Annotated in this window: 45 protein-coding genes, 3 pseudogenes and 1 riboswitch; of the genes and pseudogenes, 7 read left to right on the top strand and 41 right to left on the bottom strand. The window is 28.3% G+C overall.

What is annotated here, in order from left to right:
• Positions 1 to 74: 74 nt before the first annotated feature.
• From ACQRD5_RS06550 to ACQRD5_RS06595, 10 genes and pseudogenes are all read right to left on the bottom strand, one after another.
• Positions 75 to 416: pseudogene (locus tag ACQRD5_RS06550) on the bottom strand (lytic transglycosylase domain-containing protein); the annotation flags it as partial.
• Between the two features lie 49 nt (positions 417 to 465).
• Positions 466 to 2,523: a triple tyrosine motif-containing protein gene (locus ACQRD5_RS06555; RefSeq protein WP_320628172.1), complete on the bottom strand. Its 2,058-nt coding sequence runs from the start codon at positions 2,521 to 2,523 to the stop codon at positions 466 to 468.
• Positions 2,524 to 2,648: 125 nt separating this feature from the next.
• Positions 2,649 to 3,092 (bottom strand): YaiI/YqxD family protein, encoded by a 444-nt coding sequence (locus tag ACQRD5_RS06560; RefSeq protein WP_294363976.1) that lies wholly within the window; start codon positions 3,090 to 3,092, stop codon positions 2,649 to 2,651.
• A 269-nt stretch (positions 3,093 to 3,361) separates the two neighbouring features.
• Complete coding sequence (locus ACQRD5_RS06565) at positions 3,362 to 4,072, bottom strand: transaldolase family protein (protein WP_320628173.1); 711 nt, start codon at positions 4,070 to 4,072, stop codon at positions 3,362 to 3,364.
• A gap of 85 nt (positions 4,073 to 4,157) precedes the next feature.
• Positions 4,158 to 4,850, bottom strand: a complete 693-nt coding sequence (gene deoC, locus ACQRD5_RS06570; RefSeq protein WP_320628174.1) for a deoxyribose-phosphate aldolase — start codon at positions 4,848 to 4,850, stop codon at positions 4,158 to 4,160.
• Between the two features lie 82 nt (positions 4,851 to 4,932).
• Complete coding sequence (locus ACQRD5_RS06575) at positions 4,933 to 5,874, bottom strand: hypothetical protein (RefSeq protein WP_294363982.1); 942 nt, start codon at positions 5,872 to 5,874, stop codon at positions 4,933 to 4,935.
• A 103-nt stretch (positions 5,875 to 5,977) separates the two neighbouring features.
• A complete protein-coding gene (locus tag ACQRD5_RS06580; RefSeq protein WP_320628175.1) occupies positions 5,978 to 6,805 on the bottom strand; it encodes a PTS system mannose/fructose/sorbose family transporter subunit IID in 828 nt (275 codons plus the stop codon).
• Positions 6,805 to 7,593, bottom strand: a complete 789-nt coding sequence (locus ACQRD5_RS06585; RefSeq protein WP_294363986.1) for a PTS mannose/fructose/sorbose/N-acetylgalactosamine transporter subunit IIC — start codon at positions 7,591 to 7,593, stop codon at positions 6,805 to 6,807. Before ACQRD5_RS06585 ends, ACQRD5_RS06580 begins: the two co-directional genes overlap by 1 nt.
• Positions 7,594 to 7,608: 15 nt before the next feature.
• Positions 7,609 to 8,100 (bottom strand): PTS system mannose/fructose/N-acetylgalactosamine-transporter subunit IIB, encoded by a 492-nt coding sequence (locus ACQRD5_RS06590; protein ID WP_294363988.1) that lies wholly within the window; start codon positions 8,098 to 8,100, stop codon positions 7,609 to 7,611.
• 85 nt (positions 8,101 to 8,185) lie between these two features.
• Positions 8,186 to 8,611, bottom strand: coding sequence for a hypothetical protein (locus tag ACQRD5_RS06595; RefSeq protein WP_320628176.1), 426 nt, complete (start codon positions 8,609 to 8,611; stop codon positions 8,186 to 8,188).
• Between the two features lie 373 nt (positions 8,612 to 8,984).
• Between ACQRD5_RS06595 and ACQRD5_RS06600 the strand changes: the two genes are divergently transcribed.
• On the top strand, positions 8,985 to 10,811 hold the full coding sequence (locus ACQRD5_RS06600; RefSeq protein ID WP_294363991.1) for a class I mannose-6-phosphate isomerase: 1,827 nt from the start codon (positions 8,985 to 8,987) through the stop codon (positions 10,809 to 10,811).
• Between the two features lie 146 nt (positions 10,812 to 10,957).
• Here the strand turns inward: ACQRD5_RS06600 and ACQRD5_RS06605 are convergent, their stop codons facing one another.
• From ACQRD5_RS06605 to ACQRD5_RS06625, 5 genes are all read right to left on the bottom strand, one after another.
• Positions 10,958 to 11,800, bottom strand: coding sequence for a MurR/RpiR family transcriptional regulator (locus ACQRD5_RS06605; RefSeq protein WP_294363992.1), 843 nt, complete (start codon positions 11,798 to 11,800; stop codon positions 10,958 to 10,960).
• A gap of 464 nt (positions 11,801 to 12,264) precedes the next feature.
• Positions 12,265 to 13,620, bottom strand: a complete 1,356-nt coding sequence (locus ACQRD5_RS06610) for a glucose-6-phosphate isomerase (RefSeq protein ID WP_291629551.1) — start codon at positions 13,618 to 13,620, stop codon at positions 12,265 to 12,267.
• Positions 13,621 to 13,883: 263 nt separating this feature from the next.
• Positions 13,884 to 17,618: a fibronectin type III domain-containing protein gene (locus ACQRD5_RS06615; protein ID WP_427746632.1), complete on the bottom strand. Its 3,735-nt coding sequence runs from the start codon at positions 17,616 to 17,618 to the stop codon at positions 13,884 to 13,886.
• Between the two features lies 1 nt (position 17,619).
• Complete coding sequence (locus tag ACQRD5_RS06620) at positions 17,620 to 20,064, bottom strand: discoidin domain-containing protein (RefSeq protein ID WP_291629553.1); 2,445 nt, start codon at positions 20,062 to 20,064, stop codon at positions 17,620 to 17,622.
• A 3-nt stretch (positions 20,065 to 20,067) separates the two neighbouring features.
• On the bottom strand, positions 20,068 to 21,129 hold the full coding sequence (locus tag ACQRD5_RS06625; RefSeq protein WP_291629554.1) for a peptidylprolyl isomerase: 1,062 nt from the start codon (positions 21,127 to 21,129) through the stop codon (positions 20,068 to 20,070).
• A 152-nt stretch (positions 21,130 to 21,281) separates the two neighbouring features.
• On the opposite strand from ACQRD5_RS06625, the gene ACQRD5_RS06630 reads away from it, so the two are divergent.
• A complete protein-coding gene (locus tag ACQRD5_RS06630; RefSeq protein ID WP_427746634.1) occupies positions 21,282 to 21,452 on the top strand; it encodes a hypothetical protein in 171 nt (56 codons plus the stop codon).
• Positions 21,453 to 21,579: 127 nt separating this feature from the next.
• Here the strand turns inward: ACQRD5_RS06630 and ACQRD5_RS06635 are convergent, their stop codons facing one another.
• From ACQRD5_RS06635 to ACQRD5_RS06650, 4 genes are all read right to left on the bottom strand, one after another.
• Positions 21,580 to 22,803: a cation:proton antiporter gene (locus ACQRD5_RS06635; RefSeq protein ID WP_427746635.1), complete on the bottom strand. Its 1,224-nt coding sequence runs from the start codon at positions 22,801 to 22,803 to the stop codon at positions 21,580 to 21,582.
• 2 nt (positions 22,804 to 22,805) lie between these two features.
• Positions 22,806 to 23,414 (bottom strand): TetR/AcrR family transcriptional regulator, encoded by a 609-nt coding sequence (locus ACQRD5_RS06640; RefSeq protein ID WP_291629560.1) that lies wholly within the window; start codon positions 23,412 to 23,414, stop codon positions 22,806 to 22,808.
• A gap of 259 nt (positions 23,415 to 23,673) precedes the next feature.
• Positions 23,674 to 26,193, bottom strand: a complete 2,520-nt coding sequence (locus ACQRD5_RS06645; RefSeq protein WP_291629562.1) for a right-handed parallel beta-helix repeat-containing protein — start codon at positions 26,191 to 26,193, stop codon at positions 23,674 to 23,676.
• A 3-nt stretch (positions 26,194 to 26,196) separates the two neighbouring features.
• Complete coding sequence (locus ACQRD5_RS06650; RefSeq protein ID WP_291629564.1) at positions 26,197 to 27,258, bottom strand: peptidylprolyl isomerase; 1,062 nt, start codon at positions 27,256 to 27,258, stop codon at positions 26,197 to 26,199.
• Between the two features lie 152 nt (positions 27,259 to 27,410).
• Between ACQRD5_RS06650 and ACQRD5_RS06655 the strand changes: the two genes are divergently transcribed.
• On the top strand, positions 27,411 to 28,286 hold the full coding sequence (locus ACQRD5_RS06655) for a helix-turn-helix domain-containing protein (RefSeq protein WP_291629566.1): 876 nt from the start codon (positions 27,411 to 27,413) through the stop codon (positions 28,284 to 28,286).
• A 102-nt stretch (positions 28,287 to 28,388) separates the two neighbouring features.
• Here the strand turns inward: ACQRD5_RS06655 and ACQRD5_RS06660 are convergent, their stop codons facing one another.
• Positions 28,389 to 29,057, bottom strand: coding sequence for a peptidoglycan recognition protein family protein (locus ACQRD5_RS06660; RefSeq protein WP_291629568.1), 669 nt, complete (start codon positions 29,055 to 29,057; stop codon positions 28,389 to 28,391).
• A 162-nt stretch (positions 29,058 to 29,219) separates the two neighbouring features.
• Between ACQRD5_RS06660 and ACQRD5_RS06665 the strand changes: the two genes are divergently transcribed.
• Both ACQRD5_RS06665 and ACQRD5_RS06670 read left to right on the top strand, forming a co-directional pair.
• Positions 29,220 to 29,642, top strand: a complete 423-nt coding sequence (locus ACQRD5_RS06665; RefSeq protein WP_294168204.1) for a GNAT family N-acetyltransferase — start codon at positions 29,220 to 29,222, stop codon at positions 29,640 to 29,642.
• 124 nt (positions 29,643 to 29,766) lie between these two features.
• Positions 29,767 to 30,291, top strand: a complete 525-nt coding sequence (locus tag ACQRD5_RS06670) for a hypothetical protein (RefSeq protein ID WP_320628178.1) — start codon at positions 29,767 to 29,769, stop codon at positions 30,289 to 30,291.
• Positions 30,292 to 30,584: 293 nt separating this feature from the next.
• Here the strand turns inward: ACQRD5_RS06670 and ACQRD5_RS06675 are convergent, their stop codons facing one another.
• The 5 genes from ACQRD5_RS06675 to ACQRD5_RS06695 form a co-directional block, all read right to left on the bottom strand.
• Complete coding sequence (locus tag ACQRD5_RS06675) at positions 30,585 to 30,971, bottom strand: YmaF family protein (protein WP_294363556.1); 387 nt, start codon at positions 30,969 to 30,971, stop codon at positions 30,585 to 30,587.
• A gap of 128 nt (positions 30,972 to 31,099) precedes the next feature.
• Complete coding sequence (locus ACQRD5_RS06680) at positions 31,100 to 32,287, bottom strand: ATP-binding protein (protein ID WP_294363557.1); 1,188 nt, start codon at positions 32,285 to 32,287, stop codon at positions 31,100 to 31,102.
• A 46-nt stretch (positions 32,288 to 32,333) separates the two neighbouring features.
• Positions 32,334 to 32,801, bottom strand: coding sequence for a YbaK/EbsC family protein (locus tag ACQRD5_RS06685; RefSeq protein WP_294363558.1), 468 nt, complete (start codon positions 32,799 to 32,801; stop codon positions 32,334 to 32,336).
• Between the two features lie 52 nt (positions 32,802 to 32,853).
• Positions 32,854 to 33,405 (bottom strand): DUF2812 domain-containing protein, encoded by a 552-nt coding sequence (locus tag ACQRD5_RS06690; RefSeq protein WP_294363560.1) that lies wholly within the window; start codon positions 33,403 to 33,405, stop codon positions 32,854 to 32,856.
• A gap of 1 nt (position 33,406) precedes the next feature.
• Positions 33,407 to 33,727, bottom strand: a complete 321-nt coding sequence (locus tag ACQRD5_RS06695; RefSeq protein WP_294363561.1) for a PadR family transcriptional regulator — start codon at positions 33,725 to 33,727, stop codon at positions 33,407 to 33,409.
• 334 nt (positions 33,728 to 34,061) lie between these two features.
• Between ACQRD5_RS06695 and ACQRD5_RS06700 the strand changes: the two genes are divergently transcribed.
• Entirely contained in the window at positions 34,062 to 34,892 is an 831-nt protein-coding gene (locus ACQRD5_RS06700; RefSeq protein WP_294363563.1) for an EFR1 family ferrodoxin, read from the top strand.
• Positions 34,893 to 34,946: 54 nt separating this feature from the next.
• The gene (locus tag ACQRD5_RS06705) at positions 34,947 to 35,663 is read left to right on the top strand and encodes a CpsB/CapC family capsule biosynthesis tyrosine phosphatase (RefSeq protein ID WP_291629214.1); all 717 of its coding nucleotides are present in this window, start codon (positions 34,947 to 34,949) and stop codon (positions 35,661 to 35,663) included.
• A gap of 138 nt (positions 35,664 to 35,801) precedes the next feature.
• Here ACQRD5_RS06705 and ACQRD5_RS06710 read toward each other — a convergent pair.
• The 16 genes and pseudogenes from ACQRD5_RS06710 to ACQRD5_RS06785 form a co-directional block, all read right to left on the bottom strand.
• Positions 35,802 to 36,371: pseudogene (locus ACQRD5_RS06710) on the bottom strand (Fic family protein); the annotation flags it as partial.
• 86 nt (positions 36,372 to 36,457) lie between these two features.
• A complete protein-coding gene (locus ACQRD5_RS06715) occupies positions 36,458 to 37,087 on the bottom strand; it encodes a CatA-like O-acetyltransferase (protein WP_291629212.1) in 630 nt (209 codons plus the stop codon).
• 109 nt (positions 37,088 to 37,196) lie between these two features.
• A complete protein-coding gene (gene guaA / locus ACQRD5_RS06720; protein WP_308779957.1) occupies positions 37,197 to 38,738 on the bottom strand; it encodes a glutamine-hydrolyzing GMP synthase in 1,542 nt (513 codons plus the stop codon).
• A gap of 165 nt (positions 38,739 to 38,903) precedes the next feature.
• Positions 38,904 to 40,352, bottom strand: a complete 1,449-nt coding sequence (guaB, locus tag ACQRD5_RS06725; RefSeq protein WP_291629209.1) for an IMP dehydrogenase — start codon at positions 40,350 to 40,352, stop codon at positions 38,904 to 38,906.
• A 155-nt stretch (positions 40,353 to 40,507) separates the two neighbouring features.
• Positions 40,508 to 40,605, bottom strand: a riboswitch (purine riboswitch).
• 970 nt (positions 40,606 to 41,575) lie between these two features.
• Positions 41,576 to 42,007, bottom strand: coding sequence for a prepilin-type N-terminal cleavage/methylation domain-containing protein (locus tag ACQRD5_RS06730; RefSeq protein WP_291629208.1), 432 nt, complete (start codon positions 42,005 to 42,007; stop codon positions 41,576 to 41,578).
• 435 nt (positions 42,008 to 42,442) lie between these two features.
• Positions 42,443 to 42,751: a type II secretion system F family protein gene (locus ACQRD5_RS06735; protein ID WP_427746637.1), complete on the bottom strand. Its 309-nt coding sequence runs from the start codon at positions 42,749 to 42,751 to the stop codon at positions 42,443 to 42,445.
• A complete protein-coding gene (locus ACQRD5_RS06740; protein ID WP_427746638.1) occupies positions 42,729 to 43,157 on the bottom strand; it encodes a type II secretion system F family protein in 429 nt (142 codons plus the stop codon). The genes ACQRD5_RS06735 and ACQRD5_RS06740 overlap by 23 nt, the downstream gene beginning before the upstream one ends.
• 13 nt (positions 43,158 to 43,170) lie before the next feature.
• Positions 43,171 to 44,596 (bottom strand): annotated as a pseudogene (locus tag ACQRD5_RS06745) (GspE/PulE family protein).
• A 142-nt stretch (positions 44,597 to 44,738) separates the two neighbouring features.
• Positions 44,739 to 45,488 (bottom strand): prepilin peptidase, encoded by a 750-nt coding sequence (locus tag ACQRD5_RS06750; RefSeq protein ID WP_414437487.1) that lies wholly within the window; start codon positions 45,486 to 45,488, stop codon positions 44,739 to 44,741.
• A 146-nt stretch (positions 45,489 to 45,634) separates the two neighbouring features.
• Positions 45,635 to 46,033 (bottom strand): type II secretion system protein, encoded by a 399-nt coding sequence (locus ACQRD5_RS06755; protein ID WP_294170407.1) that lies wholly within the window; start codon positions 46,031 to 46,033, stop codon positions 45,635 to 45,637.
• 133 nt (positions 46,034 to 46,166) lie between these two features.
• Positions 46,167 to 47,792, bottom strand: a complete 1,626-nt coding sequence (gene groL / locus ACQRD5_RS06760) for a chaperonin GroEL (protein WP_294365374.1) — start codon at positions 47,790 to 47,792, stop codon at positions 46,167 to 46,169.
• Positions 47,793 to 47,806: 14 nt separating this feature from the next.
• The gene (gene groES / locus ACQRD5_RS06765) at positions 47,807 to 48,091 is read right to left on the bottom strand and encodes a co-chaperone GroES (RefSeq protein WP_291629199.1); all 285 of its coding nucleotides are present in this window, start codon (positions 48,089 to 48,091) and stop codon (positions 47,807 to 47,809) included.
• Positions 48,092 to 48,552: 461 nt separating this feature from the next.
• Complete coding sequence (locus tag ACQRD5_RS06770; protein ID WP_320628071.1) at positions 48,553 to 50,046, bottom strand: 4Fe-4S dicluster domain-containing protein; 1,494 nt, start codon at positions 50,044 to 50,046, stop codon at positions 48,553 to 48,555.
• A gap of 152 nt (positions 50,047 to 50,198) precedes the next feature.
• The gene (locus ACQRD5_RS06775) at positions 50,199 to 51,515 is read right to left on the bottom strand and encodes a class II D-tagatose-bisphosphate aldolase, non-catalytic subunit (RefSeq protein WP_294170417.1); all 1,317 of its coding nucleotides are present in this window, start codon (positions 51,513 to 51,515) and stop codon (positions 50,199 to 50,201) included.
• A gap of 96 nt (positions 51,516 to 51,611) precedes the next feature.
• Positions 51,612 to 52,466, bottom strand: coding sequence for a tagatose bisphosphate family class II aldolase (locus ACQRD5_RS06780; protein ID WP_291629193.1), 855 nt, complete (start codon positions 52,464 to 52,466; stop codon positions 51,612 to 51,614).
• A 239-nt stretch (positions 52,467 to 52,705) separates the two neighbouring features.
• Complete coding sequence (locus tag ACQRD5_RS06785; RefSeq protein WP_291629191.1) at positions 52,706 to 53,437, bottom strand: GntR family transcriptional regulator; 732 nt, start codon at positions 53,435 to 53,437, stop codon at positions 52,706 to 52,708.
• Between the last annotated feature and the right edge of the window lie 85 nt (positions 53,438 to 53,522).

Genomic DNA, 53,522 nt, shown 5'->3' on the forward strand with positions numbered 1-53,522 from the left:
ACTGTGCACTAATTTTTAGTGCGACAGCTCCTAAATTATATCAATAACTTTTACTTCTTAATTATTCACTATTTCTATACTATTTGAGACATAATTTTTGGTACATAATTTTGTGTTTCCTCTGGCATTTTATACAAATCACTTGGAGAATTTACTCCTCTTCTTGCCATTGTTCCTGGTCCTGCATTATACGCCATAAGAGCCATTTCAACATTTCCATTATACTTATCTAAATAGGACTTAATATGTTTAACTCCAGCATTTATATTTTCATCAATATCGAAAGGATTTTTAACACCATAAGCTTCACTATTAAAAGCCATTAATTGCATAAGTCCCTTTGCTCCAACACCGGACTATGCATTAGGATTAAAGTTTGATTATTGTTTTATAATAGCTAGTATTAGATTTTTATTTTCCCCCACTCTCAATATTATAACTATTATTAATCTCGTCTATAATATATTATTCTTGAGACTTAACCTGAAATTCTAAATCAAAATAGTCCTCATAATTTAAACTTTTATAATAGCTCTTACTCAATACTAGAACTCTATAATTTCCAGGAGTAAATGGTAGGAAGGTATAATAATTTTTCTTACTATAAGGTTGTACCCTTAACCAATTTCCCTTTTCCATAATATAAAATTCATAACATACATCTTTGCCACCTTCACTTGTTGCTTCAAAGGTTATTTCCTTACCTACTAAAATCTCATGAGATCCTAAGCTAACCTTAGTATTTGTTATTGGTATAGCTTCATTTACATAAATTGATACTTCTTTTTTCACATCATATTCTTCTTTACATTGTACATTTTTAGCATAAATATCAAAAGTATATTTCCCAGGACATTTAGGTTTAACCTTAATATATTTACTAGCAATAAATCCTGTATCTTCAACTTCATGTCCATTTATTTTAGTTACATATCTTAGTAATGTATTCTTTGTATTTTGAGTTATTATTTCAATTTCTATTTTATCTCCTACTAAATAGGCTTCTTTTCCCTCTAACAACACATAATCAATTTCTGCTTCTTGATAATCCTTTACTTTGAAAAATATATAATCATGAGCATCATATTCTCTAGAAGAATATTTATCAATTACTCTAACTTCTACTTCATACTCTCCACTTTCTTCTGGAGTAAAGTTAACCCAATTAGTAACTCCATAATTACTTCTTTCTTTTTCAATCCCATCTTTATATACTACAAAGGAATATTGAAGATGTGTTCCTCCTTCTGCCTTTACCTTTAAGTTTATAGGAAATCCCTTAATACATCCTCTAGTTTTGCTTGCACTAACATCTATAATTTTTACAGGTCTTTCACCCTTTTTATCTATTTTAAAAAGTATATCTTTTTTATCTTCATAATCTCCCTGAAAAGAAATGTCTTTTACTTTTAATGATATTTTATACTCTCCATCTGCTTTAGTTTCCCAATTAAAATTATTAGATCTTATATATCCACTATCTTCAGCAACTGGTCCTTCTACTATATACCTATATAAAAGTTCTTTGCCTCCCTTTACTGAAGCTTTAAATAAAATATTATTTCCACACAATTGTGGTGAGCTTAATTCTGAAGTAAAACTTTTAATTTTAATTTCTTCATAAGGTTTTATTGAATAAATCATAGCAGCTCTATCATCATAAGGCTTATTAGAGAAAATATCCCTTACATAACATAGTAGCTTGTACTCTCCCTCTTCTCTCTCTGATATAGATACTATATTCTTTGTAGAATAATCTTGAATGCAATTAATTCTTCCATTTAAATCTACTCTTAAAAATTTATATAGAATGGTTCTAGACTTCTCATAATTTACTCCAACTTTAAAAATAAGTTCTTCACCTACTAAAAGATTGTTAGATAAACACTTAAAAGAAGTTATTTCACTTGTTGGTTGATTATTTACTTTAAATTTAACTGTTGTGAAATCATCTACATTATTCTCTGAAGAAGGTCTCTTACACTCTATTAATATTTCTTCTTCGCCAATCCTTCTAGTTGTAAAAGTAAACTTATTTTCTGTACTGTAATCTTTTAGAGGTTCCCAACCTTGGCTACCCTTAATCCAAAATCTATATAATAAAACTTCTTCATCCTCTGGAGAAAATATATCTAAATTAACCTTTTCTCCAAGAATTAAACTTGTCTTATCAATTATTACGTCTTGTATTAATTTATTTTTAGTTTCTTCATCCTCAATAATTTCTTTGACATTTAAATCATTAATCTTATACTTCATTCTCAAAGTGTTAGTATTACCTGAATTCCTATCTATAGTTTGAACCATTATCATATAATTTCCTGGACTTTCAGGCTTCCACCGGCACTCTGGCTCCTTAGAATAATCTCGTATTTGCTTCCAAGTAAAACTTCTTTCATTAGGAACTCCCACTAAAAATTTATACTCTAAATTTTCTTCTTCTTCTGAAATTGCCTTTATGTTAATTTCCTCATTTATAGCAGATGGACTATCTTTATCAAAAACTATATTTATATCACTCATACCCTCTCACCTGTTTTTCTCAATATTACATATTATTATTATACATTTATTCCATAAAAATACATAACGAATTTTGTCATCTATATATAAAAATAAGGATAAACCGTAATTTATATTTCTACAGTTTATCCCCTTATATTACTTTCTATTAGCTTTATTAAGTTTTTCTCTAATCTTAAATCGTCTTCTTTTGTCCTTTTTTTAGGATTATTGGTTCTTCCACCTGCACGTCTTATTTTTTGAGATATATGTCTTTCCTCTAATAATCTATCAATATTTTCTTCATTATAATAATAACCTTTAGGATTTATTACGTAGGCTTTTTTACCTAAAGCAATAGCTGCCACTCCATAATCTTGACTAATTACTATATCTTTTTCTTTGCATACATTTATTACATACATATCTACACTTTGAAATCCACTATCAACTACCTTAACTTCTCCATATTCTAAATATATATAATGGTTAATATCACAAAAAACTATTAATTCCAGATTATATTTCTTTGATATACTTTCAATAATGGAGATTCCTGGACAAGCATCTCCATCTACTATAATTCTCATTATTTTAATTTTTCCCTCCTTGAAATGCTTAGTTTATTTTTTGATAATTATATCTCTAATTATATCACTTTATATTTATATATAAAATTATTTTAATTAAAGCACTCTTAAAGTTCTTGGCTATAGTCATTCAATGGAATCAAAAAAAGATAGATATTATATTCTTTGCTCAGTCGCAGGCTCCAAGTCGCTAGAACATAATATCTATCTCCTTATACACTGAAGGAAAGCAGTGTACTTAGCTTTCCAATTCATCATATTAAAAATTTTTATTCTATAAAGTTAATTGGATTTTCCTTCATATTTAAGTCTAAATATGAAGTATCCTCATCTTTTATAAGAGAAAAAGCTTTTCCAAAAGATACTTCTGTTAATTCAGTATATTGACAATGTAGCATTTCTAAAAGTAACGGAAATCCAATTGCCAAAGAGTCTGCTCCAGCTCTAATAGCAAGCTCTGCATCTTTAATAGTTCTGACACTGGCTGCTAGAATTTCTGGAGAAGATTCCATTTTATCATAGATTTTTCTTATTGTTTTTATTGTAGTCTCCATATCTAAGCCATATTCTATACCCCTGGCAATAAATGGAGAAATTGCAAATGCATTAACTTGTGCTGCAATAACAGCTTGCCAAACTGTATATAGTCCCGTAGCTATACACTTTATCCCCATATCACTTAGTATTTTTATTGCTTGAAATCCATCAGATGTGGAAATAATTTTCACTCCAACCCTAGGAGATAATGAGCAAAGATCTAAAGACTTTCTAACAATATCATTGTAATCTTTCCCATGTACTGAAGGGAAAACAGGTAAATTGTCACTTTCATCTAGCATTTTTTGTGTACATTCCTTTAAGGAAGTATTCTCTCCGTAAGTCCTCAATATACTGTTTGCATTAGTTAATATTGCAGGAACCCCTAGTCTAGCAGCCAATACCATATTTTCTTTATTATTGACTCCAATATAAATCTTCATTTTTATTTTCAGATATATTTAATATATCTGACCTCCTTTCTATATTAAAAGTAGCCATATTTATATCTTACACCTTCTCATAAGCTTATATTTGATTAATGCTTGCTTTCAAGGAATTTATAATGTTAACTCCAGAGCTTGTACCTATTCTCTCAGCACCTAAATGAATCATTTTAAGAAAACAGTCTGAATCACGTATCCCACCTGCCGCCTTTATCTTAATTGAGGGAATGGCAACATCTCTCATAAGCTTTACATCTTCATAGGTAGCCCCTGATGTACCAAAACCTGTAGATGTTTTTATAAAATCAGGATGAACTTCGTTAGCTATCTCACACATTTTAATTATTTCAGCATTATCTAAATAGCAATTTTCAAATATAACTTTAGAAGTTACTTTAATTTCCCTACATAAAGTAACAATCTTGCTCATTTCTTTCTTTAGATAGTCATAGTTTTTTTCTTTTACCTCTGAAATGTTTATAACATAATCAATTTCAGTAGCACCATTATTAATTGCGTCATCTATTTCAAATAATTTTGTTTCTATGCTTGTTTGTCCTAATGGAAAGCTTATTGCTGCACCTATTCCAATGTCAGTACCTGATAGAATATTACTACAAAGCTTGCAGTGTACAGAATTAATTGCTACCATTTTAAAATTATATGTCTTAGCTTCTAAACATAACTTTTCTAAATCTTTATAAGAAGCATAAGGTTTTAAATTAGTATGATCAATTAATCTACATAATTGATTTATAGAAAAATTTTTATCCATCTTTAATCACTTCCTTATATAAAAGGATGTATTTCAAGCTGATTTACCATAGTTTTCACCTTAATATTTTTACCATCCCCCATTATTTTTTAATAAAATCAGAAAGAGCTAAATAAATATTATTTAGTTGGTCTATATCACACTGAGAATCCTCTTTTGTTCTAGTATTTTCCACTATATACTCTCCATTAGATTCTTTACCTCTAAATATCATAATTCCATTTGAATATAAAGATAGTGGCGACTTATTATATTCCTCATCATTTAATTTCAGTATTTTTAAATCAAAATAATTGCTTAAACTTTTTATTAAAGTACTATTGTTTAATTCTTTTTTTTCATTAAAGGCTACATAAATATTTTCACCTTCAGCTATGCAATCTAAAATTATCAATTGTGGGTTTTTATTGTTGAATTTATCTAGCAATTCTTTTAATCTCTCATAACCTTTGTAGCCTTCTGCTGTATTATCTAAAAACACATATGCTGTTTTTCTTGAAGATACATTTACATATTGAGCTAATTTAAACAATACTGTTATTCCACCTGTATTTTTATTAAAGTTATAAAAATTAGCATATCCTTTATTAAGCTTTACTACTAAGATCATAACAATTACTATTAAAGCATATAATATTAGTCTTATATTCTTAGTAACATATTTTAAATAATATATACCTAATCCACATATAATTGTGGCTATTATACTGATTATAAGCACTATGATAATATTCTTTTTTTCTTGTTTTCTATTTTTTTCCCAATCTAAAGGGTGATATATAAATTTTGAAAAAAGTATCTTCCTTGGAGTATCATAGCCAGCTACAATTATTTTTTTAGCCGTCTTTAAGTTTCCCACCACTAAACTCATTTCTTTATCGATTCTATTTGAATACTTATCAGCAGAGCATTCTATATTATTCTTTAATAGTTCTCCACCTATATAATTTATGAATTTTGACCTCTGCTTAAAAGTTAATCTTTTAGCTGCAGAAGTACTAAACAATATAAATGTTTTTCTCATAGCAATACCTCTATATTAGATTAAATAGTTCTACATTTTACATTCTACATTTTTAATAAAGGAGCTGTTGCCACAGCTCCATTTTAAATGTTACTTAATATATTTATAGTAATCTTATTAAAACTCCTACTGTTGCTATTAGTACATAGATTAACATAACCTTTAGAGCAGAAAATCTCTTCTTTGATATTAACCAATATCCTAAGAATACTAACAATACAGGTATTAATTTAGGAAATAGTCCATCTAAAACCTCTTGAATAACAACTGTCTTATATTCACTAACATATTGAGCAGTTATATTAAACTTTACATAATTAGCAGTAATTGCACCAGTTACAGTAAGTCCTGCAACAGTAAGTGAGTTTTGAATCAAAGTCATCTTTTTTCCAAGTAAATTATCAACAACACTTTCCCCTAAGTTATAACCTTTAAAGAATAATATTCTTGATACAATTATAAAATATGCCATATTAAATAATACAAATAGTAAAACACCAGAAGCAGATCCTTCAGCACTTAGCCCAATACATATACTTAACAATATAGGTGTCATAGTTGCCTGATTTATAGAATCTCCTATACCTGCTAAAGGTCCCATAAGACCAACCTTTATATTATTAATAAAATCATCTGAAATATCTGCACCATTTGCTTTAGCTTCTTCAAGACTTAAAACAATTCCAGGAATTACTGAACCAAAGCCTACTTCAGTATTGAAAAAAACAGCATGACGTTTTAATAAAGCTTTCTTTTTTTCTTCATCATCTTTATAAAAATGATCTGCTATAGGCATCATAGAAAGTAGAAATCCTGGTGCTTCTAATCTTTCAAATCCAAATACACATAGATAATATTTAAACCAAGTAAACCAGCTACGATTTAACTCTTTTTTGGTAAGCTTGTTTTCTACTACTTTAACATCAGACATTATAGATCATCCTCCTCATCAGTATTTGTATCAGCACCTAAAAAAGACTTTTCCATAAACATGTAATATATTACTGCTAAGCTAAAAGCCAAAACTGCTACTGTAGTTAAATTAAGTCCTAATTGAGTAATACATATAACCCCAATCATAAAAAATGCTATCATTTTTAAGTCCTTTAAAGTATAAGCTAAAAGTATAGACATACCGACTGCAGGAAGTATTCCACCTGCTACAGAAGCAATTCTAAGTATTGTATCTGGAATAGCATTTAATATATCAGAAGCATATTGAGCACCTAGCATTATAAATATAAAAGAAAGACCAAATCTAATAGCAAATGATAATAGTACTGGATAAACCTTGTATGCTCTATTAAGAGCCTTCATATCTCCTTTTTCTATTGCTCTATCACCAGCTGCAAAAAATACAGAACATACAGTTTCATAAGATGTAAATATAGCAGCTCCAAGAACTCCGATTGTTGCTGCAAGAGTAACAGTTACTTCAGCATCTGCTCCAGCTAACATAGCTATAGCTATACATGGATACGAAACAAAGCTCATATCTGCTGAAGCAGCCCCACCTACCATAACATTAGCAATATACATGGTTTGAACAGCAACTCCTATAATTATCCCTTGCTTCAAATCACCTAATATAAGTCCAACTATAGCTCCCCCAACTAAAGGCTTGGCAAGAGTAGTTGAAAACTTAGCTCCTAAAGGTTGTGGATTTTCGGTTCCACCTAGCCAACAAAAAATACTTATTAATATCGCTTTAATGACCATAATCATTCTCCTCCATTAAAAACTTTTTTTTGCATTCTCCCAAGTAATCCCTATTTCATCCGGTATAAGTTTAAAGACAATCTTTATCCCCTTGCTCTCCAAGTAATTGCATGCCTTGGCATCTTCTTCGGTAAAATATATATTATTAGCTACCTTTTTTGTGTTACTTCTCATTCCCTGATTACCCACTATTATTTCATTTCCAAAATCTACTCCAGCTTTACTTAACTCATACAATTCCTTAATAGACTTTGATATTACATAATATTTTTTCTCACTAGAAATAGCTTTAGGAAGTTTTTCTATAGCTTGTTCTGTATTAAAAATATACACTTTCTTCCCCATGGCATTTCCTGCATTTCTATAAACATTCTTCATGAAATTATCATTGCTTATAGTTTCATCAACTAATAATATCATTGCATCTCCTTGTCTAAACTTAGACCACATAAGTACTACTTGTCCATGTATTAACCTGTCATCCACTCTTATTAAAGAAATAGCCATATATCTCACCTCCTTTATTAAAATTCTATATATGATTCCCCTCATTCATGGAAATCATATATTTTAGCTTTATATTAATTAAAATCTAAAGCTCATCCTCATCATTTTCATATAAAGAAACTCTAAATATATCTATACTATTTTTTCCTGAATCAATTGCTGAATTAATGATTTTATCTATATTATTTTCATATTTTAATGAAAGCGCAGCCTCTAAAAACATTGGCAAATTAACACCAGAAATTAATCTGTTATTAGATCTATTTCCCTGAACATATCTGCTAGCTTCATTATAAGGTGTTGCACATTTAAGATCTGCCATAAATAATATGGCTTCACATTCTTTTTCTAAATCATCAACTGCTTCTTCTAACTTGTTTCTGAAAACCTCAACACCTTCACTATCTAAAGAAACGGCTCTAACATTATTAAGTTTTCCCGAGATAAACTCACCACTTTCAATTAGTCCGTTACATAATGTAGAATGAGTTACAACTATAATTCCTAACAAAAGTAATCACTCCCTATATAAATTTTAATCATATACATTAATTATTTTCACTTAAAGTCACACTTAAAATAACCTTTTTTTTACTTTTCTTCTTATTTAAAGGTTATCATAAATTTTATTTCATTTCAAGTGTTTGTAAAAGAATTTTATTTTATTATGTTAAATAATTAATTTACCATTTTAAGTAATGAAAATTTTCGAAAGATTAAAGTTGTAAATTAAATTTTATTCTACAAAATTTATTGATATGAAATAAAATTTATACTATAATATATATAATCAAAGAAAATAGAATAGAACTTATTACCTGATTAAAATACATTCAATATTCTATTTAGTTATAAATAAATTAATATTGAAGGAGGCCAATTTTATGAGCTTTTTATTTGATCCAGTAGATTACAATGATATGACAGCTATTAACAGACCAACTTTTAAGGAAGACTACTTAAAAGATATAACCAAGGGAAATGTAAAGATTGGTATTAATATTTCAAAAAATATCATTTCACTAACACAAAAAAATGGGAAAGCAGTTATACTAGTTGAAGGCTATCCTACAACAAATTTTCAAAATATAATAAACCTTATTACTCCACATTTAACTACTGAAGGATATACCTTTAATCTCTATAATATTGAAGATATATATAAGAGTGAAAAGGATATTGAAAAAATTCTAGAACCAAACCTTCCTCCTAAGTCTGAGGAAGATCCAGTAGCTCTCTATGGTAGAATCTACGACGGAACTTTTAATGATTTCTTTATTCCAGAAAAACATGATAACTTATATAATACAGTTAAAAATGCAGAATCAGGTATTCATATTATATATGGTCATGGTGCTGCTTCATCAAGTTTTCAAGATTTGAAAGATTTAATTATTTATTCAGATGTACCACATGCTGTTGCTTGTCTAAGAGCTAAGAGAGGTGAATACTCAAATATTGGTGATAAAGCTGCTAGGCCTTTTAATGAAATTGTTAGAAGAAACTATTATGTGGATTACGAATTAGAAACTCAATTAAGAAGACAACTTATGGAAGATGATCTTATTGATAAATACATCTGTAACTCTGACCAAGAAAATTTAGTAATGCTAGAAAGGAAGGCTTTTAATGGTATATTGAAAGAACTTACTAATTATCCATTTAGATGTAAACCTATATATGTTCAAGGTATATGGGGTGGAGAATTTATTAGAAAGGTTAGAAACTTGCCAGATGCTCCAAGTAATTATGCATGGATTTTTGATTTCATACCAATGGAAGTTACAATATTAGTAGAATGCAATGATATTTTGTTAGAGTTCCCATTCACTACATTCTATCAAAAATACCCTGTAGAGATAATGGGTCAAAAATCTAAAGATACTTATGGAAGCTACTTCCCTATAAGAATCAACTATGATGATACTTTCCATAGTGATGGAAATATGTCAGTGCAAGTGCATCCTAATACTGCATTTGTAAAAGAGCACTATAACGATTTAGGTGCTCAAGATGAAGCATATTACGTAATTACTACAGGCCATAATGCTAGAACATATGTGGGATTCAAGGAAGACGCTGATACAGATGAATTCTTCAGACTCACAGCACAGTCAGAAAAAGATGGATCTGATGTTGATTATCAAAAATATATAAGCTATATTCCTTCAGTTCCTGGAAGACAGATAATGCTTCCTTCAGGTACAATTCATTGTTCTGGTCAAAATCAATTTATTCTTGAATTAGGAAGCTTAACTGTAGGCTCATACACTTATAAAATATATGATTATAATAGGAAAGATTCTGAAGGTAATAGACGTCCTATATTCAGTATCAATGGTAAGAAACTTACAGATACAAGCAGAAGAACTAATTGGGTTAAAGAAAATATTGCCTTTGAACCTATTGAACTTGAAAAAGGTGAAGGTTACCGTGAATTATTGGTAGGAAGAACTGATCTTATGTATTATGAAACAAGAACAGTAGAAATAGCTACAAATCACAAATGTAGTTTCAAAAATAACGGCCAATTTACTTTACTTACATTAGTTGATGGAGAAAATACTAAGATTTACTCAAAAACTAATCCTGAGTTCTGCTATAATCAGTCTTATCTAGATGTTGTCGTTGTACCTGCTTCCATTGATGAATATGTAATAGAAAATACAGGATATCAGCCTGTTATTGTTCATAAAGCCCTTTTAAAATAATTAAATATATCTATCAATATTAAAAATACACCTTAAATGTTAAGTAGGATTTTAACATTTAAGGTGTATTTTTTAACGCTTTAAGAAACTATAATTATCCCTGTATAGTCATTATATTTTCTTCTTCTATATAGATATCATCAAAATTACAGCTCATTTTGGAAAAATTCATTTAATCGATCAATAAAACTTTCAACAGTGATTGTATTTTGTCGTGCTATTCCTAAAAAAAGCATATCAAGTATAAATAATTGACCATACCTAGAAAAAATAGCAGATAGCCTAGTTTTATTCAACTCTGTACTAGGAACTACAAGATTTAAATCTGCTAATTCTTCTAAAGAAGTTTTTGCATTCTTAGTTATAGCTATACATTTAGCCCCTCTTTTTTTTGCAAGTTTTAATTCTGAGTTAGTATCTTTAGTTTCCCCACTAAAAGAAATTGCAATTGCCACATCTTTATCAGTTATTAATCTTGTATTATGACGACTTATAACACTATCGAAATTGAATACACATTTCTTTTGCATACGTATAAGCTTAAGTTGAAAATCTTGAGCTATAATAGCAGATGCTCCAATCCCAAATAAATAAATTGTATCTGCTTTTTCAATCAATTCGATAGCTTTCTTAAAGGTCTCAAGTTCATTAACCTTAAGAATATCCTCACAAACATTAACAATATTGTTTATTATGTTTGTTGGAAGCGTATCAAAGCAATCTACCCAATTCAGCATTTCTTCCGTATTATTAATACTCTCTTTTTCATTTATACTAGCAAGGCTAATCTTTAACTCATTAAAGGTCATATTACAATATTTTTTTACAAATCTTGAAATAGATGATGAAGATATATTTAAATGTTCAGCTGTTTTATGAATATTTGCTCCTACTATTTCTGAAGTATTATTTATTATATAACTAGCTATAATTTTTTCTGTTGTTGACATCTTATTATAATTTTTTTCTAAGAAATATAAAATTTCCATATTATTCCCTTCCAATACACATTTATATTTAATTAATGATTATTATAATGCGCTACACTAGTTAAAATTACAACGAAATAAATTCTAACATTTTATTTTCACTTAATCCATAGTATTAAATCATCTATTATACATAAAATGTTAAAATTCTTAGATTTTCTATGGTGTCCTCATTATTGCAATATTTGATAAAGTTTTACATTTTAATCCATAATTTTATTTCTATACTAATTTAAAAATACATCTTTTTTCTCTTATTTGCAATATTTTTTATTATTTTTTCCCTTTTTATGTTGCTAATTTAATAACTTTTAACTTTCTTTTTAACAATATAGTAATTTTATATTTCTATTATTTTTTAACCTTTCTAAAGGAATAAAAAATAGTTTTCATAATATTTAATATAAAAAATAGAGTATATAAATACTCCATTTGTTGCATTTATATACTCTATTGTATTTTAATTATTTTAATTTAGATTCTAATTCAGCTTTTAATTCTTCGAATCCTGGTTTTCCAAGTAAAGCAAACATATTCTTCTTATATGCTTCAACTCCTGGTTGGTCAAATGGATTAACTCCTAATAAGTATCCACTTATTCCACAAGCTTTTTCAAAGAAATAAACCATATATCCAAAGTAATATGGACTAAGTTCTGGAATGTTTAATACCATATTTGGAACTCCACCATCATTATGAGCTAATAAAGTTCCTTTAAATGCTTGTTTATTAACAAAATCTATAGTTTTTCCAGCTAAGAAGTTTAATCCATCTAAGTCTCCCTTAGCTTCTTCTATTGAAACTTCTCTCTTAGCTTTTTCCACATTTAGAACAGTTTCAAATAATGTTCTGCTACCCTCTTGAATGAATTGTCCCATTGAGTGTAAATCTGTTGAGAAATCAACTGCTGCAGGGAAGATTCCTTTTTGATCTTTTCCTTCTGATTCTCCAAATAATTGCTTCCACCATTCATTGAAATAGTGTAAACCTGGTTCATAGTTAACTAAGATTTCTATATTCTTTCCTTTATTGTATAGGATGTTTCTCATTGCTGCATATTTGTAGCAATCATTATTCATAAAATCATCAGTTGCATATGCTTCTCTAGCATCAGCTGCACCTTGCATCATTTCATCTATACTAATTCCAGCCACAGCTATTGGTAATAGTCCAACTGCAGTTAATACTGAAAATCTTCCACCTACATCATCTGGAATTACAAATGTTTCATATCCCATTTCATCAGCTAATGACTTTAATGCTCCTCTGCTCTTATCAGTAGTAGCAAATATTCTCTCCTTAGCTCCATCTACACCATATTTCTTTTCCATATAATCTTTAAATACTCTAAATGCTATAGCAGGTTCTGTTGTTGTACCTGATTTAGAAATAACATTTACACTTATATCTAAACCTTCTATTGCATCTAAAAGATCAGCTAAGTATGTTGAACTAATATTATTTCCAACAAAGAATACTTGTGGAGTATCTCTCTTATCTTTTTTTAAAACATTATAGAAATTGCTATTTAACATTTCAATAGCAGCTCTTGGTCCTAAGTATGATCCACCAATTCCTATGACTATTAAAGCATCTGAATTTTTCTTTATTCTTTCAGCAGCATTTTTTATTCTTTCAAATTCATTTTTATCATAATTTACCGGTAAATCTAACCAACCTAAGAAGTCACTTCCTGCTCCTGTTCCATTTTTTAAAGTATCATGTGCACTTTTAACCATTGCTTCCATATTAGATAGTTCTTGTTCTAATTTTACATATGGTTCTACTTTAGATAAATCTAGTCTTAAACCTTTATTCATTAATTCTAACCTCCGAATCTTTCTAGGAATTTTTGTTAACTAATTCTACATGATTAATTCTACTATATTATAGCATATTTTATTTTATATATAAAAAATTATTTAAATATAGTTTTTGTATGTTTATATAAAATACTCAGAAATTTTTAACTTTTTTCTTTTTATTATGCTCATTTTTTATAAAATATAATAAAAGAGTAGATAAATCACTTTAATATTTATCTACCCTCATTATTAATTAATAGCTATTTTCTATATTTTTATTATCTTTTCTTTTTTAGTAGTAGAATTCCTAAAGAAATCGTAATAATAGAGAAAATTGAAGTACCAATTGGTAGTGTTCCTCCTGTTTGTGGTAATAAGCCTTCATTATTTTTTTCTTCATTACCATTACTGCTATTATTATTTTCTTTATTTGTAGTAAATACTACTGTTCCTGCTTCCGAAGTATTACCAGCAGCATCAAGAGCTTTTATTATTAGATTATATTCTTTTGCTGCTTCAAGTCCACTGATTTTGTATGACGTTCCTTCAGTAACTGTTGCTAATAATGTCTCACCATTATAAACTTCATAGCCTTCAACTCCAACATTATCTGTTGATGTTGTCCAAGTAAGTTCTACACTATTTTCTGTAATATTATTTGCTTTTATTTCTGTTGGCTTTGTTGGTGCTTCTGTATCTACTTCTGGTTCAGCACTTTTTGTAGTAAATACTATTGCTCCAGCTTCTGATCTGTTCCCATTAGCATCAAAAGCTTTTATCATTAAACTATATTCTGTTCCCGCTTCAAGACCACTGATTTTGTATGATGTTCCTTCAGTAACTGTTGCTAATAATGTCTCACCATTATAAACTTCATAGCCTACAACTCCAACATTATCTGTTGATGCTGTCCAAGTAAGTTCTACACTATTTTCTGTAATATTATTTGCTTTTATTTCTGTTGGCTTTGTTGGTGCTTCTATATCTACTTCTGGTTCAGCACTTTTTGTAGTAAATACTATTGAACCAGCTTCTGATCTGTTCCCATTAGCATCAAAAGCTTTTATCATTAAACTATATTCTATTCCCGCTTCAAGACCACTGATTTTGTATGATGTTCCTTCAGTAACTGTTGCTAATAATGTCTCACCATTATAAACTTCATAGCCTACAACTCCAACATTATCTGTTGATGCTGTCCAAGTAAGTTCTACACTATTTTCTGTAATATTATTTGCTTTTATTTCTGTTGGCTTTATTGGTGCTTCTGTATCAACTATATTTATATTTTGGTATTCAATCATAGGGGTAATATGAACTGAAGGCTTAGATGGATTTTCTATATTTTGTGCTTCTACACGAATAAAATCACCTTTTTCAACACTAATTTCCATAGGTGCTACATTAACCTTAATTAAGCTTTGTATTAATTCATATGAATTTATTTCATTTCCATTATGTGTGAAAATTAATTTAACTTTACCACCGCTATTACCAGCTTGACGTAAATAAGGCTCATTATCCTTAACAGATAAAACTATTGTTCCAGACTTAGGAACCCTATAAGCCATAGAATGTCCTTGTTCATGTCCAGTTCCCATAGTATCAACTAACAAACCATGAGTTGTTTCAGTTGGTGCAGTTGTTTTATTTGGTAAATCTAATCCTACACCAGCATAATTATTACCATTCCATTGTGGATAAGTAGCATCATATATTGTTAAATTACTATATACTCCACTTGCTTTCTTTTGAGCAAACCATAGATTACCTTGATTTCCAGTATAATCTAAAGCCCATTGATAATTATTTTTAACTTTAATTAAATATGAATTCTCCGAATTATTTTCTGCAATAATTTTTAATGTCATTCCATCTTCTATATTGCCATTCTTAACTTCATTATCACCACTAAATACTTTAATAGTAGCTGTACTATGAACACTAATTCCATCTACCACTTCTTTTATCGATGTTTTATTATTCTCTAAACTTGGTACATATAAGATTTTATTATTTTCATTTATCATATATATACTGTCTTTAATAGAATTATCTGTATTAGCGGAAACAATATACTCTTTTGTTCTACCATTATAGGATAGTTTCACTTTACTTCCACCAGATAAAATATCATTTTCTCCTAAAATATTTGAATTTCTATCTGCAACTTTTACAGTTGCATTATTATCATATGATAATTTCTTTAAGAAATCTTTTACTAATATATCTTTCTCAACTCCTGATATAGAAAGGGCATCCTGATTTACTTTATATATAGATGAATACACCTCTAAAGAAGCTATACTAGATTCGTATATCCCAATATCTGGAGTTCCAGAAACCTTATTCCCAAAGAAATCAAAGCCTCCATTATCTGCAATAAATTTTCCTTTATTAATTGCAGGTGAATCGTCAGCAACTTTATATCCAGCAAAATCACTTAAATCGTGAGTAATCTTCTCATTACTATTTGGAACCTTTTTAGTATATTCAGTAGGTCCACTTCCTGGATTTTCAAATTTAGGATCTTCAGTAATTGCAAAAGCATCAGTTGTTGGAAGGTTAGTGTAATTGTAGTATATATTATTACTATAAGTTACTTTACTATTTCCTCTTGTCCAATCTTCTGATTTTTCAGCTCCAGCATTATAAATAATATTATTTTCTACAACTGCAGTTCCACCAGTCATACCTGGACGAATAAGTGGTACGCCTTCCTTCATATAAAATACATTATTATAAAATACTGCATTTGGATTTCCTGGTAAGTTTAATACACCAGCTAAATCATTTTCACTTATATTGTATCTAAAAACAGAATTGACAGCTTCTATTCCACAAATCATTACAGCACCACCACCATTGTTATGGCTGTAGTTATATTGATATATTGTTCCATCTCCATAATCTGCATCCCAAGCTTGACCATCTTGATTTTCGCAGGTATCGAAGGCTTCATTATATTGGAATATTGCATCTTTACATTTCCAAGGCCATATAGCAGCGGCTACTCTTCCAAATCCAGTCTCTGAATAATCAGTTGTATTAATTTGTTTTGCAACCCCATCTGAAACATTATATTCAATTATAGGTCTATCACAATACATTGTTGTAATAGCATCACCACCAGCATCTTTTATATAATTATTTCTAATTTCTACTCCTGTTGAACCATATTTTGCTATAGTTTCATCTGAAATAGATGCTGTTAAGAACTTATCCCAGTAAGCTGTATAACCAACAGCAATGCCCCAGCGATTAACGTTATTTACTATACAGTTTTCAATTTTTATATCATTATATCTAGATATCCCAGTTTCTGCTTCATTATTTGGATTGAAAACTGTAAAATAAATTCCTCCATTATTCATATGCTTATCATAGACATTACCCATAACATCATGAATGTTTAGCCCATCTAAATAGATATGATCTATAGTTCCTTTGTTTTGAGCAACAGCTGCAACCCCTGTACGGTTCATAGCCTGTAAATGATTATATTTAGCATCTCTTTCTAGGGGTTTATTTGTAATCTCTAAGTTTCTAATATTAATATATTCTACATCGTATAATAATATTGATGAAGATACATATTCTTTATTCTTATGGTTAGCATTATCTAATCTTTTCCCATAATCCTGATACCATATTCCTTGTCCATTAGTATCAATCCTAGGATTTTCTCCATTGCCATACTTATCAATTTCTATTGGTGCTTCCTCTGAGCCACTTCCCTTAATATGCAAATATCCATTTGTAAAAACAGATCCTGCTTCTAATAAAACTTTATCTCCAGGTTGCAATTCTATTTCATTAACTTTTTGTAAGCTATAGAAGGCTCTATTTTCTGATAATCCATTATTATTATCATTTCCGTCTATTGTACTTATATAATAAGTTGTACCCTTAACTTCACTTTCATTTATATCTGCCTTAGCACTTACTGGAGAACTAAATATACTAGCTATCATTGAGAAGGATAAGGCTATAGAAAGAATTTTCCTTTTCATATTATCTTCCCTCCTCATCATTTTTTTCAATACCTAATCTTATCTCTGCAGCAGATGCATAAATACTACTTGTAGTTGTATAACTTTCCTCTGCATGTAATTTTACAAATCTTGTATTAATAATATCAAAATAAGCATATTTATCCGCTGTACTTCTTTCCCATATATTGTCCTGTGTCTTAATCTTGGTCCACTCATCATTTATGTCTTCTTTAACATAAACTGAATACTTTGTTATTATTCCATTTGCAATACTTCCTCTTGGAGTATACTTTAACATTGAAATAGGTTGAACTTTCCCCATATCAATACTTATCCATGCCTCTTCCCTTTTACATCCATTCCAATTAGTATGCCACATTGTAGTTAAATCTCCATCTAACACAAAACTAGCAGGACCCTCTTTTGAATTTCCAGTCTGATGACTTCCATCATTTGCAGTCATTCCAGTTGTCGGATATATTAAAAATTCTCTTTCAACAAATATTGTATATTTCTTAATTGTTCCATCAGCAAAAGTAACTTTTAATATATATCTATTTTTCACAAATTCGCTTTCACTTAATAATACTTCTTCAGTTTCATTAAATACTTCTAATTTTGTTCCATTAGAATATTTAAATCTGCTTATAAAATCTTTTACTGATGTATTTTTTCCTATTCCATCAATACTTTCATCTTTAATCTTATATATATCTGAATATATAACCCTTACATTCCCCTCATCTTTTACATTGACTTCATGTATTCCTATATCAGGAATCAATCCAATTTTATTTCCAAAGAAATCTTTATCTGTATTTCTAGGAATATAAACTCCAGTGTTTACTGCAGGTGAGTCATCAGCAATTTTATATCCAGCAAAGGCACTTAAATCATTGGTAATGTTTTCATTACTACTTGGAGTCTTTTGAGTATATTCAGTAGGTCCATTTCCTGGATTTATAAATTTAGGATCTTCAGTAATTGCGAAAGCATCAGTTGTTGGTACATTAGTGTAATTGTAGTAAATATTATTGCTATAGGTTACTCTACTATTTCCTCTTGTCCATTCTTCTGACTTTTCAGTTCCAGCATTATAAATAATATTATTTCTTACAATTGCAGTTCCACCAGCCATACCTGGACGAATAAATGGAACTCCTTCCTTCATATAGAATACATTATTGTAAAATTCAGCGTCTGGATTTCCTGGTATATTTAATACACCAGCTAAATCATTTTCGCTGATATTATATCTAAAAATAGAATTAACGGCTTGTATTCCACAAATCATTACAGCTCCACCACCATTGTTATGACTATAGTTGTATTGATATATTGTTCCATCTCCATAGTCTGCATCCCAAGCTTGTCCATCTTGATTTACGCAGGTATCAAAGGCTTCATTATATTGGAATATTGCATCTTTACATTTCCAAGGCCATATAGCAGCAGCAACTCTTCCAGAACCAGTTTCAGAATAATCAGTTGGGTTAATATGTCTAGCAACTCCATCTGAAACATTATATTCAATTATAGGTCTATCACAATACATTGTTGTAATAGCATCACCACCAGCATCTTTTATATAATTGTTTCTAATTTCAACTCCCGTTGATCCATATTTTGCTATAATTTCATCCGAAATAGATGATGTTAGGAATTTATCCCAGTAAGCCGTATAACCAACAGCTATTCCCCAACGATTCACATTGTTTACTATACAGTTTTCAATTTTTATATCATTATATCTAGATATTCCAGTCTCTGCTTCATTATTTGGCTTAAATACTGTAAAATATATTCCTCCATTGTTCATATGCTTATCATAGACATTTCCCATAACATCATGAACATTTAGTCCATCTAAGTAAATGTGGTCTATTGTACCTTTGTTTTGAGCAACAGCTGCAATACCTGTACGATTCATAGCATTTAAATAATTATACTTAGCATCTCTTTCAAGAGGCTTATTTGTAATCTCTAAATTACTAATATGAATATATTCTACATCGTATAATAATATTGAAGAAGATACATAGCCTTTTAACTTATGGCTTGAACTATCTAGTGGTTTACCATAATCTTGATACCATATTCCCTGTCCATTTGTATCAATTCTAGGATTTTCGCCTTCCCCATACTTATCAATTTCTATTGGATATTCTTCTGAGCCACTGCCTTTAATATGCAAATATCCATTTGTAAAAACAGATCCCGCTTCTAACAATACTCTATCTCCAGGTTGTAACTCTATTTCATTAATTTTATCTAATGTTTGCCATGCTTCATTAATTGCACTTCCATCATTATTATTATCACCATTTATACTACTAACATAATAATCTCTACCAAAAGTCCTATTAGTCTTTTCATTTGCAGAGGTATTTTTTATAAATGCAGAACTAAATATTCCAATGGATAATGTGAAACACATAACTCTGGCTAGTATTCTCTTTTTCATACTTTACCTCCCATTTAAGATTTTACTTGTGAACTTATAAGTATTGCTTATATCATTACTAATAACTAATTTCTTAGCATTTTCATTAATTATTTCATCATAACATTGTTCACGTAAAACTTTATTAATATTCTCCTTTACCTCCTCATATGGTATATAGTCATAATCTACTCTACTAAGACATTGTACTAAATACATACAACCATTTTGATCTAATACTTGACTTACCTCACCTCCTTCTAATTCCATAGAAATATTTAAAACATCTCCTATAACTTTTTCTTTTGCAGATAATTCTGATGATAATACAGTTTCATTAAATAAATAATTCTTTAAAATTTCATCATTTAAAGCTAAGGAAGATAAAGAATTATTATCATCAATTTTTTTACTTATTTCTAGCAAACGACTTTTTATATCTTTAATTTCTTTTTCGTTTAAGTCTGAAGCAGCATAGTATACCTTTACAAAAGATAATTCGAAATCATCATTTTTAATAAACAAAGAAGCTTTATTATCATCATAATATTTTTTTGATTCTTCTATAGGTATTTCCATACCTTCATTACTTAAATCATTACAATAAGCTTTTTGAATCTTATCTGTTTCATACTCTAAATATAGATTTTCTGTAAATTCTGATAATCCATATATAGGCTTTCCTTCTTTTACATTACGTTTTCTTATGTTGTTTTCATTATTAAGTCTTGCTAAAAAATCTTTGTATTCTTCTGAATCTATATAACCTTTTTCCTTAGCAATATTATAAATGCTATGAATTTTTACTAATTCTTCTATAGTTTTATCTGCTAAAATCTTATATGGAATTTCTCCATTAAAATCTTCTTTCCAAAAATCATTAGTTATCTTTGCGTCATATTTTTCTACAAAATATTGACTGACATAATATTTTTGCTTATTCATAACATTTATGTATTGATTTTTATTAACACTAATACCCGATATATTAATATCTAAGTTGCTTCTACTTTTTATAAAAAAAATTAATGATATTAAAAGGATGATTATTGTAGTTGATATAAATAACAAATTTTTTTTCTTCATTTTTTTCTCCTCTACATAATGATTATAAATTTTCGCCTTATAATTTATGTTATATTTGTAATTATATCAATATTTTTACATTTTTTCTTGTTTGATAACGTCAGCTTTAATGTTAAAGTTGTCTAATACGGAATAAAGTGAGGAGGTTTAAAATGGATATTGGTAAAGAAACTATATTTGGTGAAACAGGCAATATTATTATTATTATTATATTTCCCAATACTGTTCACTCTTTTTATTTAGATTCAAATTCAACTTGTAAATTTATTCATATTCATATTGCCTTAAATGTTGGGCTTGGAGATTATACAACATTTTTCTAAATTGTTTAGAAATATTATTGGCGTTAATCCTCGTAAATATAAAAAAATGCTATTTCAAAATTAAATAAATTTAATAAAAAAGAAATAAGCTCCTAATATTAACTATTATTTTATTATTGAATAGAATCTATATATTTTTCCCAAATTCTCCTGCCCACTCAAATCCTTTTTTCGCAACTATAACAGCAATTACTTCATTTACTACGGCTTCAGCAGCAATAGTTCCTTGAATAATTTCTGCTGATTTAGGATCTCGTCCTGATAAAACAGATACTGCGATACCTGTAAACACAAGAGATACTCCAGAGTGTGGAAGTAAAGTTAATCCTAAATAATTTCTCACAGTCTTAGGAGACTTTGTAATGCTTGCCCCAAAGAAGGCCCCAAAATATTTACCAAAAGCTCTAGTAACAATATATATAAAAGTAAACAATCCTGCACCAAGAATCAAGTGATAGTCCAATGGTGCTCCAAGATTTAAAATAACAATAATCATTGAAATACCTAAAATAGGATTAAAATCATGCATTATCTTCTCTAGCCTATCTTCTGTTATCATATTAGAGAATGTAGCTGAAAAAGCCATACCCATCAACATAAAATTTAATATTGGCTTAGGCATAATATGATTATTAAAAACAAATCCTATTCCTGAAGTAATTAAAATCATTCCAATAAGAATCACTAAAGTGTCTAATGTTTTACGTTCCTTTTTTAATAATAAGCCAGCTAAAAATCCAGTAGCTAGTCCAATGACTAATGGAAGGAATAAAACAATAGGAATCATATATGCTGGTAGTTTCTGTTCAGAAATTTTTCCCGCAACAATGGCAATTGTTGTGAAAAATACAGCTACCCCAACCATATCATCTAAAGCTGCCATAGGAATTAATGTTTTTGTAACAGGTCCATCTGTTTTGAATTCCCTAACAACAGATAATGCTGGTGCTGGTGCTGTAGCTAGCGCAATTCCTCCAAAAATTAAAGCAAGATAAATAGGAATTTCAGAAAAATAAAATACAATTCCAAATACAAGTGATACCAAAATAAAAGTTCCTAAAGATTGTGTAAGTGTAGTTACGATAATTGATTCCCCAGACTTCTTAATTTTTTTCCATACAAGTTCTGTTCCAATCATAAGTCCTACTACACATTCTAAAATATGAACAATATTTTCATACCATCCAGCCTCAAGAATTGTGTTATCAAGAATTGAAAGAGCATGAGGGCCTAAAATCATACCAGCAATAAGCCATCCTAAAATTGATGGCAATTTTAACTTTGATACTAATTTCCCAATAAAAAAAGCAATAATTATAGTAATAATCCATCTAATAATAAATAAAAACATATTTATTCAACCTCCTTCGCTATTCCATAAATCATAAAGTTTAGTATCTTTTTAAGCTTTTGTTCGTGATCAGAAATCATCATTGTAAAATCTGTGTTAGCATAAGCTGAACTGCTAAAATAACCATTAAACATTTCTAGCATGAGCTCATAATATTCCAATGCATCCTTCTCAGTTATTCCAGTCCTTAAATTCAAAGTCTTTAATGCTGACTTGTAAATTTTCTTATTTAATTCATCAAAACCTTTTTTAATTTCCTTTATTTCATTTATAAGTTTTGATGGTGGTTCTAAAACTGCTTCAAAAAAAAGACGTGCATAAAGTGGATATTTTGAAAAGAAAGCAAATCTCAATTCCATATATCTATGCAAATCACCTTCTATATTCTCACTTTCTAAATATTTAATAACTTCTAAAAAGCATTTACTTATACAAGCAAGATAAATCTTATCTTTATTCTCAAAGTTATGATAAATTAAGCCTTTGGAAATATTAAAATTTTTACAGATACTATTAAGAGAAGAAGCAGCATAACCTTTTGTTCCAAATTCCTCAATAGCTGCAGTAATAATTTTTTCTTTTGTAAGTTCTGTTTTTTCTTCTTTCTTCATAGTTACCTCCAAAGTATAGATTTGTCGCTATAACTCCTTTATTAAAGATATAGACTGTAAAAATTATTGATTTAATTCAAAAATAATTACTAAAAATATATATTTTTCATTATTCATGTTACATTGTACGACAACACCTATTATATCAATTATAGACCGACTAGTAAATAACTTGTGATAAACATATTAAAATAAAAAAAATCTGATAGGTAGCTATCTACCCATCAGAAATTTATTTTAGAACCTACTACTATTGTATCTATTGGACAGTATTTACATATTCAATACTTGGCGTAACATGTATTGATGGTTTTGTAGGATTATCTATATTTTGAGCTTCAATACGAATAAAATCACCTTTATTAACAGTAATTGTCATAGATGCCACATTAACCTTAGTTAAACTTTGTATTAATTCATATGAACTTATTACATTTCCATTGTGAGTAAAGCTTAATTTAACTTTTCCACCACTATTTCCAGATTGACGTAAATATGGCTCATTATCTTTTACAGATAAAACTACTACTCCTGATTTAGGTGCTCTATAGACCATAGAATGTCCTTGCTCACGTGTAGCTGTTCCTATAGTATCTATTAATAAACCATGTGTTGATTCTGTTGGTATAGTTGTTTTATTTGGCAAATCAACTCCTACACCACCATAATTATTTCCATTCCATTGTGGGTAAGTAGGATCATATATAGTCAAATTGCTATATACTCCATTTGCTTTCTTTTGAGCAAACCATACATTACCTTGTTTTGCTGTGTAGTCTAAAGCCCATTGATAATTATTTTTTATTTTAATTACATATACATTTTCATTACCATTTTCCGCTATAACTTTTAATTTCATTTCATCGGAAATATATCCTTCTTGAACTTGATTATCTCCATTAAAAATCTTCATATTTGCTGTACTATGAACAACTATTCCTGACAATACCTCATTAATTGTTGTTTTATTAATATCTACACTTGGTATATATATAGTTTTACTACTTTCATTTATCATATATATACTATCTTTAATAGCATTATCATCTAATTTAGCACTAGCTATAGGGCTTTCATATGCTCCTATGTCTGGGATTCCTAAAATTTTATTTCCAAAGAAATCAAAACCTCCATTATTTTCAATAACCTTACCTGCATTAATTGCTTGAGAATCATCCCTTAATTTATATCCTTCATATGCACTTAGATTATTAGTTATTTTTTCACTACTGCCTGGAATCTTTCCCGTATACTTAGTTGGTCCATTTCCTGGGTTTATAAACTTAGGATCTGCTGTAATAGCTTTACTATCAGTTGTTGGTAAATTGGTATAATTATGGTATAAGTTATTACTATAAGTTACAGTAGTATTTCCCTTTGTCCAATCTTCAGCTTTAGCAGCTCCTGAGTTATATATAATATTATTTTCTACAACAGCTACTCCACCTGTCATTCCTGTTCGAATAAAAGGTATTCCTTCTTTCATATAAAATGTATTGTTATATATATGTGCTGTAGGATTTCCTGGTAAATTTAAAACTCCTGATAAATCGTTTTCACTAATGTTATAACGGAATACTGTATTAATTGCTTGTGATCCACAAACCATTACAGCTCCTCCACCATTATTATGGCTATAGTTATATTGATATATTGTTCCATCTCCATAATCTGCATCCCAAGCTTGTCCATCTTGGTTTGGAGAAGTATCAAAAGCTTCATTATATTGAAACACTGCATTTTTACACTTCCATGGCCAAATTGCTGCTGCAACTCTTCCGAAACTTGTTTCTGAATAATCAGTTGGATTAATTTGTTTTGCAACTCCATCAGAAACATTATATTCAATAATAGGTCTGTCACAGTACATTGTTGTAATAGCATCTCCACCTGCATCTTTAACATAGTTATTTCTTATCTTAACACCTGTTGCCCCATACTTTGCTATTGTTTCATCTGATATTTCAGAATTTAAAAATTTATTACTATATGCTGTATATCCAACTGCAATTCCCCACCTATTAACATTATTTACAATGCAGTTTTCAATTTTAACATCATTATATCTAGCTATTCCTGTTTGTACTTCATTTTTAGGATTAAATACAGTAAAGTAAATTCCACCATTATTCATATGTTTATCATAAACGTTTCCTATAACATCATGAATATTTAACTTATCTAAATAAATGTGATCTATAGTTCCTTTGTTTTGAGCTACAGCTGCAACTCCAGTACGATTCATTGCATTTACACTATTATAATTTGCATCTATATCTAGTGCTTTATTAGTAATTTCTAAATTTCTAATATTAATATACTCTACATCATATAGTAATATTGATGAAGATACATATCCTTTAGATTTATGAGCTGGATTATCTAATGGCTTTCCATAATCTTGATACCATATTCCTTGTCCATTAGTATCAATTCTAGGATTTTGTCCTTCCCCATACTTATCAATTTCAATTGGAGCCACCTGTGAGCCACTACCTTTAATGTGTAAAAAACCATTACTAAAAACAGATCCTGCTTCTAATAATACTCTGTCACCAGGTTGTAATTCTATATCATTTATTTTATCTAATGTTTCCCAAGCTTTGCTTGATGTAGTTCCATCATTATTATTATTTCCATTAATACTACTTATATAATAATCTCTTCCATAAGTTCTGTTAACTTCTTCAATAGCAGATGCATTTCTTGTAAATGCAAAATTAAACATTCCTAAGGATAATACAAAGCAAATAATTCTAATAAAATCTTTCTTTTTCATATTTTACCTCCTATTTAATGTTTTAATTGTAAAGTCATAAATATTATTTATATCATTACTAATAACTAATTTCTTAGCATTTTCATTTATAACTTCATCGTAATGTTGCTCACGTAAAACTTTATTAATATTTTCTTTTACTTCCTCATATGGTATATAATCATAATCCACTCTATTAATACATTGAACTAAATAAATACATCCATTTTCATCTATTACTTGGCTTATTTCACCTCCTTTTAATCCCATAGCTATATCCAAAACATCTCCTATAACTTTTTCCTTTGAAGATAATTCTGATGATAATACAGTTTCATTAAATAAATAATTCTTTAAAATCTCATCATTTAATGCTAATGAAGTTAGAGAGTTATTATCATCAATTTTTTTACTTATTTCTAGCAAACGGCTTTTTATATCTTTAATTTCTTTTTCATTTAAGTCTGAAACAGAATAGTATACCTTTACATAAGATAATTCAAAATCATCATTTTTAATAAACAAAGAAGCTTTATTATCATCATAATATTTTCTTGATTCTTCTATAGGTATTTCCATTCCTTCATTACTTAAATCATTACAGTAAGCTTTTTGAATCTTATCTGTTTCATATTCTAAATATAAATCCTCTGTAAACTCTGATAATCCATATATAGGCTTTCCTTCTTTTACATTAATTTTTCTTATGTTATTTTCATTATTAAGCCTTGCTAAAAAATCTTTGTATTCTTCTGAATCTATATAGCCTTTTTCCTTAGCTACATTATAAATGCTATGAATTTTTATTAATTCTTCTATTGTTTTATCTGCTAGTAGCTTATAGGGAATTTCTCCATTAGATTCTTCTTTCCAAAAATCATTAGTTATCTTTGCATCATATTTTTCTGCAAAATATTGACTTATAGAGTATTTCTGTTTATTCATAACATTTATGTATTGATTTTCATTAACTGCAACACCCGATATTTCCATTCCTAAGCTATTCCTACTTCTTATAAAAAAAATTGATATTATTAAAAGGATACTTATTGTTATTAATATAAATAAAAATTTTTTCTTATTCATTTTTTTCTCCTCTTCATAGTTATTGTAATTTTTTTATTAAAGACTTATACTATATCTGTAATTATATCAACATTTTTACATTTTCTCTTATTCAATAAAGTCATTTTTAATATTAAACTTGTCTAATACAGAATAAAGTTAGGAGGTTTAAAATGAATCAAGTGAATTTTAAAAGTTTATCTTTCCCATCAATAAACATAAATAATAGAATAATTCAAAGTGCAAATATTCAAGAAAAAAACAATTTTTATTTTTTCCCAAAACATATACATCAAAATGTAGAGGTTTATTATTTTATAGAAGGATTATGTAAAATGGATATTGGAAAAGAAACTATAGTTGGTGAAACAGGGAATATTATTATTATATTTCCAAATATTGTTCACTCTTTTTATTTAGACTCAAATTCAACTTGTAAATTTATTCATATTCATTTTGATCTTTATAAACTTGCTTCCCTATTAATAAATAAAGAAGAACTTAATATAGATTTATCTTCTATTTTATGTTCCATAAATGACTACTATAAATTTAAAGGTAACTGCAATACAATTCCACTATTATACTCGATTATTAATGATATTAATGATTCAAACTCCTTTTCAGAAACCTTATGCAATTTACGTTTATTAGAACTATTTATACTATTTATAAAGGAAGAAAACATATCTACTTTATTTTCACCTTCTAAATCATCAAGAGTTCCTAGATATGTTCTTCTTGCTTTAGATTACATTAAACAAAATTATTCTGAAAAAATATTAATATCTGATATTGCTGACTCACTTAATATATCTTCACGATATTTAAGTAAATTGTTTTATGAATCCACTAGCCTAACAATAGGTCAATTTTTAAATATTTATAGAATTAATAAAGCAATTGATTTGATGAATACTACTAATAATTCATTGACTGATATATCATTAAGTGTTGGCCTTGGAGATATACAACATTTTTCTAAGTTGTTTAAAAATATTATTGGAGTTAATCCTCGTAAATATAAAAAAATGATATTTAAAAATTAAATAAATTTAATAAAAAAATCTTACTGGCTATCTCTCCATCAGAAATTAATTTTTTCTTTATCCTATGCTAAAACTGAATCCTTTAACTAAATACTACTCACTTTACTCTAGAACCTCTACTATAGTGCCTGTTGGATATATCTTTACTCCTGAACTATTAAAAACACTATACCCAGGATTTGTATTTACATAGGCTTTTGCATTTTTTAAATTACTAAATGCTCCAATTTGTGAAGCGTTATCAGTCCATGTTTTTCTAACCCTATATAACTTAGGTATTGGTGAATTTACGTTATCTATTTCAGTTTGAATAATATTTAATAACCTTTGCCATCCCATATCTAGAGTTCTATGGGGACAATATTTACCACTAAAATCTTGATGTTTCTTTACATTATTTATTGTCCATCCATATTGTTTTAGTAAGGCTACAACTTCTTTTGCTGCTCTTTTTTCTGCATTTATAAATCTGTCTCCTCCTGATTTTGAATAACAGATTTCTACTCCAATATAATATCTGTTACCTTCACCAGTTCCTCCATCTCCAGCATGCCAACCATTTCTATTTAGTGGTAGACCTTGAATTGCTTCATTATCATCTACAGCAATATGAAAAGATGTAGAACTAGTATTAGTTTGCATGTAAGAAATCTCATTTGATGCAGAAGCATCATTTGCAGTGTTGTGAATACATATCCCCTTTGGTGTCATTGAATAAGGGCATTTTAAGCTATACTTATCTGATGAAATAAGACTTTGAATTAAAGCCATTTAAAATCCTCTCCTTTTTTATTTTAATTTTTTAGGAATTATCTTCCTCACCTATTACATACGTAGTAAAATTTATTTCTAAAAAATTCCAAAATAAATTTTTCTATTCTAGAATTTATGTTAGAATCATATTAATTTTAAATTTGAAAGAGAGAGAATATTATGAATATAATAATAAAAAAAGATTGCACTAATATAAATTGGCAGGAAGTTAGAAATATTCTAAAAGCAGCTGGAATGTCTTTTGTTGATGAAGAATTTCATAAAAAATCCTTTGAAAATAGTTATACTGTAGTTTTTATTTTTAATGAAGAAAAATTAATAGGATTTGGTAGAGCAATCTCAGATGGTGTTCGTCAATCAGCTATATATGATGTTGCTATTTTACCAGAATGTCAAGGTCTTGGTATAGGTAAATTAATTATTGAGAATATAGTCAATAATACTCCTACATGCAACTTTATTCTTTATGCCTCACCTGGTAAAGAAGGTTTTTATGAAAATCTTGGCTTTAAGAAACTAAAGACTGGCATGGGTCTATTCGTAAATATGGAAAGAATGAAATCTAGAAACTTTATAGAGTAAAAATATATATTTTAAATTGAATATAATAGATTGTAACAATTATATTCAAATCTACATATTATAGAATATGTGCATTGTAGTTATCAATGTATAAATATAATTATATTTATGGAGATGTATTAGCATGACTTATAGTTATTCAAATGATAATTGGGTTTTCTATACTGATGATGAAAAAGATGATAAGAAAGATAGATGCTGCAAGAGAAGAGATGAAGATCATTGTAAGGATGATGATAGAAAAGAAGACAAAAAGAAAAGAGATGAATATTTCTGCAAATGCTATAGAAAAGAAGAAGAGAAGAAAGATAGAGACTGCCACGAAGATAAAAGAGAAAAAGATCACTGTGAATGTCCTATAAAACACCATGAAGAAAAAAAATGTGAGGATGATAGAAAGAAAGATTCTTTCAAACTTTGTTGTAAGTGCTATAGAAAAGAGGAAGAGAAAGAATGTCATGAAGATAAAAAAGATCGTGACTACTGCAAATGTCCTCCAAAGCATAAAGAAGATAAAGATTGTTATGAAGATAAAAAGAAAAAGGATGAATATTTCTGTAAATGCTATAGAAAAGAAGAAGAATATTCTTATGAAGATCATTTTAAATGGTGCAAAAACACTTACGAAAACTCAAAAAAGTATAGATAGTAAAATCTATCCCTTTAGATATTATTTTATTAAAAATTATTTAGCATAGATTTTTGAGCTATATCTGATTAACTTAAAATAATTAGATATAGCTCTTTTAAATACTAAATCTTAAGTAACAAAAAAGGAACTATCCTTAGCAGATTTTTAATCTACAATATAATAGCTCCTTAATTTTTTAATACATTAAATAGTTTTGCATAAATTATGCATTTAACACTTTTTATATAAATATCTAATTTAATATTAATTTCTTCAAATAACAAATACTGTTGTTTATCATATAAATAAAATTAACAATATTCGCTATCACCTATTGGATTTTCAATTAAAGTTGCCACTCTGAACATATGCTTATGACCATCACTCTCTCTTGTACAAGCAAATACATAATGAACATGCCTTGTACCTTTTCCTACTGGTATTGCTGGTCCTGTAGTAACATCAATAACATGAAAATGATCATTAAAATTATCTGTTCTAGTTACTATTCTGTGAACATGACTTTCTACTCCACTACTATCTTTGCAAGGAATTGCTTCTCCTGTAACTCCAGCAAAACGGTGATTATGCTCTTCATCATTTCTTTCTTCAACTATTTTTGTACTACCAAGAAATTCATGAACGTGTCTTTGCACCTCTTCTTCACATCTAATTCTTTGTTCTTCTTCACACCTCATTGTTAAGCCCCTTCCTCTTTTGTACATATATATAATACATATAATACATAATATTTACTTGATAGTGATTTTGTTACTACATTATAAAAAGAAAGAAATTAAGTTTTTTATAATAATTTTATTAATTATTATTCCATACTTTTTAATTGCTCTACAAACTGACGAGCTGTTCTACCTGAGCGTCCACCTCTTTCTAAAGCATGACGTTCTGCAAGTATATCAACATTTTCAATATTATTCACCTTATATTCTTTTAATAAACCATGAACAATATCTAAATACTCTTTTTTATCAGGCTTTGAGAAACAAATAGCTAATCCAAATCTATCTGATAATGATATTTGCTCTTGTATTGTTTCATTTATATGAATATCATCTCCATTTCTATCTGAAAATGACTCTTGAACTAAATGACGTCTATTACTAGTAGCATATATAACTACATTAGGTGTTTTAGTTGTTACAGAACCTTCTAGAATTGCTTTTAAAGCTCCAATTTCTTCATTATTTTTTGCAAAGGATAAGTCATCAATAAATATAATAAATTTCAATGGATTATTTGCAAGGTTATCTATTAATTCTGGAATCTTAAGCAAATCTCCTTTTCTTACTTCTATCATTCTTAAACCTCTACAAGCATATTCATTTACAATAGCCTTAACAGTAGATGATTTACCTGTTCCTGCATCACCATATAAAAGAACATTAGATGCTGGTTTATTTTTTAGAAAAGCATATGTGTTATCAATAATTCTCTTACGTTGTCTTTCATATCCAATATGATTTTCTAACCTTATATTATCAGGATTTTTTACAGGAATTATTTCACCATTATTATAAGTAAACATAATGTTATTACAATATATACCATATCCTAAGGTAAATAAATTATCCATTCTATCCTTATACATTTCATTAAAATTATATTCTAAGTTAACTTCCCACTCTGGCAGGAATATATCATATCCAATTTCTTTTTTAATATCCTTTGATGATATTTTAGATATTTCTTGTAAAGCTTCTAGCTCATGTCTTACACACTCTTTAAGCATATCTGAAACTTCTTCTTTCTTAGCTATCTTATGAACATAAAGATTTTCATCTTTTATAATAAGTTGCCATATGTAATCCGTGAAATTTTCATTTCTTTTAAAAAGCTCACTAGCAAAATTACTATAATTTTGAATTTTATCCCCAAGACTTTTTTCTTTAAAATCAATCATTTCAGTAAATGCTTTCATAACATCATCTTGAAATAATTGTTTAAATACTACAAAGGATCTTGCTTTAATATTTATTTCTTCTAAAGAACTCATAATACTATCAGCCCCCTTAAATTAGCTATTTGTTTTACTATAAATTTTAAGGAATCTTACATACATCTACCCAAGAAATATATTGTGAGTATTCTTCCACTTCTTTAATTGAAAGTTCAATTGCACTATTTGAACTACCACAAGCAGGAAAAACAGTATCAAAACGCTTAAGTGATTCATCTAAGTATATTTCTACGCCTTCATTTACAGCAAAAGGACAAACACCTCCAACAGCATGCCCAATTAAAGGTTCTGCTTCATCAAAGGAAAGCATTTTTGCTTTTGTTCCAAATTGAGCCTTATACTTAGGATTATCAATCTTTACATCTCCTGCTGCAACAACTAACACCACCTTATCTCCAACATGAAAAGATAATGTTTTAGCAATACGACTTTCTTCACAATTTAAAGCTTTTGCCGCAAGCTCAACAGTTGCACTTGAAATCTCAAACTCTTGTATCCTTTCCTCAACTCCTAAACTTTTAAAATATTCTTTTACTTTTTCAATAGCCATTTCTATCCTCCTATGTTCTTCACTAATTTATTTATATTAATATTCTTTATTACTATTTATTTTTCCAATATCTTATTGATGAAATAAAAATAATTACTATTGCAATTACAATATATATATTTTGTAGTAAAAATCCAAATAATGATGTATTATGTTCTCTCAGTGGCGCAGGTAATATACTATTTCCTATTATAAATATTAAAGATAAAACTATTCCTTTAAATAAACCAGCTTTTGCATTGTCTCTATTTCTTTCTCTTATAGATTCTTCATTAGAAAATATATCTTTTTTCTTAGTATCATCTGAATAAAAAATATAGTCAGTATTGTAATAACCATTTGAATAATTAAATTTAAATATTCTCCAACCATCGTCACTAAATAATTGTATATAATCATTTAAATCATCTTTACTAACACTTCTTGAATCTACTTTATAAATTCTATTTTTATTAGTGGTCTTTTCAAATCTATATGCATCTAATCTTAATGGCACAAATAAATCAAATGGTACTATACAATCTAATTGATATCCTCTTTTTGATTTTCTATTTAAATAATTTTCTACTGACTTACTCCCCAAATATAGTCTTATTCTTAGCATACTACTCCTCCCTTTTCTCAATAGTATATTCTGCTATTTTACATAATTGTTTTAGCCTATCATACTCTTTCATTAATATATCTAATCCATCTTCTGTAAGTTTATAAACTTTCCTCTTAGAAATATCTTCCGTTTTAAGCTGTTCAATTAATTTAGATTTTTTTAAATTATCTATTGCACCATATAATGTCCCTGCTGCTAATACAATATTGCCATTACTCATAACTTCTACTTTTTTAATAATTCCATATCCATGTAAAGGCTCAGATAATAATGATAAAAGGATATAAAATGTCTGTTCACTTAATGAATTTATCTTCATATATTCACCTCCATCTGTTTCTATAAAGTAATGCTATATCGTATAGCTATATATAGCTTCTCTATATATCGTATAACTATATATTATATATGCACATTTTATTTGTCAATATATTACATGTATATTTTTTGTAATTTACTTAATTATTTATAATATTTTTATTACCTTCTATCTATGATGTATGTCTACCTATATATTGACCACATATTTTCTCCTTGTTATAATATATGTAAACATTTAAACGAAAGGATTATAGGGATTTTAACAAAAAAAATCAATTATAAAAGCTGTATCTAAAAGCACAGTTTTAAATCTCTATGGAAAGGAGTATTTTATGAGAATTACCCATATGACTGTTATATTTTATAGTGCTACTGGAAATACAAGAAAAGTAGTTACTAGAATTGCAAAAAATATACAAGAAATATTGCAAGTCCCTGTCGATTATGTAAATTACACTAGGCCTCAAAATAGACAAGCTACTCATTCTTTTGGTCCAGAAGAGTTAGTTATTTTCGCCTCTCCTACTTATGCTGGAAGAATTCCTAACAAAATGTTACCTTATATCACAAGTGCTTTTTCTGGAACAAATACGCCTGCAATTCCTATAGTTGTTTTTGGCAATAGAAGCTTTGATAATGCACTTTCTGAACTTACTGATATCCTATCTTCTAATGGATTTATTCCTTTTTCTGCTGCTGCAATTGCAACTGTTCATGCTTTTTCATCAAATATTGGAACATCTAGACCAGATGCTAAGGATTTAGAACTAATAGATAGCTTTTGTAAGACTGCCTCAGAATATCTTATAAATAGTGAAGGTTTATCAAAAGTCGAAGTTCCAGGAGAACATCCAGCAGTTACTTATTACACTCCTTTAGGTGTAGATAATAATCCTGTAAACTTCTTGAAGGCAAAGCCAAAAACTCATAAGGAGCTTTGTGATAATTGTGGTGCCTGTGCAAAGGCTTGCCCAATGTCAGCAATTGATTTTGTTGATAATACCCTTGTTCCTGGAACCTGTATTAAGTGTCAATGTTGTGTGAAGATATGCCATTCACATGCTAAATATTTTGATGATGAAAAATTTATATCTCATGTTCAAATGTTAGAAGAGCATTATGTTAGAAGAAGTGAACCTTGCTTTTTCCTTCCTATTGCATAATTAATTTGAATTTAATCTATAAAGTATTATAGGATAAAAGGAGAAGTTTAATTTATGAGTATAAATCAATTAGTAGATTTACATAACCATACTATATGGTCAGATGGTAAAAATAATATAGAAGCTTTAATAGAGAATTCCATTAATCATAATATAAGTGCAATTGGTATCACTGATCATTATTATACTGGTAAGTGTCCTTCTATTTCACCTTCAAAGTTAAATAAGTATATAAATAAACTTACACAATCTAAAAATAAATTTGCCCATAAAATAAAAGTTTTAAGAGGCATTGAAATTAACTGTTTACCTTTTGAAGATTTAGATAAAATCAACTATAATTATATGAATAAATTAGATTATGTTCTTTTAGAGTATCTTGAGTATTTAAATGAGTCTATATCCTTAGAGGATATATCTAAATTTATAAATAATTTTAAAATAAAAGTTGGCTTAGCCCATACAAATTTAATTAAATTTGCTAATAGATATAGTAATTTAGAAGAAGGTCTTAGAGAAATACTAAAGTTTATTAAAAACAATAATATCTTTTGGGAACTTAATATAAATTCCTATTCTGATCATTACTATAACTTTCTAGTAGACTCAAATGAAGATATAAAATTATTGAAAAAATTACTTAAAGAATATGATATAGAGGTAACAGTTGGTTCAGATACCCATGACTTACTAGATTATGAATTCAAAAGAATAGAAAGAGCTAATATTTATTTAAAAGATTATAATTTTTTAAATGTCGAAAATCTGTAACTTATCATAGGTGTAAATTAATATAAATAAAGCCTTTAACTCTATATAGAAGAAACATTTTTTGAAAATTATACACATTATGAGACATTATTTAGTTTTATTTAAATATAAAACTAAATAATGTCCAATCCTACTTACTTAAAACATTCTTTCATTTTCTTTAATAAAATTCTTTTGCTTTTCTATATAATCAACTAATGGTTTTATATTACCAGATGCTGATTCTTCTAAAGCCCTTTTGTATTCGTCCGCAGATTCACCATTCATATATTTTAATTCTAATCTATTATCTAATAATTGCTTTAGATATATAAATCTGCCTATTCTACCATTACCATCTTGAAATGGATTTATACATTCAAATTCAAAGTGGAAGCTTGCTATATCATAAATTGTAACTATGTTTAAATTATAAAACTTTTCTATAATATTATTTAACTTATCTTCTACTTCCCATGGATTCGCTGTATCAAATTTATCACCAAGTATTCTATTTTGATATTTTTTAAATACTCCTGCTAAACCCATATCATATAATCTCGTTCTATACATTAAACTAGCATGCCATTCTTTTATCATTTCTAAAGTAAGTTTTTCATCTATTTTATCTAATACCATATCAAAGGTATAAAAAGAATTAACTGTTTCTTGAACATCATCTAATGCATGAGTTCCCATTACTATATTTTTTTCAAATAAGAATTGTAATTCAATTAGTATTATCTTATATTTCTATAGTATAATAAATAATTTCAACCTTCCCACTTTTATCTCCCCATCATTTTTTCTTCTATTTAGAACTGATCGAACCAATTTTGTAATTTATCCACAAATTGACCAATATGTAATCCATCCACAAAAGAATGATGTACTTGAACAGAAATAGGTATCATTATTTTATTATCTTTTTCATAATACTTTCCCCAATCAAATAAAGGTGTAGCATTATCTTTCTTACCTGAATTCGTATGTGAAATATGCTGGTACTTAACCCAAGGCATTGGAGAACACTGAAATACATCATTTCCTAACGGTGCTGTAAAATATTCCTTTTGTTCATTTGCTGTCTTTAATGCCAATTCACAATATTCTCTTAGATTATCTTTCATAGGTACATTGACTACTTTAAACAAATTTGTATCCTTGTTCAAATATGTAAATGCTGTATCAATCCTATCAAAAAGCACAACATTTCCATCCATAAAACGGTAACGAAATTCTTCAATTTCATTTGCACATTTGCATATAGAATATACCATTGCCATAGTAAAAGACAGTCCTTGTTCTTTAATAATATGTTTAAATTTAGTAATATCTGCTTCAAATGTAACACAGAAAGAAGGCTCTACACTATTTCTAAAAATCATGCAATGCATCGCTCTTCCCCATATTTTTTCATCAATAACTCTATATTTATTTGCCATATTCTTCACCTCTATAAATTCTAAGTTTATCTTACTAAATTATATCATTGAATATAATACTAAAAAAAGTGCCATTCAATCTGAATGACACTTATAAAAATCTTGATACTTATTCAAATTCTATAGTTGCTGGTGGTTTTCCTGTGCAATCATAAAACACTCTATTTACACCTTTAACTTCATTTACTATTCTAGTTGTTACTTTTCCAAGTACTTCCCATGGAAGATCAGCTGATTCTGCTGTCATGAAATCACTTGTAGTTACAGCTCTAAGTGCTACTGCGTAATCATAAGTTCTTTCATCTCCCATTACACCTACTGATCTCATGTTAGTAAGTGCTGCAAAGTATTGACCAATTTCTTTATCAATACCAGCCTTTGCAATTTCTTCTCTATAAATTGCATCTGCTTCTTGAACTATCTTAACTTTTTCAGCTGTTACTTCACCAATAATACGTATTCCAAGCCCTGGTCCTGGGAATGGTTGTCTGAATACTAACTTTTCAGGTATTCCAAGTTCTAATCCTGCTTTACGTACTTCATCCTTAAATAATAATCTTAATGGTTCTATTATTTCTTTAAAATCAACATAATCTGGAAGGCCTCCAACATTATGATGTGATTTTATAACTGCTGATTTTCCAAGTCCACTTTCGATTACGTCTGGATAAATAGTTCCTTGTACTAAGAAATCTACTGTTCCAATTTTCTTAGCTTCTTCTTCAAATACTCTAATGAACTCTTCACCAATTATTTTTCTCTTTTCTTCTGGCTCTTCAATTCCTTTTAATTTTTCATAGAATCTTTCTTGAGCATTTACTCTAATAAAGTTTAAGTCATATTGTCCATTAGGTCCAAATACTTCTTCAACTTCATCTCCTTCATTTTTACGAAGTAAACCATGATCAACAAATACACATGTTAATTGGTTTCCAACAGCTTTTGAAAGTAATACAGCTGCAACTGATGAATCAACACCACCTGATAAAGCACATAATACCTTACCATTTCCAACTTTTTCTCTAATTTCTTCAATTGTCTTTTCAACAAATGAATCCATCTTCCAATCTCCAGAACATTTACATGCATTATATAAGAAGTTAGATATCATCTTTGTTCCTTCTTGTGTATGCATAACTTCTGGATGGAATTGAACTGCATATAGATTTTTCTCTTCACATTCCATAGCAGCTACTGGACATACAGGTGTCTTTGCTACTATCTTAAAGCCTTCTGGTGCTTTTTCTATGTAATCTGTATGACTCATCCAACAAATTGTAGATGGTGATACACCTTCAAAAATCTTAGATTCTACATCAACATCAACCTTAGTTTTACCATATTCACTTACTGGAGCTGTAGCAACTTTTCCACCAAGCATATGAGACATTAATTGAGAACCATAGCATATTCCAAGTATAGGAATTCCAGCTTCAAATAAAGTTTTATCACATAAAGGAGAATCCTCTCCATATACGCTATTAGGTCCACCTGTAAATATTATTCCCTTAGGATTCATTTCCTTTATTTTATTAACACTTAAAGTATGTGGATGAACTTCACAATAAACCCCACACTCTCTAACTCTTCTAGCAATTAATTGATTATATTGACCACCAAAGTCAATAACTAAAACTAACTCTTTATTCATGGATACCTCCAGCTTAAATTTTCATTTATATTATAATATATCTTATCATTTGTTACCATTATAAAAAATGAAAGAATGAAAAAATTAAGGAGTAAAAGAATTTATTTAATACCTCAGCTTGTATGAGTTATTTCCTTAATTCTTCATTCTATATTTACAACAAATTTATTTGCTGTAATTAGGTGCTTCCTTAGTTATATTAACATCATGTGGATGACTTTCTCTTATTCCTGATGCAGTTTGTACTACAAATTTAGCATTTTCATATAAGTTTTCTAAATCAGGAGCTCCTAAGTATCCCATTCCTGATCTAATTCCACCTAATAATTGATATATTGTATCTGCAACATATCCCTTATATGCAACTCTTCCTTCAACACCTTCTGGTACAAACTTCTTAGTTCCATTTTGGAAGTATCTATCACTTGAACCCTTTTCCATAGCTCCTAGTGATCCCATTCCTCTATAAACCTTATAGCTTCTTCCTTGGTATATTTCCATTTCACCAGGTGCTTCTTCACAACCAGCAAACATTGATCCCATCATAGCTACTGATGCGCCACCAGCTAAAGCCTTAACTATGTCTCCTGAATACTTTAATCCACCATCAGCAATTACTGGAATGCCATACTTTCTTCCTTCTTCTGCACAATCCATAACTGCTGTTAATTGAGGAACTCCAACACCTGCAACTATTCTAGTTGTACAAATTGATCCAGGTCCTATACCAACCTTAACACAATCAGCACCTGCTTCAATTAAATCTCTAGTTGCTTCTGCAGTTGCAACATTTCCTGCTATAATTTGAAGTTCTGGATATTTAGCTTTAATTTTCTTAACTCCATCCATAACTCCTTTTGAGTGTCCGTGAGCAGTATCTAATGTAATAACATCAACATTAGCTTTTACTAAGGCATCTACTCTATCCATCATGTCCTTAGTAATACCAACTGATGCACCACATAATAATCTACCTTTAGAATCTTTTGCTGCATTTGGGAATGCTTTTGCTTTTTCTATATCCTTAATAGTAATTAATCCTTTTAAATTATTTTCATCATCTACTAATGGTAATTTTTCTATTTTATGTTTCTTTAATATTTCAAGGGCTTCTTCTAAAGTTGTTCCTTCTTTTGAAGTTACAAGTGGGCTCTTAGTCATAACTTCTGAAACTGGTCTATCATAATTTGTTTCAAATACAATATCTCTATTAGTTATTATTCCAACTAACTTAGATCCTCTTGTTATAGGAACTCCTGAAATTCTATATTGAGACATAAGTTCTTGAGCTTCTCTTATTGTATGATCTTCTGATAAATATATTGGGTCTGTTATTACCCCATTTTCTTGTCTCTTAACTCTATCAACTTCCTTAGCTTGCTCTGATATAGTCATATTTTTGTGAATAATTCCGATTCCACCTTCTCTAGCAATAGCAATTGCCATTTTTGATTCTGTTACTGTGTCCATACTTGCACTCATTAAAGGAATGTTTAATGTTATTTTCTTTGTTAATTTAGTTTTTAAGCTAACTTCATTAGGTAAAACCTCAGATTTATTTGGTACTAATAATACGTCATCAAAAGTATAAGCCGTCTTTATAATTGTTGCCATTGTATTTCCCCCTTTAAATAATTTTTTTCCTTCATTTTTATACTATTATGAAATATTTTCTTCGTTTTATTTTCTATTTTTATGTACAAAAAAAGACATACTAATCTTCTAAGTGAAGTTAATATGCCTAGAAATCTATATGATAAATATAGATATAGTATATCAAAATCACTCATAGTCGGAAATTTAAGGTTTCCGGTAGATACTCTCTGCCATATTCAGAGGATATACGAGTTAACTTATATGTCTGTTTTTAAATTTATAGATATTATATATCTCCACTATGCTATTGTCAATAAGTTTGCAATTTACATTTCAATTATTTTATCTATTGGCTAATATATTATCAACTTTTCTAAAAATATTAACTAAAAAATATTGCAAAAAGTATCGCATTTAGCGACCCTCTTAACTTATTTATATCTAATTTTTAGAACAAATCTGGTAAAAGTATATCTTTATTATCTTCAGTTGTATTAATTATAAATTTCTTATCTTTAACCTCTTCACCATTAACATAAATTTTATTTACAAACTTATTTTTATTATTTTCTTCTACGAAATGAATTCTACACTTAATTCTTGTAAAGTCTACTTTACCATTCTTAAATATAGAAACATTAATAGATATTGCCCCATATCAACAAAAGCAACAGTACCTTCTATAATATATTGCTCATTTAATGTAAATTCACCTAAATTAGCAATCTTATTGATTTAGTTATAATTAACATCTAATATATATGGATTTAAAGACAAAGAGTTAATTACATTGTAATAAGATAATGCCATTCTTTCTGGAAAAGCAGTAACATTTATTTTCAATTTTATCAGATACTTCTTCTAAGAAAATATATTGAATAACGTAGTCATTTAAATTAATAGGTAAATATTTTTGATTTTCTTAAAGATTTTACCTATATCTTTAAAATCTATACTACTTATATCTTTTAACTTGGATAAGTTAAACTTTCTCTTTTCCTGTGACATTCTTTCCCCCCTATCTACCATTTATAATGCTTAATGGATAATGCATAATTAAGGATTAAACTCTTACAGAGTTTATTTTTCATAATAATCTTAGCTATATAAGCCACTCTTTAGAAATTAAATGTATTTTATATATATAAGTTAATTTCTAATAAAACTAAAAATATTTATTTTATATAAGCAAAATGCAGTATAAATCTGCATTTTGCTTAGTAAGTTGATTATAGTATCTATTAAGGTGTTGTTGTTGATATTGTCTTTGGTGCTCCATCATCAGTTGGAAAATATATCAACTTATCTGTTGATACAGTTACTCCACCTTTATCATCTATTGTTACTTTAAAATTACCTGTTTCACTTTTTAGTGTTGGTACATTTTGAAGGTAAGCTTCAATTTTATCAGCATCTGTAGATGCTGTTGTACGATCAATTGTAAGTGCTGTAGTTGTTGGTACTGTTAAACTACCGTCTGCAATCAATGAAGTAGTGGCATTAGCTATAGTCTTAGCATTAGCTATATCTGATTTCACGTTAGCATTTTTTCTAACTTCACCGAATTTAGGAATAGCTATTACTGCTAGTATAGCTATAATTGCTATAACGATAATAAGTTCAATAAGTGTGAACCCTTTCTTTTTTTTCTTGTTTTTTAAATTGTTGATCATTTTAAATTCCTCCTTGTTTTTTCTTTATAAATTTATATATATAAATTAATAATTGAGAATATCGATAATAATTATATAAATTAATTTAGATTTTTTATTATTTTGAGAATCTACAACTGTATTTATATTGTCTAAGGTAATATTAAGAATTTTCCTTATTTCGGCTATAAATTTTGCAAAAATTCTGTTATCTTAGATTATTTAGATTTAAATATGTTTTCAAATTATACTGAAACTAAAAACTTATTTATATCTTTAAACCTAACTCTCAATTATTGAATTTAATCATTTTTAAATAGGTAAGAGTTAATAGGTAAGAGTGAATAGGTAAAAATCCTGTTGGATTTTTTTATTCTTCTCTTTTACTTCTTACTTCTTCATTCCCTCTTACTTCTTCTCTATTCACTCTTCACTAATAAATTGCTTTGCAATTTATTACATTTGTGTGTACATATGAAACATTGGTAGCATTACTGAAACTACTATAAGTCTAATTGTTATTCCCATAACTACTATTAGTATAGGCTCTATTAGTGCTGTAGCTGTTTTAACTGCATGTTCAACTTCATCTTCATAGAAGTCTGCTGTTTTATTTAAAATTTTATCTAAGGCTCCTGATTCTTCTCCTATTTTTACCATAGAAGATAGCATATTAAGTAAAATCTTATCATCTTTTATTGTTGTGCTTAAATTCTCTCCTCTTACAACTCTTTCTATTATTTTAAGTATAGATTCCTCTTTCACCAGACTCTATCATCTTTATAAGTAATTGCGGAAAAATCTTCTTATGTCTAGACATTGAAACTGAAAGTAATTCACCTTTCTTTACGTCTTCACTAATAGAAGTTAATATACCTCTAAGCTTTCTATTAGGAAGCTCTGTACACAATATGTCTAGGCAATTTACAATTGAAACCCCAGCATCTAGTATGGTATAAAACTGTCTACAAAAAATTGCTAAATCCTTAGTAGTTACTTTATAAAAAACTTTAAATTCAATGCTCTTACTTTCCACTACCTCATCTATTTTCAATGGATAATATCCACTAGAGGTTATCCTACTAATTACATCATCTTTTGAAATACATTCATATTTTCCTTCAACCTTTGTTCCATCACTTTTCATAGCTCTGTATTTAAAAATTTTCATAGATATTCATCACCTAAACTTGCCTTAATAAGGCTATACTCGCTAATTCATAAATAGTTGTTATTCCTTCTAAAACTAAAGCTTTGCACTGATCAGCTAAAGTGGTCATACCATTCTTAATAGATATTTCTTGTAATAAATTAGCATTATTAGTTTCATTTATAACACTTCTATGCTCCTTAGTTATTTCCATTATTTCATAAATACCTACTCTTCCATTGTATCCACTACTATTACAGTGATCACAACCCTTACCCCTGTAAAGCTTAAGCCCCTTATTCTTGTCTATATTAAATATTGATTTTTCATAATCATATGCTAGGTACTCTTCTTTACAACTACTACAAATTTTCTTTACAAATCTTTGAGCTATTATTCCAGAAATAGATGTTGCCACTAAATAAGGTTCAATTCTCATATCTAACAACCTAGTTATTGTAGATGGTGCATAATTTGTATGTACTGTACTTAATACTAAGTGACCAGTTATATCTGATTTTATTACAATTTGTGCTGTTTCTTCATCTCTTATTTCTCCTACCCTTACTATATCTGGATCTTGCCTTAGTATACTTCTAAGGCCACTTGCAAAGGTTAATCCCCTTCATTGTTAACGTTTACTGCAGGCAAGATAGATACTCTAAGATCAACCTCATCATTATCTACTTTAGTTATTATTCTACAATCTTGTGGTATTCCTTTTTCCGCTATATTTAAATTTGCAAGTATCTTTATTCTAGTTATTAATGGAGCTAAGCTTTCAATTCCTAAAGTACTAATAGTTGTTAGCTTTCCATCTATCCTATATCTTATTCTTATTTCCTTTTCATAAGGCTCTATGTGTATATCTGAAGCTCTCATTTCTATAGAATTCTTAAATAAATACTCTATCATCTTAACAACAGGAGCATTTTTTACATCATTTATTTCTTCTATATCTAAATCAATAATTTTAGAATCTATAGTTTCTTTAATTAGCTCTTCTGCTGCTTTATTAACTTCTTCGCTACTATAATTTATTTGAACAAATTTGTTAATATCTTTCTTAGGTGCAATAAATGTTTTAACATTTAATCCTATTGATATAGAAATATCATCTATTGCAAAAATATTTAATGGATCTGAAAGAGCTATCATTATTTTTTCTTCTTCAAAGCCAAAGGCTATTAAGTTATATTTAATGCAAAGGTTTTGTGGTATTATCTTAATGGATTTTTTATCAAAATTAACATTATTTAAATCAACTTTTTGTATTCCAGTTTGAGTTTCTATAGTCTCTATAATATCTTTTTCTGAAACTATTCCACTCTCAATTAAAACTTCTCCTAACTTTTTTCCTAAAAGTTTTGGGTTTTCAAAGCATTTTGAAGCTGAAATGTAGTTATTTTTTCTGCCATTACTAAGATATCTCCAAGTCTTTTCTTTTGAACTATAGCCATAAAATTCACTCCTATATCTATTTGAATTCTTAATTATATCATTTTCAAAATTTCCTCTTTTATCTATTTCAATTCATTTCCAATGTCAATACAGACTTTAGTATTTTTCAAGCACAATTTATGTTTAAATTAAATTCACATTTTAAAGAAAAAAATTTAAATAAAATAACAATAATTCCCTTCCTATTACAATATACATCATAGTTCCAATAGCTATATATGGCCCAAAAGCAATCTCTGCTTTTCTGTCTTTTAATTTAAATAGTAATATTATAGTTGCTACTAATCCACCTAATACTATAGCAATAAATAAAGCTACTAAAATTCCTTTAATACCAATAAACAATCCGCAAATACCTGCTATTTCAGCATCGCCTTGTCCCATTCCTTTTGTAATTACTACTATTAGGTATATGATTAAATATCCAATAATTCCACCTAATACATTATTAAGTAAGGTTGTATCCTTTGTATACAATCCTGTTAGTATATAAACAACCCCTAAGACTGCCCCTAAGATTGTTGTTGATGAATATATATATTTACACTCTAAATCTATATAAGAAATTACTATTAATATTGAAGCTAAAATACTATATGCTATAAAATTTAAACTTAAGTCAAATTTTAAATATATTAATAGATATAATATTCCATTTAAAATTTCAACTAATGGATATTTTATAGATATTTTTTCTCCACATTTTCTGCATCTTCCTCTTAGAACTAAGTAGCTTAAAACTGGAATAAGATCAAAAGCCTTAAGATTATATCCACAAGTTGTACAATGAGATGGTGGAAATGCTATAGATTCCTCTCTTGGTATTCTATAAATACATACATTTAGAAAACTTCCTATACAAAGTACTAATATTAATATTAAAATTTCCACAATGTCCTCCTAAAAATTTAAATATAATTATAATGAACTCTATTTAAATACTATCCACTTTTTATAATTTTTAGTCAATAAACTTTTATTTATATAATAAAAAAATACCAATTATAATAAAATTTATTATAATTGATAATTTATCTTCAATTCTTTATATAAACATTTAAGAATTCTCCATTTTTATTAATTTCAAAATCTACTTCATCCTTTAATATTTTTCTTGCCTCTTGTATGGTTAGAAGTTCTATCTTATTGAAATTATCTATATTTTTATACTTAGCTATAGCTTTTAATTTATCATCACTTTTATTTTTTATAGAATATAGTGTATCTGAATCTTCAAATTCTATTGAATCATTTATTTCTACTACATTAACAGTTAATATAAATTCTCTAATGCTTTCTTTTACTTCTATTTTTTTTGTCATTTTCTTATAATTATTATAAGTAATAAATAATGTAGTTCCTAATATTGCTGAAATAATTAATAATAAAGTTATTCTTATTCTCTTAATTCTTAATCTTTTGCTTTTGGCATTCATAATATCCCTCTATGTTATACAATATTTTTCTTATTCTAATTATAAATTATAGATTATATTATATCAATATATTATGTAGCTTGTTAAATAGAAAAGGAGCTATTATAACTAGCTCCTTTTAAATATTTAAATTTTAGTACATTCCGTCCATTCCCATTCCTGGTGCTCCTGGCATTGGAGTTTCTTTTTGAGGTATATCTACTACAGCAGCTTCTGTAGTTAAGAATGTTGATGCTACTGAAGCAGCATTTTGAAGTGCTGATCTTGTAACCTTAGTTGGGTCAACTATACCAGCTTTAATCATATTTACATACTCATCTCTTAAAGCATCATAACCAATTCCTGCTTCGCATCCCTTAACATGTTCAATAATAACTGAACCTTCAAGTCCTGCGTTAGTTGCTATTTGTCTCATTGGTTCTTCTAATGCTCTAACTATAATATTAATACCAACTTGAGTATCTGGAATATCTGAAGTTACTGTATTTACTTCATTTATAATATTAGCATAAGCTGCTCCACCACCTGGAACTATTCCTTCTTCAACAGCTGCCTTTGTAGCTGCTAAAGCATCTTCAATTCTTAATTTCTTTTCTTTTAATTCTGTTTCTGTAGCTGCACCAACTTTTATAACTGCAACTCCACCAGCAAGTTTTGCTAATCTTTCAGTTAATTTTTCTTTATCAAATTCTGAAGTTGTTTCTTCTATTTGAGCTCTTATTTGAGCAACTCTTTCTTTAATAGCTTCGCTATTTCCTTTACCATTAACTATAGTAGTATTTTCTTTTGTAACTTTTACGCTTTCACATTGTCCAAGCATATCTAAAGTTACTTCCTTTATATCTATGCCAAGTTCTTCTGATATAACTGTACCACCTGTTAATATTGCTATATCTTGAAGCATTTCTTTTCTTCTATCTCCAAAACCTGGTGCTTTTACAGCTACACATGTGAAAGTTCCTCTTAATTTATTAACTACTAATGTAGTCATTGCATCTCCTTCAACATCTTCAGCTATAATAAGTAATTTCTTACCTTGTTGAACTATTTGTTCTAATATTGGAAGTAATTCTTGAATATTTGATATTTTCTTATCAGCTATTAAAATTAATGGATTATCTAAAACGGCTTCCATTTTTTCTGTATCTGTTACCATATAAGCTGATACATATCCTCTATCAAATTGCATACCTTCAACTACATCAAGTTCAGTCCCCATTGATTTTGATTCTTCAACAGTTATAACACCCTCGTTACCTACTTTTTCCATAGCATCAGATATTAATTTACCAACTTCTTCATCTGCTGCTGAAATTGCTGCTACTCTTGCAATATCTTCTTTTCCATCAACAGGTTTAGAAATTTTCTTAATTTCATCAACAGCTTTATCAACAGCCATTCTAATACCATTTCTAATTAATATAGGATTTGCTCCTGCTGTAACATTTTTTAACCCTTCTCTAATTATTGCTTGAGCTAAAAGTGTTGCTGTAGTAGTACCATCCCCTGCTACATCATTAGTTTTAGTAGCAACTTCTTTAACTAATTGAGCTCCCATATTTTCATATGGATCTTCTAACTCTATTTCTCTTGCAATTGAAACACCATCATTAGTTATTAAAGGTGCACCAAATTTTTTATCTAATACAACATTTCTCCCCTTTGGCCCTAATGTTACCTTAACAGTATCGGCTAATGTATCAACACCAACTTGCATTGCTCTTCTAGCATCTTCGCTAAATTTAATCATCTTTGCCATAATTTATTCCTCCCTTATTCAACTATTGCTAAAATATCATCTTGTTTTAAAATAGTGTACTCTTCACCATCAACTTTTACTTCAGTACCAGCGTATTTTGAGTAAAGTACCTTATCGCCAACTTTTACTTCCATTTCTACTCTATTTCCATCTACTACAGCTCCTGGTCCTACAGCTACAACTTTTGCTTCTTGTGGTCTTTCTTTTGCTGCACCTGTTAAAACTATTCCACTTTTAGTAGTTTCTTCTGCTTCTAGTTTCTTAATTACTACTCTATCTGCTAGTGGTTTAATATTCATAAAAAAATCCCTCCTAATTATATATATAAAATTATTATTATTATATCTATATTAGCACTCATCTTTATTAAGTGCTAACAATTTTATAATAATATTTTGATTTTTTTTTTTCAAATTGTAATCTTTATATTTTTCCTCTAAAATTAATAAATATTACCATTTTTCATTAATTAGTTTCTATTTCCTTATGTTTATATCTATTTTCTTCATTTTAGAACTTCTTCTATTTTGCACTCTTTTATTATATGTTATCTTGCATTATTTAAGACTAATCTAATAATTATATGAAAGATAATAAGACTAACAATGTAGGTAATATTTCTTATTATAATTTAATTCCTGATTGAATATAAAAAATGTCAATATTAATCTTTCCCATTATTATATAAATTATTACCAAATCTATCTATATAAGATTAATTATATATAAAAAAACTCCCTAAGGAGTTTTTTTAATGAATTCATTTTCTTTCTAAATTAATATTTTTAAATTCTTTTATTTTTTCATTATCCATAACTGATTTTCTAGAAGCCTGTGAATTTATCTTATTAAAAGTTGATTTAGATTTAAATGGAGTAGATATGGTTCCTGCACCATTTATACATCCACCTTCACACATCATACCTTCAATAAAGTTTCCTTGTAATTTTCCTATTTTACCCATAGTCATAGCTTTTTTAATTTCTATTCCCCCTGCAGCTTTTACTGGAGTAAAATTAACTTCTAATCCTTGACTTCTAATATAATTTTCAATAGCTGCTGTTAAACCACCATGAGCACCAAATCCTCTTCCATATATTGATGCTTCATCAACTAATTCATCTTCACATTCTTCAACTTCTATATCAAAAGCATTAAATAATGCTAATATTTCTTCAAAAGTTAATACATAATCTACTGCACCCTTTACAGATTTTTTAGCTGCTTCATTTTTCTTAGCAGTACAAGGTCCTATAAATACAACCTTTGCCTCTGGATCAATACTCTTAATATATCTAGCTGTTGCTATCATAGGTGATGCCGTACTAGAAATTCTATCTGCTTCTGAAGGCATAGTTTTCTCTATATAGTTTAAAAAGCCTGGACAACAAGAGTTAGTCATATATTTATCTCCATTTTCCATTCTTTCTACAAACTCATTACTTTCATGTACTGTTACTGCATCTGCTCCACAAGCTGCTTCTAGCATATCAACAAAGCCTAATTTCTTAATTGCATTTTTAATTTGTCCATAGCTAACCTTAGGTCCAAATTGACCTGCAATTGCTGGAGCTACAATAGCATACATTTTTCTTCCTCTAGCAAGTCTCTTTGCTACTGGAACTATTAAGCTTTTATCTGATATAGCTCCAAATGGGCATGCAGTCATACAACTACCACAGTTAACGCAAATTTCCTCTTTTATAATAGCTCTTCTATCTTCTTGACTTATATCTAAAGCTCCTGTAGGACAAACCCTTTTGCAAGGTCTCATTACTTCTGCTATTGCATCATAAGGGCATGCTTTTTTACACATTCCACATTCTTTACAAAGTTCTTGATTTATATATGCTCTACCACCTACATAATGGATTGCTCCAAAGTTACAAGCTTCATCACATTTATGAGCTAAGCATCCTCTACAAGAATCTGTTACACTATATTTATTAATTGGACATCTATCGCATGCTGCTTCAATAACGTATATTATTTGATCTTCTTCTCTAATATCTACAAACTCATCATCAATATTATCACCGTTAGCCAAATATCCTGCTGCTAGTTTTGCTCTTTCTAAAACAATAGCTCTTTCCTTATAAACACAACATCTGTACATTGCCTTGTCCCCTTTTATTATTTCATAAGGAATCTTTTCTATTGATTCAGTAGATAATTCTCCATTCTTAGCTAATCTTGCTACCTCTGTTAGAACTTCATGCTTTAATTTTTTTAACTGAGTCTCAAATTGAAACATACCAAAATCCTCCTATATAAATAAACTTAAACATTACTCCCTAATATTATTATAACAGGTAATTTATTCCTAAGTTAATAATTTTGAATATTCTTATAATTTTCGGCAATGGTAATTAAAAAAGCGCATATTTTGCGCTTTTCTACTAAATTTTATTTTTTATCTTCTATAGCATAAATATAATCATCTATATATTCACCTATTTTATCCTTTAGTAAAGCTTCTGCATTTGGCTTTAATAAACCATCTCTAATCTTTTTATATTGCTCATGCATATATTGGCTTATTAAAGTAATAGGAATATTAACATCCTTTAAGTTGTTCATAAGCTTTTCTAAAGCATAATTAACTTCTTCCTTAGGCATATAATATCTAGCTCTATCAGATAAGCTATACTTTCTTTGTAATTTAATTTCTAATCCATTCCCTGAATAGTGATGCATCCATTCTTTTGGATTTTTAACCATATTGTAATCTAAAACTTCTATAAAATTAGATAATTCAACATTTGAATCATATTTTAATAACTCATTTTCAATAGCATTTAATGCAAAGATACCTTCTCTAAAACCAAAAGTAAGAGCTGGTCCAACTTTTAATATTATAAATCCATCTTCAACCATTTGCTTTAATGCTTTTGGACTTTGATAATCTGTAGAATGAGCTTCAAAAACTAAGTTTGGATAATCCTTTAAAGCATTACTTAATTCTTTTGCATCTTCTCTATTATATTTCCATACATCTTCACTTCCAAATTCTACTCCTGGTTGAACTACTATTCCAACTACATACTGAAAAGCATCTTTAAGCCCATAAGCTTCAAAGGTATTTTTAAAAGTATCTACCGTATTCTTAAAGTCTTTTACCTTTGTAACCTGCATTCCTTCTTCCTCTTCTTCTACTTGCGCTCCTCCTGGAATTGGAACTTCGCTTCCTATAATATAAACTGGATGTATTGCATCTTTATTAGTTTCTTTTAACTCAATATAAGCTTCTTCTGCTACTTTACATAATTGAGCTGCTCTATCTGCTATTAAATCATCTCCAAAGATATTATTTTCTATATCTCCTTTTAATGGCATGCTTGTATCAAGATGAATCTTAGTAAATCCAGCTAAAACATATTGTTTAATAAGCTCCTTAGAATTTTCCATAGCTTTTTCAGCATCTATATTTTTCCATGTTAATGGACCTAAATGATCTCCACCTAATATAATTCTTTCTTTAGGGAAACCAACTTCATCTGCTATATTATGAATATATTCAAAGTAATCCTTTGGTTTCATTCCTGTATATCCACCAAATTGATCTACTTGATTTGCTGTTGCTTCAACTAATAAAGGAATATCCTTATCTAAAAGTCTTTCCATAGCTGCTTCAATTACATATTTATTAGAGCAACATACTGAAAATATCCCCACATTCTTTCCCTTTTTAAATTCATTGACCATTTTTTTAATTTCATGCATAAACTCAACCCCTTCTTACTTTACAAATAAGACAAAATAACACTTTAGCTTTACAACTTAATATTATTTTCTCAAAATTTATATTTAATTTAAAATTTAAGCTTTTCCATTACTTCCACAAACCATAATCTTGTGTGCAACTATTTTTTTCATAGCTTCTTTTCCTGGTGCCATATATTTTCTTGGATCATTAGCATCTGGATTTTCTATAAAGTACTTCTTTACTGCATCTGAAAATGGAATCTTTAAGTCAGTTGCAACATTTACCTTACATATTCCTAAAGAAATTGCCTTTTTAACTAATTCATCTGGTACATCTGATGCTCCATGTAAAACTAGTGGTACCTCTACCATAGCTCTTATTTCTGCTAATCTATCTAAATCTAATTTTGCTTCACCTTTATATAGTCCATGTGCTGTTCCAATAGCTACTGCTAATGAATCTATTCCAGTTCTTTCAACATATTCTTTTGCTTGTGCTGGATTAGTATACTTAGTATCTTTTTCATCTACTATTAAATCATCTTCTTGTCCACCAAGTCTTCCAAGTTCAGCTTCTACTGTTGAATCATATTTATGTGCATATTCTACAACTTTTTTAACTATTGCTACATTATCTTCAAAAGACTCATGAGAAGCATCTATCATAGTTGATTTAAATCCAATATTAACGTAATGTTTTATTTCATCAATTTTTTCAAAGTGATCTAAATGGATCGCAATTGGAATATCGTGTTTTTTAGCTGCAACTTCTGCCATAGCTACTATATATTCTCCGCCTGCATAATCAATAGTTGATGGAGTTCCAGCTAATATTACTGGTGATTTAAGTTCAGCAGCAGTTTCTACAACTACTTGTAATGTTTCTAAATTATGAATATTGAAAGCCGGTACTGCATACCCTTCTCTTTGAGCTTTATTTAACATTTCTCTTGTTGATACTATATTCATTTTACTTCACTCCTCTGTTTAATAATTTTTTCTATTTATATAAATTCTTCATTAGTTATCTATTTAATATAAATTTTTATTAAATACATTTTTCGTTATTTGAAAACAATATTTTCCTATATAAAAACTACAATTTATACAGTAATATCACACTGGTAATTATAACTTTTAGCTTAATATTATATTTTTTCTCAAGTTGTAATGTTGTCATTACCAGTTAGGTTAAAAATTTTTTATTTTTAATTGTTTTTCAATTTCACCCTATATTTAAATTTATCTCCCCTAGCAACACTTACTGTATATTCAATTACATTTGTGTTTTCATATGTAAATCTCTCTATTTTTAAACTTGGTGATCCTTCTTTAATATCTAAATAAACACTTTCTAGCTTGTTTGTTAATATTGGCATAAAATATTCTTCTGCTGATGTTATCTTAGTATTAAAGCATTTTAATAGAACATCATACATAGGATTTTCTTCTAATTGCTCTTTTTCTATCCCCTTAAATCTATTAAAAGGAAGATATGTAGTTTCATACATCATAGGTAATCCATCAGCTTTTCTTATTCTAGATATTCTATATAACAAATCATCTATTCCTATATTAAATATTGAGCATATTTTTTCATCACCTTGGACTATTTCAAATCCTGTAACTTCTGAACTTGGGACTTTACCTAACTTCTTCATCTCTTCAGTAAAGGAATAAAAAGATATTAAATCTTGATTCATTCTTTTAGGGGATACAAAAGTTCCTTTTCCATGTATCTTATATATATATCCTTCTTTTTCAAGTTCATCCATTGCTTGTCTTACAGTAGTTCTACTAACATTATAAATTTCACAAATTTCTCTTTCAGAAAGTATTTGTTCATTTTCTTCTAGGCTATTCTCTATCATATCTATAAGAATATTCATAAGTTGTAAATATAGTGGTGTTCTAGAGTTTTTATCTACTATTTCACTCATTAAATTCACCTCATTATTTTTATATTTTAATTATACCATAAACAAAAAATATAAAAAGAATTTTTTATTATTATATAATATTCAA

The sequence above is a fragment of the Clostridium sp. SGI.024 genome (assembly GCF_050315195.1).
Classification (GTDB): domain Bacteria; phylum Bacillota; class Clostridia; order Clostridiales; family Clostridiaceae; genus Clostridium.

Excerpts from the sequence above, each read along its gene's own strand:
- ACQRD5_RS06555 (WP_320628172.1), bottom strand. The coding sequence starts at position 2,523 with ATGAGTGATATAAATATAGTTTTTGATAAAGATAGTCCATCTGCTATA.
- ACQRD5_RS06560 (WP_294363976.1), bottom strand. The coding sequence starts at position 3,092 with ATGAGAATTATAGTAGATGGAGATGCTTGTCCAGGAATCTCCATTATT.
- ACQRD5_RS06565 (WP_320628173.1), bottom strand. The coding sequence starts at position 4,072 with ATGAAGATTTATATTGGAGTCAATAATAAAGAAAATATGGTATTGGCT.
- deoC (WP_320628174.1), bottom strand. The coding sequence starts at position 4,850 with ATGGATAAAAATTTTTCTATAAATCAATTATGTAGATTAATTGATCAT.
- ACQRD5_RS06575 (WP_294363982.1), bottom strand. The coding sequence starts at position 5,874 with ATGAGAAAAACATTTATATTGTTTAGTACTTCTGCAGCTAAAAGATTA.
- ACQRD5_RS06580 (WP_320628175.1), bottom strand. The coding sequence starts at position 6,805 with ATGTCTGATGTTAAAGTAGTAGAAAACAAGCTTACCAAAAAAGAGTTA.
- ACQRD5_RS06585 (WP_294363986.1), bottom strand. The coding sequence starts at position 7,593 with ATGGTCATTAAAGCGATATTAATAAGTATTTTTTGTTGGCTAGGTGGA.
- ACQRD5_RS06590 (WP_294363988.1), bottom strand. The coding sequence starts at position 8,100 with ATGGCTATTTCTTTAATAAGAGTGGATGACAGGTTAATACATGGACAA.
- ACQRD5_RS06600 (WP_294363991.1), top strand. The coding sequence starts at position 8,985 with ATGAGCTTTTTATTTGATCCAGTAGATTACAATGATATGACAGCTATT.
- ACQRD5_RS06605 (WP_294363992.1), bottom strand. The coding sequence starts at position 11,800 with ATGGAAATTTTATATTTCTTAGAAAAAAATTATAATAAGATGTCAACA.
- ACQRD5_RS06610 (WP_291629551.1), bottom strand. The coding sequence starts at position 13,620 with ATGAATAAAGGTTTAAGACTAGATTTATCTAAAGTAGAACCATATGTA.
- ACQRD5_RS06615 (WP_427746632.1), bottom strand. The coding sequence starts at position 17,618 with ATGAAAAGGAAAATTCTTTCTATAGCCTTATCCTTCTCAATGATAGCT.
- ACQRD5_RS06620 (WP_291629553.1), bottom strand. The coding sequence starts at position 20,064 with ATGAAAAAGAGAATACTAGCCAGAGTTATGTGTTTCACATTATCCATT.
- ACQRD5_RS06625 (WP_291629554.1), bottom strand. The coding sequence starts at position 21,129 with ATGAAGAAAAAAAATTTGTTATTTATATCAACTACAATAATCATCCTT.
- ACQRD5_RS06630 (WP_427746634.1), top strand. The coding sequence starts at position 21,282 with ATGGATATTGGTAAAGAAACTATATTTGGTGAAACAGGCAATATTATT.
- ACQRD5_RS06635 (WP_427746635.1), bottom strand. The coding sequence starts at position 22,803 with ATGTTTTTATTTATTATTAGATGGATTATTACTATAATTATTGCTTTT.
- ACQRD5_RS06640 (WP_291629560.1), bottom strand. The coding sequence starts at position 23,414 with ATGAAGAAAGAAGAAAAAACAGAACTTACAAAAGAAAAAATTATTACT.
- ACQRD5_RS06645 (WP_291629562.1), bottom strand. The coding sequence starts at position 26,193 with ATGAAAAAGAAAGATTTTATTAGAATTATTTGCTTTGTATTATCCTTA.
- ACQRD5_RS06650 (WP_291629564.1), bottom strand. The coding sequence starts at position 27,258 with ATGAATAAGAAAAAATTTTTATTTATATTAATAACAATAAGTATCCTT.
- ACQRD5_RS06655 (WP_291629566.1), top strand. The coding sequence starts at position 27,411 with ATGAATCAAGTGAATTTTAAAAGTTTATCTTTCCCATCAATAAACATA.
- ACQRD5_RS06660 (WP_291629568.1), bottom strand. The coding sequence starts at position 29,057 with ATGGCTTTAATTCAAAGTCTTATTTCATCAGATAAGTATAGCTTAAAA.
- ACQRD5_RS06665 (WP_294168204.1), top strand. The coding sequence starts at position 29,220 with ATGAATATAATAATAAAAAAAGATTGCACTAATATAAATTGGCAGGAA.
- ACQRD5_RS06670 (WP_320628178.1), top strand. The coding sequence starts at position 29,767 with ATGACTTATAGTTATTCAAATGATAATTGGGTTTTCTATACTGATGAT.
- ACQRD5_RS06675 (WP_294363556.1), bottom strand. The coding sequence starts at position 30,971 with ATGAGGTGTGAAGAAGAACAAAGAATTAGATGTGAAGAAGAGGTGCAA.
- ACQRD5_RS06680 (WP_294363557.1), bottom strand. The coding sequence starts at position 32,287 with ATGAGTTCTTTAGAAGAAATAAATATTAAAGCAAGATCCTTTGTAGTA.
- ACQRD5_RS06685 (WP_294363558.1), bottom strand. The coding sequence starts at position 32,801 with ATGGCTATTGAAAAAGTAAAAGAATATTTTAAAAGTTTAGGAGTTGAG.
- ACQRD5_RS06690 (WP_294363560.1), bottom strand. The coding sequence starts at position 33,405 with ATGCTAAGAATAAGACTATATTTGGGGAGTAAGTCAGTAGAAAATTAT.
- ACQRD5_RS06695 (WP_294363561.1), bottom strand. The coding sequence starts at position 33,727 with ATGAAGATAAATTCATTAAGTGAACAGACATTTTATATCCTTTTATCA.
- ACQRD5_RS06700 (WP_294363563.1), top strand. The coding sequence starts at position 34,062 with ATGAGAATTACCCATATGACTGTTATATTTTATAGTGCTACTGGAAAT.
- ACQRD5_RS06705 (WP_291629214.1), top strand. The coding sequence starts at position 34,947 with ATGAGTATAAATCAATTAGTAGATTTACATAACCATACTATATGGTCA.
- ACQRD5_RS06715 (WP_291629212.1), bottom strand. The coding sequence starts at position 37,087 with ATGGCAAATAAATATAGAGTTATTGATGAAAAAATATGGGGAAGAGCG.
- guaA (WP_308779957.1), bottom strand. The coding sequence starts at position 38,738 with ATGAATAAAGAGTTAGTTTTAGTTATTGACTTTGGTGGTCAATATAAT.
- guaB (WP_291629209.1), bottom strand. The coding sequence starts at position 40,352 with ATGGCAACAATTATAAAGACGGCTTATACTTTTGATGACGTATTATTA.
- ACQRD5_RS06730 (WP_291629208.1), bottom strand. The coding sequence starts at position 42,007 with ATGATCAACAATTTAAAAAACAAGAAAAAAAAGAAAGGGTTCACACTT.
- ACQRD5_RS06740 (WP_427746638.1), bottom strand. The coding sequence starts at position 43,157 with ATGAAAATTTTTAAATACAGAGCTATGAAAAGTGATGGAACAAAGGTT.
- ACQRD5_RS06755 (WP_294170407.1), bottom strand. The coding sequence starts at position 46,033 with ATGAATGCCAAAAGCAAAAGATTAAGAATTAAGAGAATAAGAATAACT.
- groL (WP_294365374.1), bottom strand. The coding sequence starts at position 47,792 with ATGGCAAAGATGATTAAATTTAGCGAAGATGCTAGAAGAGCAATGCAA.
- groES (WP_291629199.1), bottom strand. The coding sequence starts at position 48,091 with ATGAATATTAAACCACTAGCAGATAGAGTAGTAATTAAGAAACTAGAA.
- ACQRD5_RS06770 (WP_320628071.1), bottom strand. The coding sequence starts at position 50,046 with ATGTTTCAATTTGAGACTCAGTTAAAAAAATTAAAGCATGAAGTTCTA.
- ACQRD5_RS06775 (WP_294170417.1), bottom strand. The coding sequence starts at position 51,515 with ATGCATGAAATTAAAAAAATGGTCAATGAATTTAAAAAGGGAAAGAAT.
- ACQRD5_RS06780 (WP_291629193.1), bottom strand. The coding sequence starts at position 52,466 with ATGAATATAGTATCAACAAGAGAAATGTTAAATAAAGCTCAAAGAGAA.
- ACQRD5_RS06785 (WP_291629191.1), bottom strand. The coding sequence starts at position 53,437 with ATGAGTGAAATAGTAGATAAAAACTCTAGAACACCACTATATTTACAA.